The sequence below is a fragment of the Sphingobacterium sp. UBA5996 genome (assembly GCF_002429765.1).
Classification (GTDB): domain Bacteria; phylum Bacteroidota; class Bacteroidia; order Sphingobacteriales; family Sphingobacteriaceae; genus Sphingobacterium.
On the sequence record NZ_DJAS01000008.1, the window covers coordinates 1011 to 58681 of the forward strand.

A 57671-nucleotide genomic window follows, 5' to 3' on the forward strand; every position below is an offset into this window, starting at 1 on the left:
AAAATGGGTTACGTATACTTTTCTCCCGAGAAGTGTTATTATAGTGTTCCATACCGGTATATCGGAAAGGAAACAATGATCCATTACACCGGGAGCCGTATTGAGATCTTTTATAATCATGAAAGAATAGCGCTACACCAGCGCAATCTGACCAAAGGCAGCTACATCACCAACGCAGATCACCTGAGCAGCACACATAAGTTCTATTCGGAATGGAGCCCTGAATTCTTTAGAAAAAAAGCGCTGCCACATGGGGAATATGTTCTGGCATGCATCGAAAAGATACTTGCTTCCCATGATTATCCCGAAATAAACTACAAACGCTCCCTTGGAATTATCCATCTGCACCGAGCCTATGGATCCGGGCGTCTGAACAATGCGTGTAAAAGAGCATTGGATACAGATAGCTGCTCCTATCTACGGATAAAGAATATCCTGAAAAACAATATGGACAGGCTGCTTTTATCTGTGAATGAGCTTGAGCCCCAAAAACCACATATACCTTTTCACAGCAATATACGCGGTGCTTCCGCATATGAATAATAATAATCAAGAATCAAAAAAATGAACAATCAGACAGTTGAAAAACTACGCGACATGCGTCTGGGAGCTATGGCCCAGTTACACCAGCAGTACGTTAAGGAAAACAGGCTCGAAGGTATGACCTGCGACGAATACCTCGCGTTACTTACTGACCATCAGTGGGAAGACCGGGAAAATAAAAAGATAGAGCGTTTGCTCAAGCAGGCAAACTTTAGGCATAATGCCAGTCTAGGTGATATAAACTACGCCAGCGAAAGAAATCTGGACAAAAATATGTTTGCGCGTCTGGGTACACTGGACTTTGTGCTCCGAAAAGAAAACATTATTATCTGTGGTGCTTCCGGCACAGGAAAAAGCTACCTGTCACAGGCTCTCGGACATCAGGCATGTATTACAGGGGTAAAAACCCAATATACAGTAACTGCAAGACTGATCAAAAGGCTGAAATTGAGCAAAGTTGATGGAACATACCTTAAAGAACTGGAAAAACTAACGAAAACGGAACTGCTGATACTTGATGACTTTGGCTTACAGGCTTTTGATAGCCAAGATCGGGAAACACTGATGGATATTATCGATGACCGGCATGGTAAAAGATCAACCATAATATCATCCCAGATACCGGTATCGGCCTGGTACGAGGTCATCGGCGGAGAGGGCACTATTGCCGATGCGATCTTGGACCGGATTGTAAACTCCTCACATCGGATAGACCTAAAAGGTGAATCGCTAAGAAAAGGAATATTGAAAAAGGAATAATCACAGCTTTTTTATATAATTGTATGATCTTTTAAGTGGCACGGTTTGACCGAAATCACTGGCATCATTACTCCGAAATACCCACGAAAAGCCAAAGAAGAAAAGTTATCACCTGATCAGGTCAGGGAGCTGCGGCTAAAAGAGTCGCTGCCGGTCATCAACGAACTGGGGAAATGGATATTCCAGGAGATAAAAAACGTATTGCCCAAAAGCCAGATCGGAAAGGCTATGGCCTATGCATACGCGCGCTGGGACATGCTGTCGGAATATTTGCGTGATGGAAATCTGCAGATTGACAATAACCTTATCGAGAATGCCATTCGTCCGGTTGCCCTGGGACGCAAAAACTGGCTGTTCGCAGGAAGTCATGAGGCAGCACAGCGATCGGCAATGATCTACTCTTTCTTCGCTATATGCAAAAAGCATGAGGTAAACCCTTTTCAATGGTTAAAATACGTCTTACTGAATATAGCAACCATAAATCATAAAAATATAAAGGATCTGTATCCGCAGAACTATAAAAATATTATTCAGTAATCAAATACGTACTTCGTAGGGCGGATACCGCAGAACTATAAACAAATCATCGACAAATCAAACATGTAGTTCGTAGGACGGATACGATCAAACTAGTAAGGCGCATAAAGCTTACAAGCGGAGATTATTACGATACAGTTTACAAGAAAGTTATCCATTTAACCTTTGAAAGAGGGATTTTGGTAAAAGAAGAGATATTAAAAAATAAAAGTTTTTTTCTGCCAAAGTGGTTTCGCTTTTGGTAAGAGAAGATTTCGAGCATCCTACATCTACCTTTATAACTCGTCCTACATCTAACTAAAAATCCCACTCACTTGAAACTTGGAGGGTTTCGTGAGTGGGATTACAAATTCAAATAAGAAATATTATCTCGCTAATAATATAAAGCTGAGTACGTTTTTTTAAAATCGAAATAGAAAACCTGCCAACACTAAAGCCCTAACTTGTCAATGAAAATTCTATTTCTCATTTTCGCTCTACTTAAAAGTGCAGAGTATTTTAGCACTTCCGTATAAATTGATCCATTTTCATTTCCATCTATTCCTATTACTTTTTGTGAGGGACTATATAAATAATCAAAGTGATATGAATGTTCAAAAGAGCTTACGCTTCCGAGTACATCATTTACCTCTATACCTTCCCCTATTAAATAGCCGTAAAATGTTTTGATCTCAAATTCTTTATTCGTGTAATTTCTAATAAAAAAAGCATACTTATTTATCTGAGTTAAATGGTCCGAAACATTAACCTTAGGCGCTTTAAATTCAATTATTATACATTTTCCTTCTTCGGGAAATAATAGAACATCAGGTCTCTTTTCTAATCTATTTTGTCCTAAAGAAAGTAAATATTTATTCTCCTCCTCTTCAAACTTATCTCTGAAAACTTTTTTATCATCTAGTTTTAGATCTACTAACTTTGCTTCCGAACTTCCTTTAAAATAGATAAATTCCTCATTAATTACCCATAGATCACTTTCTAAAGTATTATTCTCCTTTTGCCGAAAAAGCAAATTATGAATTAAGGCCTCTTCCTTCTCTCTCCCTTTTGAATTTTGAACCTTCAACTTCTTATTTAGAATTTTATCAAAAAGTTCGAGTACCAACTTTCTACGAGCGACATAATGGCTAAGAGTTCTTCTATTTTGCTCTGGAATAATTTTCACAAGCTGTTGAATTTTCCTCTCAAATTCATCCTCATAAATATTAGATGTTGTGTCAAGTTCATCTAATTTGTCAATTGTTTCCTTTATAGCTGCATCAATTTTCGCTTCCTTTTTAGCCTGAGCCTCATAGAATTTCTCTAATATTTTCTTGTCATCATCGTTAATTGATATTTCTACGCTGGTATCATCATCAATTAAAAACATCTCTCTTAATTGTCTCAAATCATTATTATGCTGGTCATTAACTTCTTTAATCTCAGGATATAACAATGACAATTTACTATTTACCGACTGCTGAATATCATCTAAGAAAATTATCTCAGAATTGAAAGCACTAAAAGCCTTATTATTATTTGAAAGTGGAATATCCAATTGCCCTCTAATATTAGAATCTCTTGTATCTATGTAATTACCAGAAACTAAAACCAAATATCTTTTGCTTTTAATTGAATCATTTTTGGAGATGCCTGTTAATGCAATTTTAGTTCCCTCAACCACTTCTCCTTTTGAGATCAACTTTATGTCATTTTCACCTAGCAAATCTTTATTTAGTTTGAAAGTGGTCAACTCAAATTCTTCCGATTTTTTTAATTCGACAATTTTATCCCCCTTCTTATCGATTGCCTTATAAGGAATCCTAATACTCTCTTTCTTATCGTATGTTGGAATGTCTTTTTTTGTAATTTTGCTCTCGGAACTCTGGACTCCCATTATAAAATATCTTATATGTATCTCGGGAATATTATCAGCATTGAAACATAAATAATGAATATATCTTTTAAGAATTTCCTGCTTTAAAGTAACGTCAGTCATAGTATTATAAGAACTATTAGTCTCTAATAAGTCTTTAAATACTATTTTTGTATAGGGTTCTGAATCTTTTGATAATCTTAAATATTTCATTTTTACAAGAGCATTCTTCGATAGAAAGGCTTCATGTTTCGATAAAATAAATTCTCTTTCAAAATATTGATTATCATTTCTAAATACACTTTTAACTTCAGTTTTATCAAAATAATGAACATATTGAATTCGACCTGACCCTAAATTTTTAAATCCCTTCGAATTATCCTTGAAAATATTGAATCTTGAAAATTCTTGAATATTAAAACCTATTCCATTATCCTTAATTGAGAGAGATTTAAATTGATAATTTTCATCAGTCAATTGTTCTACATTAATATCTATTTCAATTTTACCTTTGACAAAACCGTTATCTTCCCTTTGTCGTATTTTAATAGCCTCAATAGCATTGGTAAAGGCTTCAAAAATAGGTTGAAAACTTACATTAGATTTTTTTATATCATGCAATATTCCCACGAAAGACAAATCTCTCGCAACGATAAGTTGGGGAGTTTCAGTTGTTTCGATCATAGTTATAAAAAGTTGAAATTTTTGTACGCTAGCCGTGCCAAGATAGAAAATAATCCTACTAAAATAAAGCTGATTTCTTTAATTACGGAAAATAGATTTTATTAGAAATCATCTGAATAATGCCAATATTGGTTCTAATAGCTCTATTAGTTTTCCTTTATAAGCAGTCCAATAATTAATCCCACTGCCCCCTCTTGACCAATCTGATTTCTTAATAGCTGAAGACTGGAAGATGTAATTCCTATTTTAGATGCAAGCCCAATACTTGTTCCTCCATTTAAAAACGTTTGAAGGGAACTAGTTGTTAAACCTAATTTAGTTGATATTCCCACTCTTACATTCCCATTTATTAAATCCTGTAATGAGCTACTTGTTACTCCACACTTGCTAGCTAAGCCGATTAAACTCATAATTATCTAGTTTGTATATTTTTAGAAATATGGCATTCCGTTTCGGAATTTGTGCCATTAAGATACGCCAAAATTCATAAATTTGAAACATTATTCCATGGAATTTAATCTGCTAAATTCTTCAATTAAAATAATCCAAATATCTGCTTAAATAATACTTTTAATATCTTTGGTTTTTACCTATTTTGGTATATATTTTAGAACTATGGATAGCACCCAATGGATTGATCTTGATAAAATAATGAGATTGTTATACAATAATCGAGAAGGTATGGCGTGGTATAATGTTTATTCCAAATTGGGAATGGATGAAAACTATGCTAAATCTTTGTTTGAAATAGCAAAAGCTGATGGCTATATCAAAGTTGCCAATATGGGTGCAAATTTTGATCTCCCTGCTCCCCAAATAGTAAGACTAACGGATTCAGGTTTATCTTTTTTTGCGAGGACTAATTATGAAAACACCCAAGGGGATAAATCCATACCAAACCATACTATTACTATTAATAATACTATAAATAATTCTCAAGGGATTAATATCGCAAGTGATAAAAACCTAACGAATATTTCAATTCCGAACCGGAAGAAAAAGAATAGAAGCAATCCGTGGATAGTCTCAATTGGTACTGCTATCATAATAGCCGTGCTATTTTTCCTTATTAAAAAATATTATGGTATAGATTTAAATTGATAAAGCAAGGTCTTGCTAAAATATTTAAGGATTCTGAATATTTCTTTCGGACTGAAGTTTCTCCACTTCAAGTTCTAATTTTTGACGTTCTAGATTTTGAATTTCATCATCACATTTCTTCGCTTCATGCCATTTGATAAATCCAAATACACATAATGCTACACCAATAGGTAAAAATATCCAGAAAAGAACATTATATATTGAAATGTATTTCTCTCTATTTACAACTTCTTCGTACTTTTTTTCTGTCTCAATCTGAATAAGCTTGTTTTCTTGATTAACCTTTTCTCTTTCTGTAAGCTCATTTTCAAAATTCAATTTATTTTTTTTAAGTTGCCCAATCTTCTTTTCGTTCTCCTCTATTTTTACTGCGAGGGATCGAACCTCATTATTTAAGGTAATATTTAGTAATTCTAAACTTTGTTTCTCTTTCAAAGGGTAATAAATAGTCCCAACTATAAGGAGAAGCCCTATAGTGACTAAATATTTATATAGATTCTCAGATCCACCTATGAAACCGCTTTCCATTACTTTTTACTAAAAGGTTTTGTCATTTCGTCTGTATTCGCACGCAAACTATCCAATACTTTTGTTGTATTTTCTATTTTATCTCCATTGTTTTCAATGAATTTTTTTATTTCGGGATCCTTTTGCTTGTGTAATTCTCCACAAGAAGAACAGAACAATAGAAATGCCAAAATTGCTAAACTTTTTCCGGATTTAATTAATTCTACAGCTCCCTTAGATTGAAGGTTAATCTTGATAAAAAACTCATCCATATCTTCATCAAGTTTAAACTCCTTGTTAATCTCTTTGGTCAAGCTTTTTATGTTTGACATTAGAGTATTTAGATCCTCGAAATTTATATCCTCATCTTTCTCAATCTTTAAAACGTAATGCGTAAAGTCATTTTTTTCGAATAAATTACCAACAACTCTATCTATATGTGGTGCAAATCTATTAATAGAACTTATTGTATGCTGATTAGACTTTACTTGATAGAAAATTGCATTCAAATCATCTATTTGTTTTACCTCATGCCAATTTACTGATCTTCTTTTCGTAAAGCTTTCCGCGTCAGCAGTGAAAGCATCATCATCTTCTATTGTTCCAAATGCTAAACGATCAGAATTTCTACTAGGCATAACAACGATATCACCTTTTTTCAAATTCTTAAAAGTCATTAATTTATTATAGACGGACGTTGAATTAGACTTTCCTGCGGTCGTTTCTAAATCAAATTCTTCTTTTTCTGCTATTCTTTTTTTAATAATATCTTCGTTTAAGGCATCCAATTCTTTCACTGTAACATAATCCCAGCCAATAGCAATATATCCTCCTTCTAGAAACTGTTCAAAGAGCTTTCCATAATCGGTTCTAACAAACCAATATTCTATTGAATTGTTAACGACTTCGACCTTCTTAAGTATATCTGCTATATTCATTATTTAAACAGGTTAATTCTTGATTTCATAATATGACGGAATGACAAATTTAAAATATTTATGAATATTTTAATCTTAAAAAAATAATTAATTTCAATTCGAAAATAACAAATGTGCGGAAATATGGCATTCCGTTTCGGAATCACTAGCATAAAGATATGCCAAACCGAGTTAAAAAAGAAATCGGATTGCATCCAATTCTTTTTTAATGCTCCGCAGTTTGTCATACTTGATGCCTTAGTAATCCCTCCACTTCATAAAAGCACCTAAATCTTTTTAATAAGTGCTGCGCACCCATTAAAAATCTTCAAGCTTTTGGAGTTTGGCTCGCCTGCTGTTCACTCAGGCTTCGCTCTTGTCACTATTTTTGATAAGCCCAGGTCACAAGCCCCTATTTCAAAAATACCGCCAAGAGGCTTCGTCTATTTCATAGATATCGTTGAATCGCGCTTCGCACTTTTCTTCAACGACCTTCGTTCAACTCGCAGGACGGCGAGCGAAAGAACTGGCTTAATATCTTAGAGGATATTTGGATAACGAAAAGCTTTCTAATAGAATAGGGGATATTACCCGATGGATTACACATCCATATTATTTTTGAGAACTCATTTCTATATTTTATACCCCTTAAAAATTTTGGGTTCTCACAACTTTCTTGTCTTATTCAATTAGAGAGCATTTGGTTCGCTACTCGTTAAAATTTAAAAAAAATAAAAAACCTCCTTAACTTTATAAAAAGGGGAAGGAGGTTTTATCATATAAATTAGCGAGAACAGTTGCGAGAACAGAAGCCCTGTTTAGGGCTCAAAAAACAAAGTATATTAACAATATTTTTAAATTACTGTTCTAACAATAGATTTGTCTATACATTTTAAAGATTTAAGTACCCCAAAAGGAGTTCAATATTGATTTTTCCCTATTTTGCGAGACAAAAGTGAGACACTTTGCGAGACAAAAAGGCCCTAAAATGACCATTTTTTAGTATCTTTGAACAAAGAAGTAATTAACAGATTTAATAACTTCTCGGTATGACAAAAATGAAAAAGCAGCTTTAAAGGCACTCTAAACACACAAAAAAAGCCATCCTACTTACGTAAAATGGCTTTTTTGAAAGTGACCCCGCTGAGGCTCGAACTCAGGACCCACAGATTAAAAGTTTGTATTCCTTCTTAGATCATTCCCCCTTCTTCTTAATCGGATACTTTAGAACATATTTTTCAATTAATTCACCCATCTTTCTTCCAGTTGCTTTTTCAATAAGGATGAATTCATAGGGCTCTGGCGTGCCTCCATTGTAATATATGTCAGTTAGTCTCTTCTTATCAATTCCTGTTTTGTTTAAAATATAATCAAACATGTTCTTTCCTTGGACTTCAACCTCATTTCTCATGAAAATACCAAAGTTGCTTCTTTCTTCAATTTCTTCTCCGTTTTTTAGCTCTAAATTTCTATGTGTATATACGGCTTTGATGGCATTTTCGATAATGTCACCCGAGAATACAGTAATTTTATGGAAGGAGTGCACAGAAACGCTTTTTCTCTGTTGATTTGTAATTTTACTAATTTCCCCCTTTGTCATATCAACCATCTTTGCAAAGTTTTTAATTGCCAATCCTGATTCAGCTTTTCTTGCTAAAACATACTCTGCGAAATTTGCTATTTCTATAGCTAGGAGTTCCTTTTCATCCATAATCTTAAAAATTACATAGGTTTCCTTTGTTTTTATTTTGTTTTAATGGAAACCAATTCTTATCTTTGTTTAGCGATTAGACAATAAGGCTATTAGCCATATTGAACGATGTTTTCTCGACCCACAAACGACTAAAATTCCATCGAGGGAACCGTTAAGATCGCCCCATGCTTAAAAAGTTTTACTACTTTTGTATATAAAGCATGTGGGTGGTCTTGCGATACTTTAGATGGCTGAGTCAAAATGTCTCTCGAGACATAGACGAATGGGCTAGTCACCCGTGGGTCTAAAGTGCAAGCCACCCCTTGTATTTTATAAGGTGGTTTATACTTTCGGAGAAAAGTTGTTCTTAAATAATCACCAAATTATGAGAACGACATTTTTTAAAACCTTAATTCACCAGTACCAGATCAAGGATCGACTTACTCGGTATTCCGCTAAGCAACATTTCAAAAATTTAATCCGCGCGCCGGATTAATCATTTAACTGTACACAGCACGTAAAAGGAGAGGAGAAATAAAATGACTGGGCATCTCTGTTCAACAGAATTGCCATACTTCCCTTATGCGTGTCTGCCACCGACCCATTACTTCAATATTTAAATAGAGAATAAAAGGCAAGAAGATGGCTAGTACTAGATAATTGTTTTGCAGCATAAATCTAGGCAAACTTTTCTTCGAAGACAAATTTCTATTCAAAATATTGTCGTAACACAACAAAGGGTCGGTTCTTCCTATCATTGTGGATGTCCGTGACGATCATATTATATAACCAGTAACGAAAAGAGTAAAACGGCATTCTGAGGTTTAGTTAATTAAAATTTTTTAACAGTGTAAGCTGTATTGAGACTTTGGGCTCGATAGGGGGATATTTTACCCTATTTTTTCCAAAAAATCTATGCAAAAACACGCCCTCAAAAGCCTAAAAAAATGAAAGAGCTTTTTAAAAAACTCGTCGCCTTTGACCTGGCGATGTACGAAATCCATCATCTGGAGTATGATCCAGTAGCATGTATCAAAGATTTTTGGACTAAGTATGATATGGACTCTTGTCGCAATCATCTAGTAGAACTGCTAACTGTTTATTTCGATCGAGAAAGGGGAGTTAATCCTACTATCAGTACAACTGATGTACAGAATTTCTCCGTCGCATTGTTTCGCATGGTAATGGCATATTTTCTAATTCATTACAAAAAGATCAATCTATCGGAGGTAGAAATTTCATTTCTCCGAAGCAACAGATTTATTGCTTGCGAACTCGAAAGTAGCAAGGAAATCTTTGATTTTTTTTATCAGCTTTCTCAAAACCACTAACAAAAAAATAATGAATATCCTGAAATTTTTAGCCTTTGTAATGGGCTGTATAATCTATATATTTAAAGTTCCTGTGAAGCACTGCTTAAGTGCAGCTATAGCGCGATTTACGCAACTGTTGCGTAAGAAAATTAGACTAAAAAAGCGCTGTAATAGTGAAATTCAAAATCAAATTAAAACAGCCGTTTCCTCGGGCAGCCTTCGGGTTTTGCTTGAGGATCGTTCGACACTGCTTCGTACCAACGTCGACTCTTCTTCGGGAACGCTTCGACTGTTGTTCGACAGCGCTTCGACTCCTACCCGAAGCGCAGTCGAAGCCCTGCCGAAGCCGAGTCGAAGAAATGCCAAGCCTGTCTCGAATATGTCCCGAATAAGTCTCGAAGCCGAGCCGAAGGCCAGCAGACTAGGGGGAGAGGTATCATTTTCTAGGGACTTTTGCCTGACCAACTTCGCCACAATTCCTGCCTTTCATGCGGTCGGCCTCGGGTTTTGCTTTACCGTTACTCGTATTTTATCCGAAGGAGACCCGAAGCCCACCCGAAGAGAATTCGAGCAATGCTGGGAGAAAGGGGGAAATTGGTTACCTATTGAGCAGGTATTGGTTGAAAAATTAGTAGTAGATCCTGTATCAACCGATAGAGTTGAACCTAACCGGTCTGTTTTAAGGTCTTTTAAGGCGATGTGTGCCTTCCTTATATTGCAACTTGATACTTTGCTTGGATTAATAGGTCCAGTTGTTCAGCGGGCTTTAAAATACTTTTTATCTGTTGCAGATTATAAGCGTGCCTATCGCAACATTTTGACATGCTTGTTTTTATGTTTAGTTTCTATGTTTAGTTTATCCGCTCAGACGCCCCGCAAGGACAGCGGGGCCGATGGGCTAACTGCTATTCGGGCGTTGAAAGTGGGTGATCCTGTCGGCGATGATTTTTACACTTACGTGCACAAATCCGTTGACTGGAGCTCCAAAGCCGTATCACAGACCAATCTTTCGTTGCATAAAAATAAGCTGATTATATTAGAATTCTGGGCTCCATGGTGTAGCCCTTGCTTAGGCTCCTTAAAAAAGCTTGATTCGCTTAAAAAAAACTGGGATCAAGATAAAGTTGTCATCATACCTGTCACTACCATTGGATTGAAAGATATATCGAAAACACTAAATTATTTTAAGTGGGATTATCAATCAATCTATGAAGATAGCTTCCTCACAACTCGATTTTCTCACCAAGCGTTACCGTTTATGGTATGGATCAAAGATGGCCGTGTCATAGCAACCCCAAAAGCGGGGTATGCCAATACAGCGAATATCAATGCAGTTTTAAACGATAGTAAGTTTGAAGTCTTCAATAAAACAGAGGTTAAGCTAATCGATACGAACACGACGCTTTTTACTAAGGATAATGGATTACCTGATCATGTTATTTACGATAGCCAAGACAGTAAATTGGTTGGATATATTGCAGGCTATACTGGAACAAATTTTAACGTGTTTAAGACCAGAGATTCGTTATCGCTGTATACCATTAATTCAACCATAGATCGTATTTATCGAGAAGCTTATAAAGACCAAATATATCCGTACCAAAGCAAAAAGAGCGCGATTAGATGGAATGTCGGAGCTGATTTTACTTCATATCTGGAAGAAAGTAAACCAAAGGAAACTTGGACGGGCGATCTATACAAAGATAAGCAGTTGGAAGATTGGAAGCGGCAGCATTATTTTAGCATTATGGTGCGCGTCCCGAGAGACAGCGGGATCAATGGGGCAAGAATAAAAATGCAAAAGTTACTGGCTGCTCAGATTGAAGGCAAATTTGGGCTCAAAGCAAACGTGCAATACGGTGAAATGAGACGCTACCCGATTCTAATCCCGCTGAATACCATCAAACAAGCGGAGATAAGATTATCCCGAACGCTACAGCGTCCGCCAAAGAAAGGTTACGAAAACTACGTTGTCCCTTTTGGTGACCAACCGCATTTTAAGTTATTCATTGAGAATGCGCTCAAAAATTTAAAGTCGTTGGAATTGACAGAATATAGGATCTGGGATCGGACAGGAATAGCATCTGATTTTCCGGCTAAATTTTCTTTTCCTATTGCGCTAGCACAAGAGCAAAAGTTTGGAAATATTCAAAATCTACTGAAGCAATATGGTTTACAGATCGTCATCGAGGAGAAACCAACCCCTTATTTGCACATAAGTCAGTCCGTTGATCATTCAAATTCCAAAGACCATGAAAATCTGTAGATGTTTGTTTGTGTTCATAGTTGGAATATGGACTTTAGGGCATGCTTATGGGCAGCAAATGGTGAGTGGCATCGTAAAAGATGAAGCGGGAAACGGACTCGGTCATGTAAGCTTGAGACTTGTTGGAACAGGGGGATTGATACGGGCTGATCAGCTCGGAAAATTCGAATTTGCTTTGGTTAGGCCTGATACTTTAATGGTGACCCGAACCGGAAAAATAACTCAGCGCATTTTTATCGACCCCGGTAAAAGTCGTTTTTTTGAAATAGTCTTAAAGGAAAGGGTTAACGTGCTTCAAGAAGTTGAAGTCTCTACAGGATATTATCGTATTCCAAAGGAGCGTGCAACGGGCTCTTTTGAGATGATCAACAGTGATTTGCTGAATCGCAATCCCGATCCGAATATTATTGAGCGGCTCGAAGGGATAAGTTCGGTATTACAGTTTGACCGGTCAATTAATTCAGGCGAATTCTCAACAGATCCTAAGCTGCGGCTGCGAGGGCTGAGCACGATCAATTCTCAGACTGAACCATTGATTATTTTGGATAACTTTCCGTATGAGGGTTCATTGAATTCGATTAATCCAAACGATGTCGAATCCATCACTTTACTGAAAGATGCCTCAGCGGCATCCATCTGGGGGGCGAGAGCAGGGAATGGCGTAATCGTCATTACCACCAAGAAGGGAAAGTTTGCGCAATCTAATAATCTTGTATTTGGCAGTACATGGCAGTTGTCGCAGCGTCCTGATCTTTTGTATTCCCTTGATTATCTTCCTTCGGCTTCCATGCTTGATGTAGAAGATAAGCTCTTTGAACTGGATAATTTTGATGCTTCGGATTATTCAGCGTTGCCAGAATATATCACTTTGTTAATGGATCGTAAAAACAGCGCCATTTCGGAAAAGGAGTTTGTTGAGAAAAGGAATTGGCTTGCACAGCACGATCTTAGAAAGGATGCGAGCAACTATCTCTATAGACCCGCGCTGTTGCAACAATATGATCTGGCGCTAAATGGCGGTGGATCTATCTATAGTTATTGGCTCTCTTCATCCTTTTCCAAGAATAATTCCAATGTAAAGGGCAACAACAATAAAAGAAATACCCTCAGCCTCCGCAACCAGATCAAACTGACAAAAGATTTAGATCTTTCCTTTGGACTTAATTATGCCTGGATGGAAACAAAGAATAACGGTTTGACATTGCAGGGACTAAAGGTCGGGAGCAGGGAGCTCCCGAATTATACTGCATTGGTCGATGAAAATGGGTTTCCTATTTCCGTTACAGGACGATATGCCAAAGATTACGTCGATCAGGCCGTAGTCAATGGTCTCCTGGACTGGAACTATGTGCCGCTAAACGAGGCCAAACTTAGAGACAGAAGATCGAATACAAAAGATCTTTTGATCAACTTGGGGGTGGGTTATACAATCTTGGATGGCTTGAAGCTTTCTATGAAATATCAAAATCAACGGCTCCGTACAGATCAAACCAATATGTATGATGCTGACTCGTATTATGTCCGGAATCTTGTCAATCAGTACACGCAACCCGATCTTAAACGTATTATTCCTGAGGGGGCCATCAAAGAAGGGTTTAATAACGAAATATCATCCCAGTCTGGAAGAATACAGGTGGATTTTAATCGGCAATATGGCGAGAAGAATGCGGTCAATGCCATTGCAGGTGCAGAGCTTCGCGAGACAAAAAGCTTCTCCAACCCCGGATATAGACTGTATGGCTACAACGATGCGGTATTGACAGCGCAATCAAATCTGGATTATGCCACATTTTATCCACTGAGGCCGCTGGGTTCAGCGACGGTACCATCTCCTCCAACAGGGATGGTGTCACTGACAGATCGATTTTTATCGTATTTTTTCAATGGTGCCTATACTTATGACGCCAAGCTGTCGCTCACCGCTAGCCTGCGTTGGGACGCCTCAAACCTTTTCGGTGTAAAGACGAATCAGAAAGGAGTACCGCTTTGGTCTGTAGGTAGTGCAATTAATCTGGATCGTTTCGACTGGATGAAATCAGACTGGATAAATAGCCTAAAGTTCAGAACAACGTATGGGGTAAGCGGCAATGTCAATAACACCGTTAGTGTTTATCCAATTACGTCGTTTTTCAGTGATGTCAATTTTGTTACCCAAAAAAGCTATGCACAACTAAAAAGTGTCGGAAATCCGGGATTGCGTTGGGAGAAAGTGCGGATGGTCAATATCGGACTAGATTTTGGATTGTTTAATAATTTGCTTTCCGGTTCTGTAGAGTACTATCAGAAAAATGCAAGTGATCTGATAGGGGTTAACTTTATGGATCCAACAACTGGTATTTTTGAAAAAACTGGTTTCTATCAGATTACTAACTTGATGAACTATGCGAAGCTTCGTACACAGGGTGTGGATCTGACGGTGAATGCCAACCTGGGTAAAAATCGTCTAAAATGGAATGGCTCGCTCTCATTCAGCTATACAGCAAACAAGGTACTTGATTATATGGCAAACTCCAATGTGACCATGTCCACAATGGTTTCGACGCCGATTCCTATTGTTGGTAAGAGTCTGGACCTGAATTATGCATGGCAATCGGGTGGGCTCGATCCTGCGACGGGCGAACTTTTAGCCCCGGATGGGACGAAAGACTATGTGGCATATATGAATAATGCAAAAATAGATGACCTCGCAGATATGGGCATGAAATTTCCGCCCTATGCAGGGGTGTTTAGGAATACGTTTTCTTATGGAAACTTTTCCTTGAGCGCGAGTGTGGATTATAAATTTGGTTTTTATTTTAGGCGTAGCACGATCAATTATAGTCAGTTGTTCACCAGTGGAGTAGGACATATGGATTATTTAAAAAGGTGGCAGGTGCCGGGTGATGAAAAGACCACGTCTGTACCGGTATTTCCTGGAGATAAAAATATCAGCCGCGATGAGCTCTATGTGAATTCAGCATTGATGTATGAAAAGGGGGATTTCTTGAGATTGGCCGATTTACAGTTTTCTTACCGCACATTTCCGGGCTTTTTAAAAAATAAAGAATGTCGGCTGTTTGCAACAGTCAGGAATGTCGCATGGATCTATCGGGCTAATACTCTGGGGCTAATTCCCGACATGCCAAATGTTACTTATCCTAATCCGAGGACATGGATTATGGGTTTTCAGATTAACCTTTAATACGATGAATATGAAAAGAAATATGATAATGGCTGTGCTGCTTTTTTTAACGGGCTGTAATCCTGATTTTCTGGAACTGAAGAGGGACAAGTCTCAAGTTATCCCACAATCTTTGGAAGATTTGGATGCATTATTGAATGATTATTCGACCATCAATGTCGGGGCAGGTAAGTCTTTGGGTACGATCGCGGCAGGTGAGTTTTATGTGGAGGATAACACCTGGAATTTGGCGAGCTCGCAGCTGCAAAAGTTTGCTTACAATTGGTCTGAAGAAATAGTGAATACGCAAGAGAATGTGCCCGATTGGAACAACCTTTATAAGCGTGTCCTCTACGCCAACGTGATACTTGAAAGATTAGATCAGATGCAATCTCCTGTTCAAAATGCAGACCACAACCGTATAAAGGGGAGTGCATTGTTCATTCGCTCGGATGCTTTTTTTAGTATTGCCCAACAGTTTGCTGCACCTGCAGGTATGCCAGAATGGGATAGATTTGGGATACCGCTCAAATTAGAGAGCGATATCAACTTAATGACAACACGTTCTACTGTAACACAGACCTATAATCAGATCATCAGCGATCTGCTGTTGACGATAGGGATGTTGCCTGACAGAAGTGTAGATATGTATTCGCCCAGCAAAGTGGCAGCATACCTGTTATTGATACGGTGCTATATGCAACTGGGTGACTATAAACAGGCATTCGATTGTGCCGCCAAGGCCAGAGCTATTGGTGGGGTTGTACTCGACTATAATACGATATCGGGTACAAAAGCATATCCCTTTCCTACCTATGGCAATGGAAATCAAGAATTAATCTATATTGACGGATCAAATAGCTCAAATTTTTCCAGTAAAACAAAACTGTTAATACCCATTGAGTTTTATAACAGTTATGATGATAATGACCTGCGAAAAAAACTGTTTTTTGAAAAGGATGCTAAAGGTAATATTCTTTACAAAGGTTCCTATCTAGGAAATGTAAACCATTTTGCCGGATATGCTTGGGATGAACTGTTGCTCAATGAAGCTGAATGTGCAATTCGATTGGGGCAATCTGATCAAGGAATTGATGTACTCAACCAGTTGCTATCTAAGCGGTTTGTTTCTGGAAAATTTCAGCCGATAGCAAGTACATCTCAAAAGCAGGCATTACAAGTGGTTTTATTGGAACGACAGAAAGAATTGTTGTTAAGAGGAATAAGATGGTCTGATTTAAGGCGCTTGAATAGAGAGGAAGATCATGCCATGCGACTAAAGCGGAGGGTAAACGATAAGGAATATGAATTACTGCCGAATAGTACCCGATATATTTTTCCCATCCCTAAAGATGTGATGCTAAAAAGCAATATTGAACAAAACCCTTAAGTTATCAGCCAGCCCTAGTTAGGGCTGGCTGATAGGTATAAATTATTAGTTTGGATTGTCTCTGTACGTGTAGTCATTGATGCTTACACCAGATAAAGCCAAGGCTTGAGCGACGGTTTTGTTTGAAAGATCGTGATTGTTCGGATTGTTGAATTGTACGTTACAGCGTGTATTTTTTTCTTCGGAATCACATTCACCGCCCGATGTGGGATCAGGTGTTGCACTTCCCAATTGGTCGTCGTTCGGATTAGATGCCATACTTGTAATTTGATACCAAGGCGTACTGAACATCGATTTTGCATAACTAAAACCTCCATAACCTAATAAAAGTGTCATGGCAAATACGGCCAAACCGTGTTTTTTAATAAAATTACCTGATTTTCTCATGTCTTTAATTTTTAAGTTTTTTTACTTTAATTTTTTAAATTTCTTTTTTATCCCTTCACTGCGTCGGTTTTCTGTACGTAGCCATCGACAGCAGCGCTGGAACACCACAAGTGTCTTTTGGCAGACGCGCCCTTCACCTGGATCAGCCTCGAATCCAAGTTCAGCTGTTAATCGGGTACACTATTCTTTTTTTAACCTAGGACTGGTTTTCAATTTCATGACATCTTGAGCTTCTGAATTTATCGCTATACGTAGGGGATGATGCCCCCCACTATGGCTATTATTGCTATTTTTTGAACCATAATTTCTAAACACGGATAACTCCAGGTACAAGCCGATTAGGCTGATCAGTAAAAATCCGATATTGAGCCACAGATGCGCCATCCAGCCCACGTGATGGAATACAAGGCCGCATCCGCAGGGGATTTTGCCCCATACGTTTAAGACCGCTAGGCTTACATAGCCCACAAAAACGACCATCAGCAATGCGGAGAGTCCAAATGCCCATACTCTCATCTTGGGTACGATAAACAGTAGGCCCACCGTAAGCTCCATCGTAGGTAAGGTATTGGCCAGTAAAATTCCCAGACGGTCGCTAAACGGCTGTTGTATCATCGCAGACTTGAACAGTTCATAGTCGATAAACTTGTCCAGACTGATCGGAATCCAAAGTGCCATCAGTGTAATGACGATGATCTGATAAGTAATCTTTTTCGCTTTCATGCTGCATACTGTGTAAGTCTGAAAGCAAAGAAAAGACAATAAGCGGCAATCTTATATAGAAGGATTTCGCCAAGCAAACCGCCTTTAAAGCAGCTGGGGCAATGGTGACTGATGTAATTGGGGATATGGTGGTGTTACTGCTAGTATAACCGAGAGCAGCGGGAGTAGCGCATGCAAAGGATGCAGCGTGCTGTTTTTGGGGACAATAGGCTATGCGGGATGTGCCGGCACGGGAGGGGGATAAAGTGGAATCCCCCAAGTTTTTTTGAAAAGGCCATTATTTTCTTCGCTCCACTTCTTCGATGTCTTTTTTTATGAAATGCAGCATTTCTTTCAGCTTGTCTTCGATGATATAGAGGCTGAGTATATGTTCGAATTTGTTGAATTTGGCCAGCTGATTGGCCGTGATACGGTTGCCGCGATCGGTAACGATATGCTGCGCTACGCCAATGGCTGCATCACTTTTATGCTTATTTTTAAACAGGCCCACTTTACTGCAATAGTGGAATAGGCAGGTAAGACCCTCGCCCGTCAGCGTCGTATGGATCCCTTTGGAAGATGCGGGAATCCCGGGGCGGTAATTATTTTCTACCGATTCCAGTTTCGACAGTTTCTCAAGATAATCCAGTTCGGCCCAAATGTATTCATTCATCGTTGTTTTGAGATGGGGTTGCTCAATGTCGTAATAAAGCATCGGCAGGGGATGATAATGGGTAATTTCTTTTTCCATAAGCAGCAGTATAGACAGCTTTTCCGAGCGGGAGAGCACATCGATCTGCGCTTCGAGCTGTTCATGCCAGCGGTTGCATAAGCCGAGATAGTTAAAGTTGTAGCGGATCAGTAACTCAATAAAACGTTTGGCGTAATGCTTGACACGTTTATCATGCGCAAGGCTTTCTAGTGCCGAAAGGAAAGTTTCCAGCCATTCGACATGGTAGTACAGGAGCTTGGGCGGCTTATGCTCGTCAAACAGGCTATTTAGACCATATTGGATTTCTAAAAGATATTTTTCGTCAAGCTGCTTGGCCTGTAAGTGCACCGATAATTGAGCAAGTTTTGTGAGGCTGTTCGATTTGAGCAGCTGTTGGTCGTATACGGGCAGCTCTTCCGACGGATTCATATGCTCTTTAAAGCGCTGAATGCTCTGGCTAATACTCTCGTGCAGTTTTTTAATGGTATCATCCGGCTGCTGGGCCTTGTACAGGTAAAGCTTGTCAAATAGCAGCCTGAATTTGGTGTAATAGCGGCGAAAAGATTCTTTGGCCATGCGCGATTTCGCGTGACTGATATAGAGCTGTTCCGAATCGCGTATCAGCGCATCGCAGGCGATGACGATCGCTTCGTCACTTGGTATATAATTCCCATTTGGGCTATCCTGCAGTATGCCATAAGCAAGAATGGCATCTTCCAGTTGGTTCAACGATCGGATCATAACTTATTTTTTTAAGGTACATCGTCATTCGGTCTGCACCAAATGGCATTGCTGTAATTGTTCATCCAATAATGAATTATGCTATTATAAAATTAACAAGGTCTTTCCTCGAAGGCAAGGTAAAATGTTGGCATCGGAATGAATGGTATAGCACAAATGTCTAAATCTTGCTTTAAAACTCTCTATAGAGAGTTTTCTAAGATGTTATAAAAATGAAATTATAGGATGAACGGTAGTCTGCACTGCGCGCTTACAGTGAAATAAGGCAGTATTTCTTCAGTTGTGACAAAATACTGTAAGGCTGTTTTGTTTTTTTATTTGATAAATTAGTTATTTTAGGTTGCCTTAATCAATTCTACAATTTTTATGCAGACTAAAAAGCTTATCGAAACCTTTCATTCCGAGATCCATGTCCACTACTTACCGATTAGGCTCCAGCTACTTTTGGCGATTCTATTGGGTAATTTTTTCTGTTCGCCCGGCGCGTTTCTTGTTTTCGATGCACGGTATTCGGCACCGAAATTTTATCTATACTGGCTTCTTTCAGCATCGATCGCGATGGCGGTGCTTAGCGGTATGCATATTTTTAACAGGTACATGGATAGGAAACGCTCTTGGCTGACGGATTTTAAACCTAGGCTAATCAGGCAGGTTCTATACGGATTAGTATTGCCTTCGTTGCTCACCGTAATTTTCGCCGTGCTGGTATTTTTACCATTTAACGAAGAAGGTTGGCGAGTCATTATGCGCTACCTGTCCAACGAATTTGGGTTCCTGTTTTTGTTTATTTTCATCTTGAATCTGCTCTTTATGGTGATGTATGTGATGCGGTTTGCCCGATTTGTGAAAGATCAATACTTAGAGGCCGAAATTGAGAAAACAGTCCTCCGGGAAATCATTGTCACCTACGAAGAGCTGCAGCTGAAAGCGGAGGCCGAACGGGTAGACGATATTTCGGATGCGGTTAGTCTCGATTCCTGTCTGAAAGTAAAGTATGGTTACGAAGATAATTACGTGCCGCTGCATGGGATTGCGCTTATCAAAAGTTCGGCAGATGACAAAAGGCTGCTTACCTTAACCGGAAGCCGCGAGTATACCCACAACTATAGTCTCGACAACCTGATGAAGGTACTTGATCACGATCAATACTATCTGATGTACAGGCGTTATATCGTCAATCGGAGTATTATAAAAGGATACAAGCCTTTAGCCAATGGGGTGCTGGCTATCGCGTTGAAAGATAGCTTCGGCAAGCATGAGGAGGTAATGGTTAGCCGGTATGATGCTGCTGATTTTAAGCGCTGGTTTGAGATGTCGGCTGAATGAAGAAGGTTTGTAATGGACGTATCTATTGTTGAAGAAATGTCTATTTAATCATCAGTTGGGCAAATACTGCCCAAAATTTAATATTTTAGCGTATGAAGTATTTAATAATTGTATTGTTATCCTGTTTCTGTGGCTATTCAGTGCACGCACAAATTCAAACGCAGGGGAGTAGCACCGGTCAAGATGCAAAGACCTATATATTGGTCGCCAATAAGCTCAATACCGATTTTAATTACAAATTACTGGACAATTTTGAGCGGTCTTTTTCGGATCTGGTTGCGGAAAATAATAGTCGGGAATTAATATTTAATCCGATCGGTGGCAAGTACCACTATTATAAATTTATCGCCACCTATAAAGCTCGGGGTATCTCACCGAATAGTGATCCTGCCAAACCGGAGCAAACTTTTCATAATATCTTAATTCTCAAAACTGACGATCAGCAGAAGATTGTAGATGGCTACCATTTTGTGTTGGAATGGGGTGAAAAACCACTATCCTATCCCTTATTTAAGATAAATTCTGCGGGTGTACCGCTGCAGGAAGGCTTGTCTTTAAAGCAACTAAATCTAAAAAGAGTGACGGACAATTCGGATTTTGATAGCGATGGTAAGATCAAACTGTCGAGCCGGTAACGTTTAAAAAAGAAGTTAAGAATATCTTAGAACAATCGTATGGAATTGGATAGCCTTTACATAAGTATTAAAATAGAAAAATCGAGATTGAACGAGTTTTTTTCTTTTAAACCGATTTCCCCGAACAAAGACGATAATTGGTCGCAGTGGTGGGAGAGCCGGCAGATGTACAGCAAAACAACGTTGGAAATTATTCCAAGTTATTCACAGGCGCGCATTCGTGAAGTCTTCGATAATCTGCTTAAGGATAGATTTTACGGTGCGAAGGAGTATTATGATGAGGAAAAGCAACACTGGACATTTGCCGTCTTGAACTTCAGTGAAAACTATCTTGAAATATTGCCGATGCTGGCTCTCTTAAAACAACTCGAGGGTTATGTTTTGGAGGGTTATGCCCTGATTTTTGACTGGATGTGGGGTAGTGATACGGTAATGGCCTATGTTGACTTTACTGCGGGAAGTGCCTTGCTCGAAACGGTTACTGAATCTTATGCGGTCGAACTCAAACGATTTGAAGAAGCTAATCAAGGCTTACAATTGCTGGCTGAAGAGTTGGGGGCCGGGTAGCAGATAGCAGTGGCTTCCTTAGTCAAGGTTTGTGAAACACCGAAAGTAGAAGCCACAATAAAGAGGATGGTAAATAGGAGTTTATTCATGATCACTAAATTCTTTTCTATAGTTCGATCTGTTTTAATTTAGTGTGGACAATTTGAACATATTTTTCTTTGAAATCATCTGTTAGAAAACTGTGATCAATTATTTCTTTAACTTTATCAACATTTCTCCTGAAGTCTTTATATATATTGTCTCTGACCAGTTCAGAAATTCCCAAACTTTGCGCAAGCTGGTTAAAATCTGACCGTTTTATTTTTCGTTTACGACCACCCAATGTGAGAGCCATATCCTCCTTATCCTTTGGATAGATTAAGTTGACATTAATGAGATCATATGCTGGTGATAATAAAACGCCATGATTGGTATGCATTAATGAAAAATTCTTGAGATGCATGTCGTTATTTCCTGTTAAAAAGCTAAATAGTACGAGTCTAAAATATTTGATTGCATCTAATCCTATGTTGGAAGCAAACTGCTTGATGATTTTTCCTACGCGTTCATAGGAGCTATTGTACTTTTGCTCGGTCAGTAACTGGGATAACTGACATAAATCTTCAACATGGATTTTTTTGTCCTTCTTACGGTCAAATCGTTTTGTAATGTATGCTAGTTCTCCAGTGGAAGTTCGTATTAATGCGTGTTTTGCTGTTTCTATCTTAAATAGCGCTGCGAGGTGCATGGTTAGATCTTCTACTTCCGGCATGAGTAGATATTCTTTCGATTGAGGTTTCAGGATATAATCACCCCAAAGGCCAACTAATGTAAGTCGCTTATTCCCTTTTTCTCCTTTTAGACTGATTGATATTTTTGGCTGTACGCCAGTTAATGCCAATCTCTCGGTTACAGTAACTTCAGCTAATTTTTTCAATTTTTCTTGGTCCAACTCCAAATAGGGAACTTGTGTCGTTCCAAAAAATGTTCGTGAACATGCCGTATGATAGTCTCCTGTTTCAACTGGTTTATAGCAAAACAAACAATTAGCCATCGTTTTCCGCCTCCATCGGATAAACAGAAACTGCTCCTATAGTGTCTCTACAGAGGTTGATTAATAGTGCAAAACGATCTCTAGGATTGAGCTTCCAATGTTTTTCGCCGATTTCCAATAACCATCCTTCGGGAATTAATCCATCAAAAAACGGAAATAGTATATTGCTATGATAAACGTTCTCGGAAATCGGTAAAGTTAGACTGATAGGTTGTGGATCCATTTTTTTTAGATAGTTCTCGTCATAACTAAATGAATAACCATGATCAGTCTCAATGAGATATCCAGCTAAATCATCGTGAAAATATATTTTTGCTTCGCGCGCCATCACTCTCTAATTTGATCAATTACACCAACCTCTTTACCGAATAACGCCAATATGTCGTTTACTTTGTCTAAACGTAACGTTTTTTTTCCTTGCTCAAGATCACGCACAAACCGTAAGCCAACTCCAGCATTATCAGCTAAGTCTTCCTGTGTTAGCTTCAATTCTTTCCGTTTCTTTTTTACAAATAGTCGTAGTGAATCCATAATTATACCCTTTCTGATATAAATATAGTAAATATTGTTAAATTATACTACATCGGGTATAAATTATTTGTTTTATATCTTTTTTATACCCGTTCGGGGTGAAAATTTTAAAATCTATAGTGCGATTTTGGTTTTATAAAACTCATACTAACGTAAAAAAGATGATAGCTGTTTGGATATAATTTATATATATGCAAATTGTAACCAATTATCACCGTATTTTAACATCTTTGGTTTGAGTATTGCAACACCAAATTGGCTTATGTATATTTAATGTCATATTGACAATTAACTAATCTAACTTGTTATGAAGCCAGTTCAATTTAAAGTTCCTGCCCCTCAGGACAAATCTATCTATATTCAAGAAGATGTGCTGGATAAGTTTTATCCATACATGCATCGTCATGAAGAATATCAATTAATCTGGATTAAAGAAGGTATCGGCCAGCTACTTGTGGACGACAACGTGCATGAATTTCAGCCGGGAGACATTTTTCTATTGGGAACAAACCAGGCCCATGTTTTTAAAAGTTTCTTTGCAGGCGACCATGTGCGCTCGATCTCTTTATTCTTTAGCACCAAAGGTGCACTGTCTACCATGGCGACGATGCCCGAACTCCGAAACCTGCTCGATTTTGTGCATAAATGCCAGCGCGGATTTAGGGTTCCACCCAAACTTCATGCAGAGGTATCTCATTACATCGAAATCCTGCAAAAGTCTGACTTTTTGGATCAGCTCGTAAATTTCTTCTATTTATTAAAAACGCTCAGCAAAGTATTCACCGAACTGGAACCGCTTTCGGGTGTACAATTGCCCAAAAAAGAGATCTCCAAACCGTTCCGGATAGAGAAATTATGTCAATTTTTGGAAGAACATTTTAAAGAGGATATCAGTCTGGATGAAATCGCCGAAAAAGCAAATCTGACGCCACACGCCTTTTGCCGCTATTTTAAAAATTGCACGGGAAAAACATTCATCGCCTACCTGAATGAACTGCGTATCCGCGAAGCCTGTAAATTGCTGGGGCTGGGTAGGCACGATTCGATCTCGCTGATTGCCTACGATTCGGGCTTTAATAGCATCACCAACTTTAACCGTGTTTTTCGCAGTATCTTGGGCATATCGCCCAAGATATACGTGCGCAACTACCGAAATTACCTCTACGATTAGCCGAATTTATAGCCACGGCCTTATTGACGTGCCGTTTTGCTAATCGCAACCCTATCCGTCTAACTAACGAAGGTATCTATCCATCGCTTAGCTAGACGGATTCGCTGTTTTTATCCTCTCATTGGCCCCACTGTACCGCACCGGAAACCCACCATTTCTTTTGTTAAAATGTTAGAATGAGTGGGTAAGATCTGACCGAAATCCGCTGCTTCGAAGTACTATTTTTGTTACAGAAAGAAGAACTAATCAATTTTTAACATGCTGCTCATATCCTTTTTGCGAAAAGGATCGCGTTTGTCCCAGGGATCTAATGTGTCATTGCCAGTATGCTAAACTGAACATCTGCTTAACGAAATTATGACTATGTATGAAAATCTTCCAAAAAAATGCCTGACGGGTATTTTTATGTTGCTGCTGTTGCTATGTCAACAGCTGTATGCGCAACAACAGAGAACGGTCACGGGGATCGTTAAAGACGAAAAAGGCACCCCTCTGCCTGATCTCAGTGTTTTAGAGAAAGGCGTCAGCAATGCGACCAAAACGAGTGCTGATGGAAAATTTACCTTAAAACTCAAATCGGCAAATCCAACCTTGATTTTTAGTTCCCTCGGCTATGTGCGGCAAGAAAAACAGCTGCGTGATGGCGACAACACCATCCAGATTACCATGAAAGAAGATGGGACGGGGCTCGATGAGGTAGTTGTAATGGGCTATCAGGATGTGCAGCGGCGCAAAACGACGGGTGCCATCACTACCGTGAAGGGTAAGGATTTTGAAAATACGCCTTACGCCACCTTCGACGCCATGTTGCAGGGACGTGTGGCGGGTCTGACAGTATTGAGTACATCGGGCGAACCGGGTACCAATAACATCGTCAATATCCGCGGAACGAGCAACCTCGGCTTGGCCGATAATCAGCTGCAGGCTCCCTTGTATGTCATCGACAATATTATTTACGATGTGAGCGATATACAGGCGGCTTACGGAAATGCAAGCCCGTTGCAGGCTATCAATCCCAACGATATCGAATCGGTCGATATCTTAAAAGATGCCTCGGCATCGGCCATTTATGGTGCCCGTGCCGCAAATGGGGTCATTATCATCAAAACCAAACGTCCGGCAGTGGGTAAACCCGAAATCAGGATCTCGGCATACAACGGGGTTTCGAGCCGTCCGGCCATGAAGCCCATCACCGTGGGCGCAGCCGAGCGTAGGCTGAAGATGAATCTGCTTTATCAGGGTGGATCGTACGACTGGTTCAACAATGGCTTGATCAGTCCGATGTTGACGGATAGTTTAAACCCTGCATTTAACAATAACACGGATTGGCAGGGGCTTTTTCTGCAGTCGGCCAACATCAACAATGTCAATATGAGTATCGGTGCCACCATGGAAAAGTTTTTATACCGTTTCTCGGCACAGCGCTACTATGAGCAGGGTGTAATGATGGGCTATGAAAATGAAAACCTGACGCCGCGCCTCATGTTGCAGGCCAATCCGACAGACAATTTTCAGTTTGAGACCAACTTGTTCGCCGGTTTTACAAAAGCAAAACATGGGTCGGGGGACGATTCGAAATATCCTTTTAGTACCTGGGGCTTTCCTTCGTCTTTCTATCAGATAACCGACGTGGACGAACAGATCTATACGGGACGCTACGATGGCATGATGGACCGCGATAACGCGATCAGCCTGAATGGTAACTTTGCCGGAACGCTTAAAAAGTTTCTGATCAATGGCCTGACCCTACGTTCGCAGTTTTCGTTCAATGTCAACAACAATACGCGCGACCTCTTTCGTCCCGTATTGCTTACAGGTTATCGAAACTTTGCTCAGAATTGGGTGAACCAAAATAAGCGTTGGGAATGGGAAACCTATTTTAACTACATCAAGAGCATTCGCGATACGCATAATTTTAGCGCCGTGTTGGGTACCGGTATTGAACGCAATACTTCCAACAACAATTATATGTACGGATATAACGACAATGGAAGTTATGTAAAAACGGTAACAGGTATTCCTTCCGGACCGGATCTTTATGCCACCACTACCATCAATGAGCGCTCGCGTGTATCGGTATTCGGTCGTTTTGGGTACGATTACAAAGACAAGTACCTGCTTTCTGCCAGTTACCGGATGGATGCTTCGTCGCGTTACAGCAAGGACAACCGCTGGGGTATTTTCCCGTCCATCTCCGCTGGCTGGGTGCTTTCGCAAGAGCCCTTTTTCCAGGGGGTAAAAAATGCAATATCCTTTTTCAAAATACGGGGTAGCTATGGTGTTACCGGACGTGATCCGGGCTCATATTACGCGCGTTATACCGGGCTGACTTTTGATGCCTCATACGCTGGCTCGGTATTGGAAAATGGTATTGGTGGTTCGGTACTTTCTTATAATGGCAAGCCTACTGTAGCGCCTAATTATGGCGCGGCAGCAACCTCGCCGACGATCCGATGGGAGCGCTCGCCGCAGTTTAATGCCGGTTTTGATATGAACCTCCTGCACGATCGCGTTACCGTGACTGCCGATTTTTATGTGCGCGACTCCAAACAGCTGGTTTACGATCTGAACATGCCATTGACCTCAGGATACAGCACGGTTTCCAACAATTTTATCAGTGTGAGAAACAGTGGGGTAGAAATGACGCTTATCTCACGCAATATGGCTCCGTCGTCGGAATTCCAGTGGACCACCAATTTCAATATTGCTTACAATAAAAACTATGTCACCAGCCTCCCTGGCGGTGGACAGGAAATACAGGTGGGACCGGTATGGATGCAACGTGCACTGAACGTGGGTCAGCCTATTTTCCCATTTAAAGTATGGGATGTGGATGGGGTATATGCGACCACTGCAGATGTACCTGTAGATCCTTTGACAGGAAAAAGACTCACGCATTTTAGGGGGAATTTATATCAGGCCGGCGATCCGCGCCGCCGGGATGTGAATGGCGATTACACCATCGATTACAACGACAAAATTGATATGGGAAATCCAAATCCTGACCTCGTGGGCGGATTTATCAACCAGTTTTCTTACAAGAATTTTAGCTTATCCACACTGGTGAGCTTTGTGTTTGGACGCTCATTATGGAACGGTTATATGTCGGACAAATTGCAAGATGCGGGTTCATCTAACCTGTATTCGACCTGGGGTACCAATTCGGCCATTGCTGGCGATTTTAACCCCAGCGACTTCTGGATGAAAGATGGGGATCAGACCAAATACCCATCGCTGTTTCACAATACGGTCGACAATTGGCACATCGCCAACAGCACATTTGTGGAAAATGCCAGTTTTGTACGCCTCAAAAATATTCAGCTGAGCTATATGTTCCCACAGGCCTTCATAAAGAAGCTTAAATTGAAAATGCTCCGCGTGTACGGGGTGGTGGATAATGTGGCTGTTAAGTCTTGGTCGACGGTGCCAGACCCTGAAGCGGTGGAAGCCAACGGTTATTCAACGGGTAACGGATATCCGATCCCTAAGAAATGGACTATAGGCCTGGATGTTACCTTTTAATCGTGTCAGTTCCATCGCATAGCGGTGGCTTAAAATTAATTAGAGATGAAAAGAAAAATATTGTTTTTAGTGCTGAGTGCTTTCATGTATCTCGCTTCGGGCTGCTCCAAGTTTCTGGACATTGAGCCTGTGAGTTCGGCAACAGATGAGAACTTCTGGAAAACGCAGGAAGATGCCAATAGTGCAACCAATGCCATGTATGCGCTGCTGCGGAAGGCCCTAAACCAGGGCAATGGTATGGCCTATTATGTATATGGCGATCTGCTGTCGGACGAAATATCTTCTTCGACCGATGTCGATATTAATCCGCTTGTAAACATGCAGCTCAATATATCCGTACCGGCGTTGGAAACTTGGCGGCCCGTGTATCAGCTGCGGCGCTATGATATCTTTTATCAGGTCATAGACCAGGCCAACCGCGTGATCCAAAGGCTGCCCAAGATGGACGAAAATGTTTTTAACGACGTGTCGGTACGCGATTATTACATCGGCGAAGCTTATTTTGTGCGCGCATTTGCTTATTTCTATATGGCGCGGGTATGGGGTACGGTGCCCATCATAACCGAATCTGTAGCGCCGATCGATGCGGTCAATCTGCCTGCCCGAAAAGAGAGCGATGTGCTGGATCAGAGTCAGGCAGATTTAACCAAGGCACTAACGTTATTGAAATGGAGCAATATCGACCAAAATGATTTTGCAACGCGTGCAAATACGGGTGCAGCACTTGCCCTACAGGCGCACCTGAGTGCCTGGAGAGGCGAATATGCCGACTGTATCACGGCGGCTAAATCGGTACTGGAAAGCGGCGAATATTCGTTTGTGGGACGGGACAGCCTCAACTACCGCGGTATCTATCAGGGAAAATCCAATGAAGGTATCTTCGAGATCGCCCAGAATGGTGAAAACGAAGGGACCAACAGGGGGATAGGGTACTATTCGCTGGCGGGACCTTATTTTCGGAATTTTACGGATCCGATATTAAGAATCAGTCAGGATTACCTTAAAACGCTCTTCAAAGACAGTAACGACAAGCGCTTTAAAAGTGTATTCGATGTGGCTTACAGCGGTAACTATGCATTGTGTACAAAATATGCAAATGTAAAGTACTCGGGTAATACCTCAAATTACAATGCCATATTTAAAAATAACATCATCATCTTTCGGTATTCAGACATCAAGCTGCTGATGGCAGAGGGACTGGCTGCAACAGGCAAAAACAGTGCTGCCGAAAGTATCTTGAATGAGATCCGGACGCAAGCAGGACTGCAGGTCTATAAAAACGAAGAACCGCTTAAAGAGGCCATCTTTAGTGAACGAGCGCGCGAACTGTTTTTGGAAGGCCATCGCTATTACGATCTGGTGCGGTTGTACAAGAATTTTAACATCTATAAATTTCCGGAGAGTAAAATGAACCAGGCGCAGTTTAATGCGAAGAAATACTTTTGGCCTTTTGACCCTTCGTTATTGTCGGCCAATCCTGCACTCATTCAGACACCATACTGGAGCACTGTCAATATGTAAACCACTAAACTTGAAAAAAATGAAAACCTTATATCGATTAGCGTTGCTGCTGGCTTTTGGACTGACAGTGATCGGTTGCAAGAAAGCGGCTTATCTGACAGACGACGGTCTCCATAAAGCCGAAGTCAATCTGTCTACTTACGACTACCTGGCCGCTCATCCCGCTGGGATGTTCGATACCTTGTTGCTGGTGATCGACCATTTTAAACTGAAGGATGAAATTAACAAGGCCAAAACGTTTTGGGCGCCCTCGGATTATTCGGTCAATCGCTATTTTAAGCAAAAGGCAGACTCGGTAAAGTTTGTGGATGAAAATGCGCAGTATTCTTTTGACCAGTTTCTAAGCGAGATTCCAATAGATTCCGTCAGGGCATACATCTACAACGAGGCGCCTTACGATCTGGCAACGGCCAGCACCGCGTATACGGCAATCAAGAATGCATCCAATATAAGTGGATTTGTCTACCATAGGCAGAAGCAACCCAAACCCCTTTGGTCTTCGGGGCCCGTCTATAATTTATACTACGTCAAAATACGGGGTGAAGCGGATCAGATCAGTCCCGACGGTATCGTTACCGTAAAAGAAGATGACATGGCCGATATGCGGGTATACTGTCAGACAACAGGCATAAAAACAGCCTCGGGCACCACGCTGAATATATTGGCCAACACCCATACGTTTGTCGGTGATTTTACGCCACGTATCCTTACAGGACCTAAAATTGTGGAAGCGGGTTCTACGCTCACCTTTAATTACGACTTGAGCATCAAATATGATGCAGCGGGCTACACAGGTACCACAGTGAATGTGCTGCTTCCGCGCTTAGCGCGCTTTTATGGCGTGGAAAGCGGAGCAATACCTGCACTGGTAGGTAAAGATATCACCTACTACGCCGTGCAGCCCGATGGTACGCTAAATGCAAACAGTACGGCCAACGCACCGGGGCACTGGTTTGACGCCAGTGGCAAAACCTGCTCGTGGGGTACAGATGCGCGCATTGTATCGGAACTGGCAACCGCAACAATGACCTTTAATATTTTGCAGTATCCGGGACAAACAACAGTGGGAAGCACCTATACGGTCCGCCAATCGCTGGTGTACAAGTCCAAAACTAAAGGCGATTTGAATGCTGTTTTTGTATTCAACATTAAGATCAAATAAATTATGAACCCAGCTAGGTTGATTCCGCATTGCTTCGGAATCAACCGGGTGGTTCTGTCACAAATGAAAAAATAAAACAGATGAAAAAACGAAGTTTTATCATAGGCATAGCGGGATTATCGGTGTTGGTATTGAATTCCTGCAAGAGTGACCAAGTCGGTTATTTAAATGAAAATTTGCGTTATAATGTGGAAAACCTGCAGGTCAACCAGGGGGCTGTGGTATACACGGATGCCATTGTGGCCAATGGAAGCACCACGCCGCTGACCGTGAATCTGCTGGCGGTACGAAACAAGGAGACGGGTGAGGTGACCACAGAGTTTACTAAAGAGCATGAGATATCCACCTACCTTGCCGAGGTTACCTGGCGGGATACCACCCTCGATCAATTAAATGCGAAAATTGGGAAGGCTAAATATCCACCGATGATGCTCAACGCGACGGGAGGCCGGGTAGGATTTACACAGGCAACCCAATTTGTGACCCCGGGGCAGTACACCATCGATGTGGAGGTGAGCAATGTTGCCGGACAGAAAAAATTTAAGAGTATCCTCGATTTTAATATCATCGGTGCTAAAAAGGAGGATATTTTATTTAAGTCGTGCACAAGTTCGGACTACGGTGCCGAGGCCAATTTTTTACCCTATACAGACTATGAGATCAGCGTAGAGCACCAGCCAGAAGGAGAAAACAAAATCATCTACGTATGGGAAGATAAAAACGGCAAGCCATTCAACCCCAAAAAAGGGGAGGTCATCAAGCGTGGCGACCGGCCTACATTTAAAAATTGGTCGCCTTACTATCCGGAGGAAGTTACTGAGACGGGCCTGGTGTATCGCTACCCGAATGTTTCGGGCTTGGTATACCCCATCATGAATGGTACCTATGTGGGCACGCAATTTTGGTCGGGCGATCCCATTTCTTATTACCGTATTGTGGGTACGGCGAACAGCTTGGGGCGTAACCTCAATCCCGTATCGACCATCAAATACTACAGAAGCGGTACCTATACCGTGCGCTTCCGTTTTTTGACCATCACACACAGTTGATCTCTACCTATAAATAGTTCAAATGATGAAAAGTATAAAATTGAATAGACTGCTGCTGACACTGGTATCAGCATTGGTGTTAGTGTCGCTGGGATGCAGCAAAAAAGAGGTAGAACCTCCTGTCGAAGAGGAGACGACCACCCCGCCCACGCCCGTAGGGACAGATTCGTTGCTGATCTATAAGCCCAAAGAATTTGCGGGGATGGACTATAACGATAAGGGCAGTAAATGGTCCTACTCGCGCAGCCGCCAGTCGGAGCATTTTATCGTCTTTTGGGAACCGAGTTATGGAAAGAATGATCCCAATGCCAGCGCTGTACCGGAAGAATATCGGGTGGATATTGATGATCTTTTGGCCAAAGCTGAGCAATTCTACGCATTAAATGTCAATACCCTGAAGTTTGCAGAACGCAAGGTCAACCGATCCAATCTGGATAAGTACAAGATGATGATTTTTGTACATTACACGACCGAATGGATGGCCTATGGTGGCGGTTACGACGATCTGATCGGGGCCTTGTGGATCAATCCGGCCACCTGTAAGCCGGTGGGTTCCGTCATTGCGCACGAGATCGGGCACAGTTTTCAGTACCAGGTATTTGCTGATCTGAAAGGCGGCCATGGCTTTCGTTACGGCTATGGCGGAACGAGCGGGAATGGGTTTTGGGAGCAGACCGCGCAATGGCAGGCCTATCAGACCTATCCGGATCAAGCGTTCTCAGGCCACGATTTTACCGTCTATACAGAAAATTACTTTCGCCATATTCACCACGAGAAATATCGCTATGCCAGCTATTTTATTCATTGGTATTGGACCAGCAAACATGGCATCGATATGATCGGCCGTATCTGGCGCGAGGCGTTAAAACCCGAAGATCCCGTGCAGGCTTACATGCGTATCACGGGTATCGATGTGAAGCAGTTCAACAATGAGATCTACGATGCGGCCACCCGCTTTGTGACCTGGGATCTGAACAGCATCCGGGATTATGGAAAAAATTATATCGGTAAGCTGACAACCAAATTTACGCGGCAGTCCAATGGAAGTCTTCGTGTCACTTACGATCGCTGTCCGGGTACGACGGGGTATAATGTGATTCCGCTGGACGTACCTGCCGTGGGAACAAAGGTTTCGGTAGCTTTTAAAGGCCTGCCAAACGCTGCTGGGTTCAACGCGGTGGATGCCAGCCGTGCAGGGTGGCGCTACGGCTATGTGGCCTTGCTGAAAGATGGTACGCGGGTATACGGTGATCGGATGGAGGGTACAGAGAATACAGCAACCTTTACTGTTCCGGCCAATTGCAGCAACCTCTGGTTTGTGGTCACGGGCGCTCCATCGGTTTACCAGCCGCATGCCTGGGATGATAACGACAGCAACGATGAGCAATGGCCTTACGAAATCAACATTCAGGGTACAAACGCTACCGGATACAATGCGGTGAGCAGTCAGCCCAAAGATATCGCACTCAGTTATGATGTCAGCTTTGCTGCCGATGCGAAGAACTATTCGGGTACACAAGTAAGTGTCAATGCCGCCCAGCTAGGGGAGGCCTTTGGCATAGCTTCGGCAGACCTGGCGGGTTTGATGAGCAGCGGCAAAATTAAATTCTATGCGGTAGAGCCAAATGGAAGCTTAAATCCCAACATGACGGCTACGGGCTACGGACATTGGTTTACGCCTGCTGGCGCTGTCACCACATGGGGGGCCACGGCGGGTTTGTTTTCGGAATTTAATGCCAGTACACTAACGTTCTCGATCGGACAATATCCGGCGGTGCTGGCGGCAGGAAAGAAATATACCGTTAAGCAGGCCATGGTATATACCTACGAGGGTACGAAAACCGTGCAGGCCACCTTCACATTTAATGTGAATATCAATTAAGAGTATGTTAAAACCACGAGATCAGGTGGTGGTTCATATGTTTATGTTTAGTTTAAGCCACGTCGGGAGATGTGGCTTTTTTCACAGCCCATCAATTCATAATGGGAGAATTTGTAATTTGTCAATTTTAATGTAAGTTTGATTTCAGGTTCTGAATAACAGATGTATTGCTACGCAGATTTATCGGATAAAGAGTTGATTGCGCTTGTTTTAAAAAAAGATGAACAAGCGTTTGGCGTCCTATATGAGCGATATTTTCCGCTGTTATTTATTTATGCCCGCAAAATCATAGCCGATGAAGAGGTGGTAAAGGATCTTCTTCAGGACGTATTTGTGTCCCTCTGGTCAAAGACTCCGTTAGCAATCAATAGGAGTTTTTCTTCTTACATCTATGCGGCTGTGCGGTTCCAGCTATTTGACTACATGGACAAGCAGAAAGTGAGAAAGGGCTATGCCGATTCACTACAATATTTTTTGGATCAGGGCGAATACTCGACCGACAACTACCTCCTCGAAAAAGAATTGCAACAGCAGATCGAAAAAGAAATCATGAATCTTCCACCAAAGATGCGGGAGATATTTATCCTGAGCCGTCAGGAAGAAAAAAGCTATGAAGAAATTGCAAAACAACGCAATGTTTCACTAAACACGGTTCGCAAGCAGGTGAGTAATGCCTTGAAAATCATGCGTTCAAAATTAACCTTACTGTTTTTTACTTTTTTTTAAATTTCATCTACTACTTTTCTCCGCGTTAACCTACCTATAACAAAACAACGTATTAACCTTTGTTATCATGGAGCGTAAAAACGCAAAAGAAATTCTTGAACGTTACCGTTTAGGCACCTGTTCTGAAGAAGAGAAATCTTGGGTTGAAACCTGGCATCTTCAACAGCTTAAGGAAAGCCAATATACGGCCAATGTAGCGGATATAAAGCGTATACAAGACGAGGTGAAGAGCAGAATTGAGGTCAATATCTACGATAATGTCAAACGGATAAGAAGGAAGAATCAGCTGTTTAAAATAAGTGCAGTTGCAGCGTCTTTAATCTTCGTATTGGGCGTCAGCTACTTCGCCATTAGACAGTCCACTCAGGAACCTATAGCGCACCCTGTTTGGCAGCAGGCTGATATTCAGCCGGGAGGTCATAAAGCTGTTTTGTTGAGCGGTGATGGGAGCGCTATCCAGTTAAGTGAGCGCCGGAATACCATCATCGTGGGGGCACAGATCAGGTATGCTGACGGTGCAGAATTGCTTCAAGGTGACCCTACTTCTTCCTTATCTGAAGCGCCCACAGTTCGTACCCTACAAACCCCCAAGACGGGAACATACAATATCGTACTGGCAGACGGTACCAAGGTATGGCTTAATGCCTATTCCTCCTTAAAATTTCCGTCCAGATTTGAGGGCAAGGAGCGCGTGGTGGAATTGACTGGTGAAGCCTATTTTGAAGTCGCCCACAATAAAAAACAACCCTTTAAAGTACGCAGTCAACAGCAGACGATAGAGGTGCTGGGTACACATTTCAATCTATCTGCTTACACATCCGAAGCAACCGTAACCACACTTTTAGAAGGTGCTGTTAAAGTAAATAATGTTGATGACAGCAAGTCGGTTTTGCTAAAGCCTGGTCAACAAAGTACCGTTAAGGAAGATACGAAACAGATCCAGCTCGCCCAGAGCAATACCGAGCATGCGGTAGCCTGGAAGAATGGCTACTTTAATTTCGATAACGAAACCTTAGGCAGCATCCTCAATAAGATAGCGCGCTGGTACGATGTGGAATTTACCTATGAAAAGACGCCGTCCAATAAGACCTATATTGGTGCCGTATCCCGATCGCGCAACCTTTCCGCCGTACTGCGCGCATTGGAGGCCGTCGCTGATGTTAAATTTAAACGAACGGGAAGAAAAATCACCGTCACCCCCTAGATCAACAGAATAATAACTAAACCTATCGAAAAACCAACATCATGAAACACCCGCCCTAGTGAAAAACTAAAAATTGGGTCACAAAAAAAACCGAATGTGCTGCGAACACATCCGGTCGATTTTTGGGTCCCAATCATTAATTCCAACAACTAACAATAGCATCTAACCCAAATTACTCAAATGTATGAATTTTTACCTTGAAAAATGGAGGGGGACTCCTGTCTATATCCTCTATAAAACGCTCGTCGTGATGAAACTTATTCTTGTGCTGCTGACATTTGGCCTGTGTCAGGTATATGCAAGTGGCTTTGCTCAAAAAATAACGCTAAAGGAAAAAAATGCTTCTTTAGAACTTATTATCAATAAAATCCGTCAACAAAGTGGTTACGATTTTATTGGCGATGCTGCACTAATCAAAAAAGTCAATGGTCTCAGCCTCACCGTAAAAGACGCGCCGCTGGTTGACGTACTAAATCAGCTCTTCAAAAATACCAACATTACGTATCGAATTGATACCGATATTATCGCATTAAAGCCAAAGACTGAGGTGATGACCGCTAATCAGCAAATCGTCATCAGCGGCAGAGTGGTCAATGAGCGGGGTGAAAGTCTATCGGATGCCTCTGTGCGCGTAATCCACAGCGAGGTGATGACAAAAACGGATAAAGACGGCTCATTCAGCCTACGGGTATCCGATAAAGAGGCAATGATTTTGGTTTCTTACGTGGGTTATGAACCCCTCACGCTCAAAGCCAAAGAATCCATGGGGCTAATCCAGCTTACGGCAAGTTTGTCAACACTGGAAGGTGTCGATATCACGGTGAGTACAGGTTATCAGACGATTTCGAAAGAGCGTGCTACAGGGGCCTTCAGCCAGGTCGGGCAATCGGTATTGGCCAGGCGTCCTACATCCAACCTTTCCAGTGCACTGCAAGGTACGGTAGCGGGTATGCAGGCCAAGGAAAATGAAGACGGTAGTGTAGACTTTCTGATCCGGGGCAATAGCACCCTATACGCCGATAGTAAACCACTGGTCGTGGTGGATGGTTTCCCCATATCGAGTAGCAACTTCTCGGATATCAATCCCAATGACGTCGAATCTGTCACTGTACTGAAAGACGCCGCTGCGGCATCCATCTGGGGAGCACGTGCCGCCAATGGCGTTATTGTTATTGTCACCAAAAAAGCTAAAACCGACAATAAACTTATGATCCAGGGGAGTGCATTTTCCAGGATAGCGCGAAGACCAGACCTAAATTACATCCTTACACAAGCCAATTCGGCCGATCATGTTGCCTACGAACGTAAGGCGTATGAAAACAACTGGGCCTTTTATCCCTATGCGGGCTCGTTTGGTGACATAGCGAACTCATTGACATTAGCGCAGGAAGCATTATATGCCAATCAATACGGTAAAATGTCTACAGCCGACATGAACGCCGAACTAGACCGATTGAGCAAGATTGATAATCGCGGGCAGCTTCGGGATTTGCTCACGCAAAATGCCCTACTGAATCAATACAATATCAATCTGCAGGCCGGCAATCAGCGTGTACGGAACTACACCTCTGTTCTCTATGAAAAAAACAAAGGTGCCTTTCAGAAAAACGGTTATGACCGTTTTAATTTAAATTTCAACAATGATTTTAAGATAACCTCGTTTTTGCAGTTTAACTTAGGCGCCAACCTACAATATAAAAAACAGCAATACGGAGGGGCTACCCTTGAGGAGATCGCGCAATTATCGCCTTATGAACTGCTCTTGAACGAAGATGGTAGTTATGGGGTCAATCTAAAAACCTACAACCGTGAACAGCTTAGTCTGATTCCGACGGAAAAATTCACTTATGCCGACTGGTCGTACAACTTATTGCGGGAAGTGCGTGGCCGAGAGTTTACTGACGAGCGCATCAATGCCCGTATACAGACGGGCCTTACCCTCAAGATCATTCCAGGGCTTACCTTCGATACCAAATTCCAATACGAGCGCAATAAGATTGACCGGCAGCGTATGTATGATGAAAGTACCTTCTATGTACGCAGTCTGGTGAATAGAAAAACGCAGTATGACGATGATACAAAGACCGTAGGTAAAGCTTATATCCCCAAAGGCGGGATTTTGAGACGTGGCATTAGACAATATGACGATGGCTCCAATGACGAGGAATTGGGGGCGGAGGATATACAAAGTTTTGTCTTTAGGAACCAATTGAACTTCGACCGGACGTTCGGTGCCGATCATCAGATCTCGGCCATTGCCGGTATTGAAGTGTCGCAATACTTGACTAACGGAACCATCAATCCGACCGTGTACGGCTATTACAAAGACAAGCTTCAGGCGACTACACCACCTTATGGTTATGGGAGTTCGGTAGACCAATTTACCGATTTTGAAGGTTACCCGACTACGATTCCAGGCGGTAATACAACGTTTAAGTGGCAAAAAAACAAATTTGTGTCACTCTACGGAAATGCGGCTTACACCTACCTGAGCCGCTATACGCTATCTGGAAGTATACGAAGTGATGCCTCGAATTTCATCACAGACGATCCCAAACTACGGTGGTCACCATTATGGTCAATAGGAGCTAAATGGAATGTCGCGAAAGAAAAATTTATGACTTCGCAAGAAGGTATAGACCGACTTGAAATGCGCCTGACCTATGGTAAAAATGGGAATATGGAAAATTCGACCTCTACGGCGACGTTACTCAATGTAGGCGGCAGTCTAAATACATCAACAGGCACCATTACCGCAACCATTGCTGATAATGGTAATCCTAGCCTACGTTGGGAAAAGACAGCGTCAACCAACCTTGGAGTCGACTTCTCCCTCTATAAGGGCCTGCTATTTGGTTCGTTGGATCTATACCGCAAAAAGGGCTCTGGTATCATTGGGCAGATCGCACTGCCTACAGCAACTGGAACGCAAATCCAAAAATTCAATAATGCCGAAATCACCAATAAAGGGTTCGAAATTGCACTGGGTACCCGTGTCGAAATAAGCAAAAACATACTTTATCAGACGAATATCAATTATGCTTTTAACGCAAATAATATAGACCAGCTCTATAACCCCTCATTGTATACTTACCAAATGATCAATGGGGCTTTTGTTGAAGGCCGCCCCGTAGGTTCTATTTATGCTTTTGACTACGTCGGTATGATCAATGGAGTACCGCATGTCGCCGGACCGAACAATAGTCAGCAGAGTTTCAATGATGTGTCGCTGTACAATCGAGGTTTGGGACTTCCATTCCTACATTACATGGGTACTAGCGTACCACCACATACACTCGGCTGGACCAATACGTTACAACTCGGTAATTTTAACATCATGTGTATCCTATTGGGCAAGATGGGTGGTGTATACCGTAATCCTGTATTTAACTATGCAGCACTCGTAGGGTCTGATAAGACTTTTGTCAACAAATATGTGAATGATGTGCTTGCGGGAAACCCTAATATTCCAGGATTTGCACTTCCAGACGAGCCTAACCTCTACCTCTGGGATCGGTACAGTGAGGCGCTAAGCAGCCAGGTGGAGAAGTCGTCCTATATCGAGTTAAAAGAGCTTAGTTTGGGATACAGGTTGTCTAACCGGTGGACGGAAGCCATCCGATTAAACCATGTCAATCTATTTGTACAGGCGCGTGACCTTGGCTTGATCTGGCATGCCAATGCGAAAGGGTACAATCCCGATTGGCTACCAGGTACGATACGACCTGCACAGAGCTATACATTCGGTATTAATTTTCAATTTTAATAACAGAAAAACATGAGAGTGTTCCTATATATCGGGTTTGCCGCTGCCATACTGACGACCGCAAGCTGCAAAAAATACCTATCCGAAGAGCCCAAGAAACAGGCTAGTATCAAAACCGTGGAGCAGTTAGAAGCTTTGGTCAATAATGCTACCGAATTTTCGAAAGAAACTAACTTTACGGCTACCTATTCGACCGACGATACGGAGATCAGCAAGGAGCTGTATAAAAATAACGTCACGGCTTTTACAGTCAATAGTCTTCAGCGTTATGTCTCATCTACAGCGGGTATTGAAAACCTCGCTACTGACGAGCTGTGGACTGGAGAATTCAAAAAGATTTTCACCGCAAATGTCATTTTAAAAAACATCGACCTGGTTAGCGGTGATGAAGCCAGTCGCCGAAGGGTTAAAGCGGATGCCCATTTTATCCGGGCGATGTCTTATTGGATCTTAGTCAATAACTATTGTGCGCCTTATGCTGCGGCGAATATGAATAGTTTAGGACTGCCGTTAAAGCGTACCGTAGATTACGAAGAATCGCTAAAACGGGCCACACTTCAGGAAACTTACGATTTCATTCTGGCAGATATTGAAGCAGCAAAGAAAGTGGCTGAAGCCGATGTCGATCCTAGAAAGACCTGGCGGGTAAGCCAGAAAGCTATTTCAGCTTTCATGAGCCGGTACTATTTATTTACGGGTGACTACGATAAGAGCTTAGCCGAATCAAACAAGGCACTGGAGTCGGCTACCGTAAGTTTAGTGGACTATAATACCATACTTCCGGGCAGAAGCGTCTCTTACAGCAATCCAGCGGCAACGCTCCGGTACAGCCAATTAAACGACTGGAATGCCGCGAAATATCTCTATTGGAGCGAGCTCTACTACAGCCGTTATCAATATACCGGTGAACAATGGTATTTGCCCAGTAGCGCACTGGTAGCGCTGTACGATCAGACCAACGATCTCCGTTACAAGCATCTGATGATTCCGAATGGCGGCCGGCGTTTCAATGTCGTGACACCAGCTGCGTATCGGTACACCATGTTTACCGACGGGAGCATCTTAGTTTCAGGTCCGACGAGAGCCGAGATGCTTCTTAATAAAGCCGAGGTGCTGGCCCGTCAGGGAGATGTTCAGAATGCCTTATTGGCGGTCAATACCCTACGTCAAAAACGGATGTCCACCTATAGTGCACTTACGGCAGCTAACAAGGATGAAGCGATTAAACAGGTGCTGGCTGAAAGACGCCGTGAACTTCCTTTTGTGATGCGATGGTACGATATACGCCGATTTAGTGTCAACGACTACGCTGCGGATAATATTACCGTAAAGAGAGACTTTTACCAAGTCAATAGAACAGGAGTCGACCTCTCTACACCCCAAATTTATACCCTCGAAAGTAAGCATTTGGTCGTACCGATCAACGGTGTGGAGATCGATGCCAGCAAGGGACAGATCCAGCAGAATCCTTATTAAAACATGAAATACGATTATACATTACGTCATGAAATTCAAAAATATAGTAATCACAATAAGCCTGTTGATAGCGAGCTGCCTATATAGCTTCGGACAGGTCAAAACCTTTACAGTCGCTTCCAAGATTACCGACTTGAAAGACAGTACCTACAACATGACCATCTGGAATGGGATATCAGATGTGGCTTTTAAAAAAGGCAGCACTAAAAATGGACAGATATACTATCAGGATACCACTTCCGTACCGCTGATCATACGCCTAACGCTTCCGACCGAATCGCTTTATAAGCGTGTCGACCGAGGGTACATTCCTGTCAAAAGCCAATCCATCTGGTTTGTCGCCATGCCGGGTGGTAAAATATTACTGAAAGGAAAGCTGTCCGATTTTGCTGAAGTATATCCGAGTGGGGATAAAGAAAATGATGTCATCAGTAAACTCAATAAGGGCTATCACCCCTTGTTGAATAAATCGGCAAACATTGAACTGAAACTGGCAAAAGATACGGTAGAAGAAGCGCTCAAAAAGCGTCTTGAAGCCGAACAAGAACGGATCGATTCCGAAGCCGAAAAATACTTGAAGGACTTTTTAAAGAAGAATATTTCGTCAATAGCCGGACTCTATTACCTGGAAGATATGCTGATCAGGGAGATTGTGACGATCGAGACAGTGGAGGCTTTATTACCTACTGTAGCTAAGGCGTACCAAAGCTCTCCGTTCTATACGATTTTAAAGAACCGTGTAGCGGGAAGTAAATATGATGTAGGCAAGTCCATATTCCAGATAAACACCAGGAATACATATGACGGACAGGTGTTTGACTCCAACAGCTGGAAGGGCAAATTTTACCTCATCGATTTTTGGGGCTCATGGTGTGGCCCATGTATGGCCGATGTCCCTGATCTGAAAAAATTGAGAGACAGCTACCCCGATCAACTGCGTGTGCTGGGCATTGCGTCCGATAAAAATGACAGCTGGCGAAAAGCCATCGAACAGCACAACCTCAACTGGGCGCATATATTGAACGACAAAGGAAGCAACAATTATGTACTGCGTCTGAATGTCACTGGATTTCCAACAAAGATCCTCGTGGATCCTAACGGAACCATCGTATACCGAAGTACCGGCGGCGGAGAAACCTCCTTTGAAAAGATAAGCGAAATTATCAAAAACTGGAAATAAAAGCCAATAACGAAAACGCCTGAACCTAGCAATTCAGGCGTTTATTTGTTACATTCGCATAGCTAAAAGGAACTCATGCAAATCGTTCAATATACACCGGACTTCAGAGAAGATTGTCTTGCAATCTTCAACAGTAACCTGCCTAAATTTTTTGCTGCGGACGAACTGGAACTTTTTGAATAGCTCTCCTCGTAACTTTTGCCGTTCGTCACGTCGATCGTACCGTTCGAATAAATTATTTAGGTAACCGCAATTTGGGCAATACATTCGTATCAAATTAAGAAATACGAATAATGACCACAAAATTTATTTATATACAGTTTGCCGCGATGCTATTTGCCTGCAGTTCGGCGTATGGAGAGACCAATTTGTTTTTACAGGATACCACTACCCTTAAGTCAATACGGTTGAGCGAGGTTGAAGTGTCGGGGCGGGTAAATCCCCTTAAAATTGCTCCTGGTAAGCTGACTTATCAGGTGACCAAAGGGAGTGCCGGTTCTTCGGGGAGCGCGCTGGAGCTGCTGCGCAGAATGCCCGGCGTGAGTATATTAGCCAATGGTACGATCAGTTTAAACGGGCAAGCCGGCATTCAGCTGCTGGTGGATGGAAAGACAAGTTTTATGAATGGCGAAAATCTAATCAATTTTCTAGCCTCCATGCCCGCTTCATCGCTTGATGTGGTCGAACTTATTACACAGCCAGATGCTACCCTGGATGCCAACGGTGAAGCCCGGTTTATCAATCTCAAACAAGCCATTCGTAAGGCCAGTGGCCTGACCGTGTCGGTAGCAACCAATGCCGAACAAGGGAAGTATAGCCGGACTTATCAAAATATCGCCGTGACCGCCAATGCGTCCAAGTGGACAACGTCACATACGTATTCGTATGGGGAAGGTACCGAATTGATTGCTGTCAATTCGACCCGGTATATCAGCCCTGGGACGGATATGGGCAGCAATGCCTTACGATTGGATATGGATGCCGTAAGAAAAAGAAAGTACCACAATCATTATTACAACGGCACGCTCGACTATACGCCCAATGACAACGTGAAAATAGGGGGCTATGTGCTGATCAACAATCATGAGCGGACCAAACAGGAAGCTGTCCGTTCTCATTTTTTTTACAGCTCTTCACAACCAGATTCCAGCATAGCAACCGCGAATATCTTAAAGCATACTTTTAAGAATTTTAGCACAGGAGCACATGTAACGCTACAGCTCGGTACAGGTTCCAAATGGGAGAATTATGTTGACCGGCAACAGTTTAGGCAAGCGGAAACTCAAGATCAACTGTTGGATAAATTTGGTGCTGACGGATCAGCGATGGCCTCCCAGCAGGAGCTGCGCGGTGAGACGGGGGGAAAGGTTACGATTACAACCATACAATCGAAATACCTGCTTGACATCCGGCCAGATGTGGCGGCTTCCTTTGGAGGAAAATTGACGCAGGTTGACATGCATACCCGTTCATTGTTTCAGCAGGCAGCTGATAAGCATTGGCAAGTGCGTCCCGAGCTAAGCAATACGTTCGGCCATGAGGAGCAGCTGAAAGCGCTTTTTATGCAAATGCGGTACAACCCATCGGACGCTTTTCAGATCGATCTGGGACTACGTTTTGAGGATGCCGCCTTTAAGAGCACTACAGCACATAAGCCAGGTACAGCTTTTACCGCGCAAAGGTCCTATAGCAACTTCTTTCCCAATCTCACACTCACCTATGCACTGGATGTAGCGCAAAAGCTTTCGGTCAATTACCATAGGCGGGTCAATCGTCCAAATTTCAAAGACCTGAGTCCTTTTGTGGAGGTCAACGACCCCTATTTGTACGAGCGGGGAAATCCAGCGTTGAAACCCGAATTTGCCAACAACATGGAGCTTACCTGGTTGTTTAAAAATTCGTATTCACTGCAGCTCCGCTATAGCCAGCGGCAAGATGCGATCAGCAAGAGCTACAACCTGGACGAACAAAGGCGGACTATTGTGATGCCGATGAACCTGGAACATGCATCTACGGTGGGGCTGCGGTTTAATGCCGCCAATATTTCTCCCGTCAAAAAGTGGAACATCCAGCTGAATGGAAACCTGATGTACAGTAGTTTTGAATGGCTTGCAGGAAACGACGTGCAGCAAAATAGGCGGCTTGTCCCTTCTTTGCAAGTCCAGAATACTATCAGTCTGCCTTTTAAACTCAGTGTAGACCTCAACGGGTTCTGGAATGGCACTACTGCCGAAGGGCAGGCTACTATTGCTTCCCTGTGGTCGATGAATACCGGAGTACGCAAAACCTTCTTGCAAGATAAATTAACTTTGTATATTTATGGCAATGACCTTTTCCGGACAAACAGGCCTCAAATAACCTTTAGCAGTGATGCTATGGAAGGCAGATACCGGGAGTTGTACGACAGCAGATCCGTGGGGATCAATCTTTCCTATCGATTACACCGCGGAAAGAAAGATAATCTAAAGAGCGTGCCTGGCAACGACCGTTTAGAAGAAGGTAACCGGATTAATTATTGATATCATGAGAGCGAGCATTGCAAAACTAAGTGTAAACCCCATACCTTATCTAGGCCCGGCGCTTTGGGGAATCGCTTCTTTCAATATTCTTCGTGTGGTGACGGATTTAACGAAGAAAAATGAGTTTTGGTCTGGCGGTGTTAAGATCCATTCGGTCGGGCTGCTCATCTCGGTGATTTTTTGCTATGTGATCACCTTCCTGTGGCGGCGGCGGCTGGACAGAATATTTGCTGCAAAGCCTACTGTTACAACCAATGTAACGGTAGAGTATATGGTTGCTGTGGTGCAGATAATGGGCCTGTTGAATCCAACCGTGTATGTGTCGGAGCGCCTCGGCTGGGTATATATGGGTGACGGTTATATTGATTATATCTTGGTCAACGCGATTTATGTACCGCTCTTTCTGCTGTACTATATGTTTTTGCGGAACGAGCGCAGCGACAGGAATATGGCCGAAAATCGCATCTACGTTGAACAGATTAAAGCGGACAAGCTAGATACCGAATTGCAGTTGCTGAAAAGTCAATATCATCCACATTTCCTATTCAATGCACTCAATACCGTTTATTTTCAGATTGACGAATCCAATACAACAGCAAAAAAAAGTGTTGAGCAGCTTTCGGAACTGTTGCGCTACCAGATTTACACGATGGATGAGGAGGTCTCCATGGAGCAGGAACTTGCATTTCTGACATCGTATATAGCGTTTCAGCAGCAGCGGCTGACGGCAAGATTGCATGTGCATACCGACATTGAAAAGGATTGGACAGGTGTCCGTATCTATCCTCTACTGTTTCAGCCTTTAATAGAGAATGCCTTTAAATATGTGCGAGGAGCATACGAGATCGCGATTTGCCTCAAGCGTGAAGGAACTAAAATTTATTTTAGTATTTCAAACAGTTTGTCTGGGGCAGCTGCCGATGCGTCAGCAATTCCGCGGACTGAGCGAACGGAGTCGGGGGCTGGACTTTCCAATCTGAAAAAGAGGTTGGCATTGCGCTATCCGCAGCGGCATACCTTACAAACGCGTGCCGATGGAACGTGTTTTTTGGCAGAATTAATAATAGATTTATAAGTGATGATGATGGAGATCAAATGTGCTATCGTAGACGACGAGCCTTTTGCGCGTAAGGGAATTGCATCTTATATAGCAAAAATAGATTTTTTGAAGCTTGTTGTGGAATGCGAAGATGCGATTGAATTGAGCCAATATCTGCGTTTGCATCCCCTTGATCTGATCTTTCTCGATATCGAGATGCCCGAGATATCGGGTTTGGATTATATAGCGAGCTTAAGCAATCCGCCGAAGATTATCGTGGTGTCGGCCTACGAAAAGTATGCTTTGCGTGGGTACGAATTGGAAGTAGTCGATTATCTGTTAAAGCCTGTGCCTTTTGAACGCTTCTTTAAGGCGGCCAATCGGGCATTCGATGTACTCTGCAATGCTGCTCCTTCGGCAGGGGTGTTGGCAAATCCACAGGAGGCGCATATCTTTCTGAAGGTGGACAAACAGTTAAAAAAGATCTTTATTCAGGATATCTTGTTCGTACAGAGTATGGGTAACTATGTGGTTGTGCATACTTCAGATACGCGTGAAGTGACCTATTGCAGTCTACAGCAGATGATAAGTATGCTGCCAGCTCAGCACTTTATTGCCTGCCATCGATCCTATCTGGTCAATAGGAATAGGATAGCAATCATAGCAGGGAATCAGTTACATGTTGGGGAATATAAAATTCCGATCGCCAGAAATCTAAGGGATGACGTGATGGCAGCGATCTTGAATCGGAGTTGAGTAGCTACTGCAGTTTGCAGTTTGGTAATTATACCAAATGAACTATTTTAGAAATAAAAGTTGATGATATCGAGGTGTTCTACGGCTTTGAACAATAAGGTGCTGGAGCATTTAATCAGAAACTCCGGTTGTAAGGATCTAGTGTTTGTAGAGAAGAGCTATCATCCTTGTTTCCAAATTGCAGTCATATTGCAGTTCTTTTCTTAATGTATCAGAAAGAACGTTGTTATGGAGCAGAACTTCTATGATATCTTTTCTGTGAAGCGCACAATTCGTTTTGCTATACAGAATTTCAAGCGGTTTTTTACAGGATTTGGTTTTATTTTTATTGAAAATATCGGTGTATATCCCTGCCAATCGCTCAACTTTGTGTTCATTTTTTGCCTTTTCGGCGATTTCGGTCAATAGCTTCGAGTCGCTGCTTTTGTAATTAGCAATCAGCAATTCCAAATAATCAATCGGATTTTTGGCAGTTTGTATTTTGTTCAAAGCAAAATCTCTGATGGCTTTGCTTTTTAGATATTTTAGTGCGTTAATGGCATTTTTAGCTATTCTGTTTTTGCCTGTCCACTTTTGTTTAGCAAAGTCTAAAATGAGTTGGCTACCGTAAGGAAATTTGTGAAAGCCAAAAATATCCAGAAGGCATTCAATATTTGCCGGTTTTTTTTCTTTCAAAAGATGCTTTGCAATAGTTTTTATTTCTTCTTCTGTTAAGTTTTTCATTCTAGCAAAAGAAATACGCGCTTTACTATTTAAAACTTCATCAATGATGTCTTTATATTTTTGGGGTTTTGTTCGCTGGGCTTTTAGGTCGGTTTCTGTTCGCTGTATGCTATCAAGGTAAAGACCTATGAACTTATTGGTCTGGGCTTTCATTTTAAGTTCTTCATAAACCTGTATATTTTGGTGTTCTGTTTGAAAATGTCGAATTATATTGTCGTCTTGCCAATCGTCAGGATGTTTTTCAATGTATTTTCCAAATTTTTCAGCAACGTAAAATAAGCCGTTAAGTCCGTCAAGTTCTATTATTTCATAAGCTCCGACCCAATCAGAACCTTCAATTGGATTATTTAAAAACCGGTTGTATACAGCCTCTTTTGCTTCAGCATCATTTTGCTGCGCATAAAGTTTTGCTAGGGCAAACAAATGTGTCAGGTTCCAGCTGTTGTTTTGCTCGTTGGCCAAGCCTTGCAAAACGGCTTTACGGATTTTGTCTTTCTGTTTTGAAATAGAAATAATCTCAAAAATATAAGTTGCCCGGTCGCTCTCGCATTGTCCGTCATAGGCGAAAATGTTTAATACACCTTGTATAATTTGATTTGAAAAGTCGACTTTCGGATGCTCTTTTACGATCAGATACGCTTCACCTGTCCCGCGTTTCAGTGCGTGAAGAAATTGTCGCTTTAGGATATCTATGTTGGTCATATTCCAAAGAATGGGGTTTACACAGACTTATGGATGAGCGAATCACAAATTATTCTCTTTAGCGATAATTTCGTCGATCTCATTACAGATCCGCTGAATGGGCTTTGTAAAGTAACTCTGTGCAAGCTGTACCCTTTTTTCTTTACCATTCTCGTGGCGATAACGTGCTATGAGAGACACATTGATAGTAATGAGACCGTATTGTTTGAGTTTGTGGATGGTAAACCCTTCTAGGCGATCGAGCGGCACAGTTACTTCCTTTCCTACAAGACCTTTACGTACACGCATTTCCCTTTTGTCCATATCGATGATAAAGTATGATCGCAGCAGGGAAATTATTAGGATGACCAAAATACCGAGCATCCACCATTTAAAAGAGGATTCGGGAAGTTTTACGAATCCCACTATCATTATAATGGAAAAAATGCCGATCAACGGCACATAGGTTCCTAGCTGGGGTTTCATTTTGTATTCGTTTCCGATTCTTTCGAAGTTTTTCATGTGCTTATCTCCTAATTTAGCTATATCGATATTCCAATCTGCTGACGCGGTTTAAGGGTCGCTAACTGGTATGTTAATAATCAACTATTAAGCATATCATTATTTGTTGTTGAATTAAGCTAGATCTTCAATAAATGATTACATTTTTCAAATATTCAAGTAAATAAAGTTATAAATTTACTTCATTAAAAAAAGCCAAAAAAAACCAGTATATTTTTTAATCAGGGATCATTTGATACGAGCATGATTTCGGACAAAAAAATAACTGTAAAGCATTTTATAGTATATCATGTATTTGCTTAGCATGATTGATTTATACTTGAAAGGTATTGAAAAGTAAGGAAAGGAGAGGATAAATTAGAGATAATCAATGGGCTCGACATCGCAGATCTGGAAGATAAGTCGGCTGGATGGAGCTTGACGCAATAAGCATCGTAAGAAATAAACTTCCGTAACATAGTATCATGAAAATATGTTTAAAAATGAGAAGTCAGTAATGAGAAAAATGAAACAGATTCTACATTGTTTACTAACCAGCATGATAAGTTGCCTGCTACTTATATCGAGCTGTAATGGACCTGTTGTTGAAAATAAAAAGATAAACTGCGCATTTAGGACAAACAGTGCTTATATTAAAGTTATCTTTGAAGATGGACTTATCCAAGATGACAAGTTTAGCTTTTCAACATTTCAACGAAATATCTTCGATTATGATGTTGTTACAAAGGCTCCTGATAAACTTTTAGATAGTGCCGAATGGAACAAGTTGTATAAAACGATATTAAATAAATATCGAACCCAGGGAGATACCGTTAATCGCGATGACAATAAAATGTATCCCTATGGCGACTATAAAATTTACCTGATTACTTCTGAAAACGATATTTTATTGATTAATAATGATAACGATATTTTTTATAAAAGCAAAAACGGCATCGTTACGTTTCGGGATAAGGACTTTGGGGATCAAATCAGATTGCTGATTGACTATTACAATTATTTTGAGAAGGTCGACTTGGGCTATTTATCCGGAAATTCAGCTTTTTTGGATAAACATAGATTCAAGGAAAGAAAAAGTCGACGACGTCCTTCCATTTATAATCAAATTGATGTAAAATATGAGTAAGTGCTCATAAATATTAACTTCTTGTAATACTTCACGTCAACTTGTGATCATATATTTAATGATTTTTTACCAATTATCTATAGATAGCGGGAATTGTTCAATTCGGATTAATTTACTACGGCAAAATAAAGAGATAAAAAATATGTATAATTATTGATAATTATATTTAAAGATTTCTCCGAGTAAATTGCCATCCGTTATAAAAGTATTGGATCATTCATACCTATTACCATGGGAAAAAACTCCTGTAGCAATATAGAGACACTAGATACCTCTGGAAATTAGTAAAGGAGATGTAGAAAGGTAGTTGGGATGATAGTTATAAAAAATTTAATAAAGTTATGAAGTTTAAAGTTCGATTTCCTGCTCCTTATCAAGTAGTCAATATATATGATGATAACATTGATGTCAATATTATTTTGGAGAATGATGAGGTTTATTTTGGAACATTGTTTACGCTGACTAATATTGATAAACTGATGGAGAAAAATCGTGAAATCTATTTTTGGTCTACAGATATGCTTATTGTAAAAGAGCTCTCTCGTCGGGAAATTTATGCAGCTCTCCAAGCGGTATTAAATGAAGGATGTTTTAACTCTGTTTTCAGTAAAATAGGTGTGGTCAAGGATTTTTATTCGTATTTGGAGTGGAAAGATTTTTCGGATGTAGTATCAGAGATAAAGTAGTGATACATGGATTGAAATTAATGATGCAACGCCCAACGCTGTTAGAGAGGCTTTCGTATTTACTTCGGGTGGTTTTGTAATATGAGTATATAAAAAAAATTTCATCTGATTCAATAATGTTAGATGTTTGGAATGATAAAAAATTATACGTTTTTGAATTTGAACTTCATCGAATAGGTTTTTCAGAAGTTGATGAGAATGTAGACTTTGATACTATACCTGATAAAATACTTTTGAATTTAGATATGCTGAGGCTTGTATTGATAAGTATTTTTCAAATCATTACACTTAGAACTCGAAATTTATCAATAAATTAACTGAAACGCGCACTCAATCCTTTTACGGTATGGTAAGAACAATTTATTTTTATATATTTTTCTTTTTAATAGTTTCCTGTTCTGTTCGTCGGCAACTGCCGACATTGCAGCTGAAAGAAAATGTTAGTGAAAGACTTTTGTTGAATGGGTATTATTATACTAAATTAGATAGCGTTTTTTTTGATGTTATCTTTCTGTATAAAAATGGAATAGTCTATCAAGGTGGGAACCCGAGAATTAAACATGGTTTTAAGAATATTGATGAAACTTTTTCGAAAAGTAATGTTAATGACAAAAAGACGGGATATATCTGGGGATTATATATTGTTGACGGAAGTCATATCACAATTGAACGATACTTAACCCCAATCTATGCTGAAAAATATCAAACTTATGTTGATAGTGGGCATATTGTAAACGAAAGGCAGTTTATCATAACTTCACGAAAATACATCAAAACGGGGAAGCTTATAGCGAGACGAGATACATTCAATTTTAGGCCATTGTCTACGAAGCGCGATAGTACGAATAATTTTATTAAATAATTTGATAACTGAAGCCATTTTTATATATGGATAAAAAACAAATTGAAAACTATGATTCATTGCATTATGCTAGATCTTACGATTCTCTGATTCGCTTGAGAGACTATAACTATAAAGTAGCTATACCCTTTGGTGGAATTGGGGAGCATAATCCAGAGATGAATACCGTGGTGAGGTATGAATCTGGATATGCATTTGAATTGTTGCCTGCGAGCCTGTTGCTTCATATAATTTTGATTATTTATTTTTCCGTTAAGATGATCAAAAATTTATTTGAACTTAAAAATAGACCTAAATATGATGTGTAAATTGGCTTTTCTGAATGATTGTGCTCAAATCATACTGATATTTGTATTTATTATATATGTATGCTCAGGATTATTGATTTATAGGAGGAATAATTTGAAAGAGCGGAAATAGTGACGTTTCGCTGAGAATGTGCTAAAACTTAAAATCATGGATATAGGATTCGAAATTATCATTTCAAAAAAAGAAAGTGATGTTCAAAATTTAAGCTTTCAACAACCTTTTTTTAAATGGGGAGGGGTTGCATACCCTCAAGGTCCTGAGGAGGCGTTGTATAAATCATTTAAAATTATGAAATCAGATGTGCCAACTTTTGTATTAAACTATTTGCCAAATGAATTTAATGCAGAAATTTGGGAATGCTTTACTATTAAAGAAGGTTTAAAACAAGAAATTAATGATATACAAGATGCTGGTTATAGAGATGAGTTGAATGAATTCAAAAAAAATCAGAATATTCTTAATAGGTGCAGTTGCTATTGGTGTAGTGTATAATATTTATTTTTATAGGGAAGATGTTAAAATGGAGAGTAGCGTGGCCCGTAGTTTTTTGGTTGAAGGGCAATATTGTCGAAGTTCAAAAGGAAGCTCATCAATCAATGTCAAATATAAAGGGAAGTTATATGCTGTTAGAATGGCAAATGAAGAATGCTTAAAATATCCTGTTGGTTCTCATATTGAATTAGTCTATAATGAAAAGCATAATTTTTTTTATAAAAAGGATGGTCTAGCGAAGGCAAAACTTAGGATGTTTTTTTTCCTATTTCTTTTATTTGTTTTGGTTATACCATGGGAGAGATTTTTCAAAAAAACACACAATTTGGGGATTAATAAATAATGCGGGTTTTGGAGCAGTAAAGTTAAAGAAGCAAGGCTTTTGGGAAGAATTAGTGCTTTACTTTCAATTAGTGATGCGAGCGTGGGTAATGATGCTGATTTTCCATTAGTGTTAAAAGATAATCCCCAATTTGCTCTAAAATCCAAGGCGGGGGAAAGAGCTGGAAGGGGATTTATGGAAGTTAAAGGTTTACCATTCAGAATAAATGGATCAAAAATACTTTACAATCCTTCTGATGCGGGACAGTATATATGGGGGGCATGGATGAGAGCTAATGGATATACTTATATGCAAGTATGGTTAGGATCAAATCTTAATGAATGGAAAAATTTAGGTGATTCAAAAGGAGATCAAAATGCGATTAAAGCCGGATACAATGCTATGGATAAATGGATGAACTTAAAATAGAAATATGCAACAGATAAAGTTTCCAACTATTGGAAGTATAATGATTCCAATTTTATATATTATCATTATTAGTTTTAAAATTAATGCTAAGAATTTAGATGAAAGATGTTTAAGGATTGTTGAACACCAGTTTAATAATAAGGTGGCTTTCCCAGTTTTTGTTATGCTAATTCTTTTGTCAATTTTTACTATTATTAAGTACAAAAAGGAGCTGAGAAATAGGATATTTGATATAATTTTAATTTGTCCTATTTTATTTCATGTATTACTTTTTACTATCAAAATGATATTTAATTTATTTTGATAATGCTGCAACGCCGTTTCTTCTTCTTAAATTTTCTACCATACCAGATATAAAAGCCTGTTACCGGCAAAGAGGCGCAGATTAAACTGGTCACAAATGCGATCCACATGCCTGTACGCCCGGCTATTTTTCCGACATGGATATCATAGTTGGAATCGCGCCACTTCATGCCCAATGTTTTATCATTTTGGAGCCGCTTGAAAGAGCACTTTTCACTACGAAGATCATAGGTATAGGTATCGGAAGCCGACCACCAGGTATTTCCTTTCTTATAGACAGTAATATTGGCTAGTGAAGCATTTTGTGGGATGTTGACCAAAGCACCTTCATGCGCGCCATACTTTTTCACAACATCAGACCATATCAGATCTAGAGAGGCCTCACTGGCGGCATCTATTGTATTTTCTGGAGCTTTTGGCTCTTCGTGTTTCTTATTGGGCCGCTTACCATCCAGCAACCAGTAAATACTGGTTTCCCACCATTTGAAGGACCAAACTAAACCCGTTGCCGCAATGACGATAGCAACGAAGAAAGCGTAAAAGCCAAGTACTTGGTGAAGATCGTAGTTTAGGCGTTTCCATTTAGCACTAAAATTAATCTTGAGGCGTTTAACAGCGACTTTACGGTTTTTGGGCCACCAAAGGAAAATACCCGAAAGTAACGTAATGATAAACAGCAAGACGCTGGTACCTACGATGGTGCTGCCCACATCGCGCCTCAGATATAAGAATTGATGGATCTGCCTGACAATCCAAAAGAAATTAGTTTCGACATCTATTTTCCCTAAAACCTTTCCGCTGTAGGGGTCTACAAAAATACGGTCCCAATAGCGGATTTCTTTGTTGATGAATACGCCGACGATATCATTCTTTGGACGGCGCTTAAGGGCTTCAAATAGATAAACTTGTCGCTGATCATCTCTAGCAGGCACACGGATAAGGGTAATGGGATGATCGGTGACACGCTGTGCATTTGCCTTTAAGATGGAGAGGGGAAGTGTTTTCTCGCCTTTGTGTGCCGTTACCGTCACATAACTTGGATGAAAAAGGGCAAATAGTTCCTTCTCAAACACATAGATAGCGCCTGTAATGCTCACAATAAAAACCACCAGACCGGACAATAGTCCGATCCAGCGGTGTAAAAACAAGATCGTCTTTTTTAAAGTCATCCTTAAAAGGTATAGCCGAGTGTCAATAGGAAATTACGTGGTGCACCTGGAAATAGACGGATGTAATCGTAACCACCTACCCAATGGGTTTTATTGGTGATATTATTGAAGTTGGCCTGCAGCTGCACTTTACCAATGGAATAGTACAAGGCAGCATTCAATAAACTGTATGAGGGTATTGTTTGGTTCAGGTTAAGCGACAGGTTTCGTTTGTCTACGTAGTTGGCACCGACACCGATACCCAAGCCTTTGGCTTTTCCGGAGGGAATAGAAAATCTGGTCCAGATATTCGCCGTATTCTGAGGCGCATTGGGCTTTTGTTTGTTCAGTTCTTCGTTATTCCCGCCTTTGGTAATTCTGGCGTCGTTGTAAGCATAAGAAGCGATAACACTCCAATACGGAAGGATCTGACCCTGAATGTCAAACTCGATCCCTTTGGATCTTTCCTTACCGATCTGTTCCATCAAATCCGCATTTTCGGCAGTAGGTGCAGGATAAAGGGTGTTCTTCTGATTGATCTGATAGATGGCTGTACTCGCCTGCAATTTTCCATCCAACCAGGCAGTTTTTAATCCAAACTCGGTCATATCATTTTCGAGCGGATCGAATGGCCCGCCTGCATTTGGATTTGCCAGCGCCGAAGCCGTTTGTGGGTTATAGCCTTTGACGTAGGTTCCGTATAGATTAATCTGCGGATTGATGGTATATACTGCGCCAAAGCGTGGTAGAAGGACATCTTGGTGTACATTCTCGGCCTGATCTGTTTTATAATTGGCAATATCCTTGTAATTCTCATACCGTAACCCAAGCAATAATTGAAGCCGCCCCAGAGTGAGCTGATCCTGTAGATATAGTGCATTCAGATGATAATAGGTTGGAGCAACTGATGTAGTGGATGCCGGTGCAAAAAAATACTTGCTTTCGTCCTGCAACTGTTGACTTTTCAGGGGGTTGCTAAGGTCAAAACTAGATACATTGGGCACTGGATTGCCATTTTTGTCAAGTAAATAATTATTGATCATTTTAGGATCAAATTTAGCAATGCTGCCTGTGTTATCTTTATTTCTGTAACCGCTTGCTGTCAGCTGCGAACCACCCACAGGTAATACCTCCTGGGCGTAGTCATAGCCGGCAATGAGTTTGTGGGCTAGCACGCCCGTGTTAACGTTATAATTAAAGAAAGCGGTGATGTTATCGACAAATCGTTTTCTGTTTCGGATGAAAACCTGTCTTGCCACCATGTTCTCAATATTGGCTCCTTTGCCATCTACAGCATATGTATTGGCCGAGCGGTGTTCTGACAGATCCTCGGCGTAGCCTGTTTTCATGTAAGATGCATTGAAACTCAATTTATCAGTGAAACGGTGATTCAATGAGGCAGTGACCATATACGTTTGTTCGTTCAGAAAATCATTGGCCGTACTCATGGATTGGCTAATAGGGGTCGAATACAGATCACCGTTGGCAAAGACAGATTGTCCCCGGTCGAGTCTCGACTTGGAATCGTTATAGACCATATCAAAATTGATGCGGGTGTTTTCTGATGGAATAAAGGAAAACGATGGTGCCAGCACCAAGTTTTTGTCAAACTGGAGATCCCGAAAACTTTGTGCGTTTTCATAACCGATGTTGAGGCGGTAAAGCAACGTTTTATCGGATGTCATAGGTCCTGTGAAGTCCGCCAGGGCCCGGAGGTTGTTGAAGCTTCCCACCGAGAATTGCAACGATTTGCGTGCCTCGTCTAACGGCTTTTTTGTGACACGATTAACGACACCGCCGGGGCTCGCATTCCCAAATAGAGCTGACGATGGGCCTTTCAATACTTCCACCCGTTCCAGGTAATTGGCCAGCGGCTGTTTCCAGAACCCTGTTGTGGTACGCATCCCGTTGACAAGCTGGGTGTTGGATCCACCATTGATCCGAAAGCCCCGGATCGTAATATCGTCGTAAAAGGTAAACTGATTGACACCACTGAAATTTTTTACAATTTCGCCTACACGCATCAATCCTTGGTCGGCAATAAGCTCTTTGGTCGCATAAGAAACCGATTGCGGTAAATCACGCAATTTGGTTTCGGTCTTACTGCCGATAAACGACTGCGTGTTTCGATAGGACTTTTCTTTGCGCCCGTAGATTTCTACCGTTTGCAGCGCTTCCTCTGCACGAAACATGGGAAATGTCATGGTAAAGGGATGTGCCGGATCAATCGATATTTTCTGTTTGATGGTTTTGTAACCGATTGCATTAATGCGGATATCATAGGTTCCTTTGCTTAAGGTAGGCAATATAAATTGTCCATGATGGTCCGTTGCGGTATGCTGGTTGGTTTTAAGTACCGTAATTGTAGCTCCGGCAAGGGGAGCATTGTATTCATCCAAAACTGTTCCGTTGAATAACTGTTTTTCTTGCGCATGAGTGAAGGTGAGTTGTAAACTCCATATGGCTGCGACAAGCATAGGTATTTTTCGCATCTTATTTAAATTTAATCTTAATAAGCAGACAAAATTCGATGATTAAACTTATATTTGGCGGAGAAAAAATATGCAATTCGGGAATTTTAAAGGTTACCCTAACTATGGATGGTTTAGAAAAAGTACTTCTCAATAATGCACATCTGCAGGAATCATGGTCTTTGGGTGAGCAAGTTGCGCGCGAAATTGCCGACACGCCGCCACATTACGTGTTTGATATCCGCACATTTAGAAATCGGTCTTTCCAATTTCGCCAAAAAACGATGAAACAGTATTCTTCACGAATGAATGTCTCCGAGATTGTCCTGCCGCAGGGTATGCATATGATGCATTCGGAACTGACATCTACAAGTGATGGCTATCTCTGTATTGACAATGCTGTACCGTATGTTCATGTTTTTTTCGCGTTAAATAGTGACCGGCAGTACTACGTAGATGGTGAACTATTAGGCAGCTGTTCACCGGGGCATGTCCAAAGTTACCTGTTTGCAGCACCTCAGATTATTGGCTTATGGCATCGCCGCCCGGCAGAAAGCTTTTTTGAAATCAATATACCGATTTCTTTATTCGAATCCCATTTGCCCGTAGATAGCTCTTTTGGGCTTAAGTTGCGTAGCCTTGCGGAAAAGTCACAGACGGGCATTCTGTTTGACGAGTCTAGATTGATCAGTGCGCAACAGAAGGAAATTATTGCTGAACTACTGGATACGGAGATGGACAAAGAATGGAAATCATTGTATTGTTTTGGTAAGGTTCTGGAGCTATTGGCGCGTACATTTGATGAGCAGAAGGTTAAAGGAATAGCGCTTCCAATTGATAATAACCTCAGCCCCGAAATGAAAAAGCTGATGACCAAAGCGAAAGAAATAGTAGAGAGCAGGTTAACAGATCCACCATCATTGACACAGTTGTCTGCCGAATTGGGAACGAATGAAAACTATTTAAAAAAATATTTCAAGCTATGCTACGGTACAACCATTTATGGCTATGTCACAGCGAGTAGAATGCAAAAGGCGAAGCGCTTGCTTGCAAAGGGCGATCGGCCAATAAATGAAATTTCACGCTTTTTAGGCTATAGCAATCCTGCCCATTTCTCAGCAAGCTTCAAAAAGCATTTTGGGGTGAAACCCAAATTTGTACAGCAAGCTTCTATGAATCCCTCGTAAATATCAACGTTCTTTGCTTTTGTTATTGAAGTGGTTGATAGTGAGGTTGTCTAACTATCTGTATAGAGTTTGCTTCCT

47 protein-coding genes and 1 pseudogene are annotated in these 57671 nt (G+C 41.1%); 33 read left to right on the forward strand and 15 right to left on the reverse strand.

The genetic code is table 11. The annotated features are described in order from the left end of the window. The 3 genes and pseudogenes from B3E00_RS05305 to B3E00_RS05315 all read left to right on the forward strand — a co-directional run. Nucleotides 1-543, forward strand: a 543-nt coding sequence (locus tag B3E00_RS05305; RefSeq protein ID WP_414712417.1) for a Mu transposase domain-containing protein, incomplete at its 5' end; no start/stop codon positions are given. Nucleotides 544-564: 21 nt separating this feature from the next. Next, the gene (gene istB / locus B3E00_RS05310; RefSeq protein WP_209578900.1) at nt 565-1302 is read left to right on the forward strand and encodes an IS21-like element helper ATPase IstB; all 738 of its coding nucleotides are present in this window, start codon (nt 565-567) and stop codon (nt 1300-1302) included. 75 nt (nt 1303-1377) lie between these two features. Continuing rightward, nucleotides 1378-1839 (forward strand): annotated as a pseudogene (locus B3E00_RS05315) (IS66 family transposase); the annotation flags it as partial. Nucleotides 1840-2269: 430 nt separating this feature from the next. Here the strand turns inward: B3E00_RS05315 and B3E00_RS05320 are convergent. Continuing rightward, complete coding sequence (locus tag B3E00_RS05320; protein WP_293937446.1) at nt 2270-4378, reverse strand: ATP-binding protein; 2109 nt, start codon at nt 4376-4378, stop codon at nt 2270-2272. Nucleotides 4379-4524: 146 nt separating this feature from the next. Further along, the gene (locus B3E00_RS05325) at nt 4525-4788 is read right to left on the reverse strand and encodes a hypothetical protein (RefSeq protein ID WP_293937449.1); all 264 of its coding nucleotides are present in this window, start codon (nt 4786-4788) and stop codon (nt 4525-4527) included. 205 nt (nt 4789-4993) lie between these two features. Here B3E00_RS05325 and B3E00_RS05330 point away from each other — a divergent pair, with 205 nt between their 5' ends. Further along, nucleotides 4994-5479, forward strand: coding sequence for a hypothetical protein (locus B3E00_RS05330; RefSeq protein WP_293937452.1), 486 nt, complete (start codon nt 4994-4996; stop codon nt 5477-5479). 24 nt (nt 5480-5503) lie between these two features. On the opposite strand, the gene B3E00_RS05335 is transcribed toward B3E00_RS05330, so the two are convergent. The 3 genes from B3E00_RS05335 to B3E00_RS05345 all read right to left on the reverse strand — a co-directional run bounded on the left by B3E00_RS05335 (nt 5504) and on the right by B3E00_RS05345 (nt 8614). Further along, complete coding sequence (locus tag B3E00_RS05335; RefSeq protein ID WP_293937455.1) at nt 5504-6007, reverse strand: hypothetical protein; 504 nt, start codon at nt 6005-6007, stop codon at nt 5504-5506. Beyond that, nucleotides 6007-6924 carry a hypothetical protein gene (locus tag B3E00_RS05340; protein WP_293937458.1) on the reverse strand — a complete coding sequence of 306 codons (918 nt, stop codon included), beginning with the start codon at nt 6922-6924 and terminating at the stop codon, nt 6007-6009. Before B3E00_RS05340 ends, B3E00_RS05335 begins: the two co-directional genes overlap by 1 nt. Before the next feature lie 1174 nt (nt 6925-8098). Then, a complete protein-coding gene (locus B3E00_RS05345) occupies nt 8099-8614 on the reverse strand; it encodes a hypothetical protein (protein WP_293937461.1) in 516 nt (171 codons plus the stop codon). A 929-nt stretch (nt 8615-9543) separates the two neighbouring features. Here B3E00_RS05345 and B3E00_RS05350 point away from each other — a divergent pair. Genes B3E00_RS05350 through B3E00_RS05365 form a run of 4 tightly spaced genes read left to right on the forward strand, consistent with a single transcriptional unit; the run spans nt 9544 to nt 16725 of the window. After that, nucleotides 9544-9927, forward strand: coding sequence for a hypothetical protein (locus B3E00_RS05350; protein WP_293937464.1), 384 nt, complete (start codon nt 9544-9546; stop codon nt 9925-9927). Between the two features lie 10 nt (nt 9928-9937). Then, entirely contained in the window at nt 9938-12175 is a 2238-nt protein-coding gene (locus tag B3E00_RS05355) for a TlpA family protein disulfide reductase (RefSeq protein ID WP_293937467.1), read from the forward strand. Next, entirely contained in the window at nt 12162-15356 is a 3195-nt protein-coding gene (locus B3E00_RS05360) for a SusC/RagA family TonB-linked outer membrane protein (protein ID WP_293937470.1), read from the forward strand. The genes B3E00_RS05355 and B3E00_RS05360 overlap by 14 nt, the downstream gene beginning before the upstream one ends. 10 nt (nt 15357-15366) lie before the next feature. Beyond that, nucleotides 15367-16725: a RagB/SusD family nutrient uptake outer membrane protein gene (locus B3E00_RS05365; protein ID WP_293937473.1), complete on the forward strand. Its 1359-nt coding sequence runs from the start codon at nt 15367-15369 to the stop codon at nt 16723-16725. 45 nt (nt 16726-16770) lie between these two features. On the opposite strand, the gene B3E00_RS05370 is transcribed toward B3E00_RS05365, so the two are convergent. From B3E00_RS05370 to B3E00_RS05380, 3 genes are all read right to left on the reverse strand, one after another. Then, entirely contained in the window at nt 16771-17112 is a 342-nt protein-coding gene (locus B3E00_RS05370; RefSeq protein WP_293937476.1) for a hypothetical protein, read from the reverse strand. Between the two features lie 180 nt (nt 17113-17292). Then, nucleotides 17293-17835 carry a MauE/DoxX family redox-associated membrane protein gene (locus tag B3E00_RS05375; RefSeq protein WP_293937479.1) on the reverse strand — a complete coding sequence of 181 codons (543 nt, stop codon included), beginning with the start codon at nt 17833-17835 and terminating at the stop codon, nt 17293-17295. Between the two features lie 277 nt (nt 17836-18112). Then, nucleotides 18113-19267 carry a hypothetical protein gene (locus B3E00_RS05380; protein ID WP_293937482.1) on the reverse strand — a complete coding sequence of 385 codons (1155 nt, stop codon included), beginning with the start codon at nt 19265-19267 and terminating at the stop codon, nt 18113-18115. 366 nt (nt 19268-19633) lie between these two features. Between B3E00_RS05380 and B3E00_RS05385 the strand changes: the two genes are divergently transcribed. The 3 genes from B3E00_RS05385 (at nt 19634) to B3E00_RS05395 (ending at nt 21795) form a co-directional block, all read left to right on the forward strand. Next, a complete protein-coding gene (locus B3E00_RS05385) occupies nt 19634-20593 on the forward strand; it encodes a LytTR family DNA-binding domain-containing protein (protein WP_293937484.1) in 960 nt (319 codons plus the stop codon). A gap of 92 nt (nt 20594-20685) precedes the next feature. Then, entirely contained in the window at nt 20686-21228 is a 543-nt protein-coding gene (locus B3E00_RS05390) for a hypothetical protein (protein WP_293937487.1), read from the forward strand. 39 nt (nt 21229-21267) lie between these two features. Further along, nucleotides 21268-21795: a hypothetical protein gene (locus B3E00_RS05395; protein ID WP_293937490.1), complete on the forward strand. Its 528-nt coding sequence runs from the start codon at nt 21268-21270 to the stop codon at nt 21793-21795. A gap of 106 nt (nt 21796-21901) precedes the next feature. On the opposite strand, the gene B3E00_RS05400 is transcribed toward B3E00_RS05395, so the two are convergent. From B3E00_RS05400 to B3E00_RS05410, 3 genes are read right to left on the reverse strand one after another with little or no spacing between them, the layout of a single operon-like run. Further along, nucleotides 21902-22828 (reverse strand): HipA domain-containing protein, encoded by a 927-nt coding sequence (locus B3E00_RS05400; RefSeq protein ID WP_293886796.1) that lies wholly within the window; start codon nt 22826-22828, stop codon nt 21902-21904. Next, nucleotides 22821-23156: a HipA N-terminal domain-containing protein gene (locus B3E00_RS05405; protein WP_293886794.1), complete on the reverse strand. Its 336-nt coding sequence runs from the start codon at nt 23154-23156 to the stop codon at nt 22821-22823. The genes B3E00_RS05400 and B3E00_RS05405 overlap by 8 nt, the downstream gene beginning before the upstream one ends. Continuing rightward, nucleotides 23156-23359: a type II toxin-antitoxin system Y4mF family antitoxin gene (locus B3E00_RS05410; RefSeq protein WP_293886792.1), complete on the reverse strand. Its 204-nt coding sequence runs from the start codon at nt 23357-23359 to the stop codon at nt 23156-23158. The genes B3E00_RS05405 and B3E00_RS05410 overlap by 1 nt, the downstream gene beginning before the upstream one ends. 307 nt (nt 23360-23666) lie before the next feature. On the opposite strand from B3E00_RS05410, the gene B3E00_RS05415 reads away from it, so the two are divergent. The 14 genes from B3E00_RS05415 to B3E00_RS05480 all read left to right on the forward strand — a co-directional run bounded on the left by B3E00_RS05415 (nt 23667) and on the right by B3E00_RS05480 (nt 46332). Next, on the forward strand, nt 23667-24530 hold the full coding sequence (locus B3E00_RS05415; RefSeq protein ID WP_293937493.1) for an AraC family transcriptional regulator: 864 nt from the start codon (nt 23667-23669) through the stop codon (nt 24528-24530). Between the two features lie 363 nt (nt 24531-24893). Further along, nucleotides 24894-28052, forward strand: coding sequence for a SusC/RagA family TonB-linked outer membrane protein (locus B3E00_RS05420; protein WP_293937496.1), 3159 nt, complete (start codon nt 24894-24896; stop codon nt 28050-28052). Nucleotides 28053-28097: 45 nt separating this feature from the next. Beyond that, the gene (locus B3E00_RS05425) at nt 28098-29573 is read left to right on the forward strand and encodes a RagB/SusD family nutrient uptake outer membrane protein (RefSeq protein WP_293937499.1); all 1476 of its coding nucleotides are present in this window, start codon (nt 28098-28100) and stop codon (nt 29571-29573) included. A 19-nt stretch (nt 29574-29592) separates the two neighbouring features. Next, nucleotides 29593-30735: a DUF4859 domain-containing protein gene (locus B3E00_RS05430; RefSeq protein WP_293937501.1), complete on the forward strand. Its 1143-nt coding sequence runs from the start codon at nt 29593-29595 to the stop codon at nt 30733-30735. Between the two features lie 80 nt (nt 30736-30815). Further along, complete coding sequence (locus tag B3E00_RS05435) at nt 30816-31784, forward strand: hypothetical protein (RefSeq protein ID WP_209576230.1); 969 nt, start codon at nt 30816-30818, stop codon at nt 31782-31784. 22 nt (nt 31785-31806) lie between these two features. Further along, nucleotides 31807-33666, forward strand: a complete 1860-nt coding sequence (locus tag B3E00_RS05440; protein ID WP_293937503.1) for a DUF4859 domain-containing protein — start codon at nt 31807-31809, stop codon at nt 33664-33666. Nucleotides 33667-33828: 162 nt separating this feature from the next. Next, nucleotides 33829-34392, forward strand: a complete 564-nt coding sequence (locus B3E00_RS05445) for an RNA polymerase sigma factor (protein ID WP_293937506.1) — start codon at nt 33829-33831, stop codon at nt 34390-34392. 67 nt (nt 34393-34459) lie between these two features. After that, complete coding sequence (locus tag B3E00_RS05450; RefSeq protein WP_293937509.1) at nt 34460-35596, forward strand: FecR family protein; 1137 nt, start codon at nt 34460-34462, stop codon at nt 35594-35596. A 184-nt stretch (nt 35597-35780) separates the two neighbouring features. Continuing rightward, complete coding sequence (locus B3E00_RS05455; protein WP_293937512.1) at nt 35781-39362, forward strand: SusC/RagA family TonB-linked outer membrane protein; 3582 nt, start codon at nt 35781-35783, stop codon at nt 39360-39362. 12 nt (nt 39363-39374) lie between these two features. Beyond that, nucleotides 39375-40838, forward strand: a complete 1464-nt coding sequence (locus B3E00_RS05460; protein ID WP_293937515.1) for a RagB/SusD family nutrient uptake outer membrane protein — start codon at nt 39375-39377, stop codon at nt 40836-40838. 28 nt (nt 40839-40866) lie between these two features. After that, nucleotides 40867-42018 carry a thioredoxin-like domain-containing protein gene (locus B3E00_RS05465; RefSeq protein ID WP_293937518.1) on the forward strand — a complete coding sequence of 384 codons (1152 nt, stop codon included), beginning with the start codon at nt 40867-40869 and terminating at the stop codon, nt 42016-42018. Nucleotides 42019-42311: 293 nt separating this feature from the next. Then, nucleotides 42312-44537 carry a TonB-dependent receptor domain-containing protein gene (locus B3E00_RS05470; protein ID WP_293937521.1) on the forward strand — a complete coding sequence of 742 codons (2226 nt, stop codon included), beginning with the start codon at nt 42312-42314 and terminating at the stop codon, nt 44535-44537. Between the two features lie 4 nt (nt 44538-44541). Next, nucleotides 44542-45612, forward strand: coding sequence for a sensor histidine kinase (locus B3E00_RS05475; RefSeq protein ID WP_293937523.1), 1071 nt, complete (start codon nt 44542-44544; stop codon nt 45610-45612). Nucleotides 45613-45615: 3 nt separating this feature from the next. Next, a complete protein-coding gene (locus tag B3E00_RS05480; protein ID WP_293937526.1) occupies nt 45616-46332 on the forward strand; it encodes a LytR/AlgR family response regulator transcription factor in 717 nt (238 codons plus the stop codon). A gap of 138 nt (nt 46333-46470) precedes the next feature. Here B3E00_RS05480 and B3E00_RS05485 read toward each other — a convergent pair whose 3' ends face one another. Next, nucleotides 46471-47517 (reverse strand): hypothetical protein, encoded by a 1047-nt coding sequence (locus B3E00_RS05485; RefSeq protein ID WP_293886762.1) that lies wholly within the window; start codon nt 47515-47517, stop codon nt 46471-46473. Nucleotides 47518-47799: 282 nt separating this feature from the next. After that, on the reverse strand, nt 47800-48258 hold the full coding sequence (locus B3E00_RS05490) for a hypothetical protein (protein ID WP_293937528.1): 459 nt from the start codon (nt 48256-48258) through the stop codon (nt 47800-47802). A 538-nt stretch (nt 48259-48796) separates the two neighbouring features. Between B3E00_RS05490 and B3E00_RS05495 the strand changes: the two genes are divergently transcribed. The 7 genes from B3E00_RS05495 (at nt 48797) to B3E00_RS05525 (ending at nt 52484) form a co-directional block, all read left to right on the forward strand. Further along, nucleotides 48797-49384 carry a hypothetical protein gene (locus B3E00_RS05495; protein ID WP_293886758.1) on the forward strand — a complete coding sequence of 196 codons (588 nt, stop codon included), beginning with the start codon at nt 48797-48799 and terminating at the stop codon, nt 49382-49384. Between the two features lie 341 nt (nt 49385-49725). Further along, entirely contained in the window at nt 49726-50070 is a 345-nt protein-coding gene (locus B3E00_RS05500; protein ID WP_293937530.1) for a hypothetical protein, read from the forward strand. Between the two features lie 346 nt (nt 50071-50416). After that, a complete protein-coding gene (locus B3E00_RS05505; protein WP_293937532.1) occupies nt 50417-50932 on the forward strand; it encodes a hypothetical protein in 516 nt (171 codons plus the stop codon). Between the two features lie 26 nt (nt 50933-50958). Then, nucleotides 50959-51240 carry a hypothetical protein gene (locus tag B3E00_RS05510; protein ID WP_293937534.1) on the forward strand — a complete coding sequence of 94 codons (282 nt, stop codon included), beginning with the start codon at nt 50959-50961 and terminating at the stop codon, nt 51238-51240. Between the two features lie 148 nt (nt 51241-51388). Further along, nucleotides 51389-51733, forward strand: a complete 345-nt coding sequence (locus B3E00_RS05515) for a hypothetical protein (RefSeq protein WP_293937536.1) — start codon at nt 51389-51391, stop codon at nt 51731-51733. After that, nucleotides 51672-52076, forward strand: coding sequence for a hypothetical protein (locus B3E00_RS05520; RefSeq protein WP_293937537.1), 405 nt, complete (start codon nt 51672-51674; stop codon nt 52074-52076). Before B3E00_RS05515 ends, B3E00_RS05520 begins: the two co-directional genes overlap by 62 nt. A gap of 39 nt (nt 52077-52115) precedes the next feature. Beyond that, entirely contained in the window at nt 52116-52484 is a 369-nt protein-coding gene (locus B3E00_RS05525) for a polymorphic toxin type 44 domain-containing protein (protein WP_293886744.1), read from the forward strand. Between the two features lie 290 nt (nt 52485-52774). On the opposite strand, the gene B3E00_RS05530 is transcribed toward B3E00_RS05525, so the two are convergent. Both B3E00_RS05530 and B3E00_RS05535 read right to left on the reverse strand, forming a co-directional pair. Next, a complete protein-coding gene (locus B3E00_RS05530; protein WP_293937539.1) occupies nt 52775-53956 on the reverse strand; it encodes a PepSY-associated TM helix domain-containing protein in 1182 nt (393 codons plus the stop codon). Between the two features lie 2 nt (nt 53957-53958). Then, entirely contained in the window at nt 53959-56427 is a 2469-nt protein-coding gene (locus B3E00_RS05535; RefSeq protein ID WP_293937542.1) for a TonB-dependent receptor, read from the reverse strand. Between the two features lie 38 nt (nt 56428-56465). On the opposite strand from B3E00_RS05535, the gene B3E00_RS05540 reads away from it, so the two are divergent. Then, nucleotides 56466-57593 (forward strand): helix-turn-helix transcriptional regulator, encoded by a 1128-nt coding sequence (locus B3E00_RS05540; protein WP_293937544.1) that lies wholly within the window; start codon nt 56466-56468, stop codon nt 57591-57593. Nucleotides 57594-57671: the final 78 nt, after the last annotated feature.

Excerpts from the sequence above, each read along its gene's own strand:
- istB (WP_209578900.1), top strand. The coding sequence starts at position 565 with ATGAACAATCAGACAGTTGAAAAACTACGCGACATGCGTCTGGGAGCT.
- B3E00_RS05320 (WP_293937446.1), bottom strand. The coding sequence starts at position 4,378 with ATGATCGAAACAACTGAAACTCCCCAACTTATCGTTGCGAGAGATTTG.
- B3E00_RS05325 (WP_293937449.1), bottom strand. The coding sequence starts at position 4,788 with ATGAGTTTAATCGGCTTAGCTAGCAAGTGTGGAGTAACAAGTAGCTCA.
- B3E00_RS05330 (WP_293937452.1), top strand. The coding sequence starts at position 4,994 with ATGGATAGCACCCAATGGATTGATCTTGATAAAATAATGAGATTGTTA.
- B3E00_RS05335 (WP_293937455.1), bottom strand. The coding sequence starts at position 6,007 with ATGGAAAGCGGTTTCATAGGTGGATCTGAGAATCTATATAAATATTTA.
- B3E00_RS05340 (WP_293937458.1), bottom strand. The coding sequence starts at position 6,924 with ATGAATATAGCAGATATACTTAAGAAGGTCGAAGTCGTTAACAATTCA.
- B3E00_RS05345 (WP_293937461.1), bottom strand. The coding sequence starts at position 8,614 with ATGGATGAAAAGGAACTCCTAGCTATAGAAATAGCAAATTTCGCAGAG.
- B3E00_RS05350 (WP_293937464.1), top strand. The coding sequence starts at position 9,544 with ATGAAAGAGCTTTTTAAAAAACTCGTCGCCTTTGACCTGGCGATGTAC.
- B3E00_RS05355 (WP_293937467.1), top strand. The coding sequence starts at position 9,938 with ATGAATATCCTGAAATTTTTAGCCTTTGTAATGGGCTGTATAATCTAT.
- B3E00_RS05360 (WP_293937470.1), top strand. The coding sequence starts at position 12,162 with ATGAAAATCTGTAGATGTTTGTTTGTGTTCATAGTTGGAATATGGACT.
- B3E00_RS05365 (WP_293937473.1), top strand. The coding sequence starts at position 15,367 with ATGAAAAGAAATATGATAATGGCTGTGCTGCTTTTTTTAACGGGCTGT.
- B3E00_RS05370 (WP_293937476.1), bottom strand. The coding sequence starts at position 17,112 with ATGAGAAAATCAGGTAATTTTATTAAAAAACACGGTTTGGCCGTATTT.
- B3E00_RS05375 (WP_293937479.1), bottom strand. The coding sequence starts at position 17,835 with ATGAAAGCGAAAAAGATTACTTATCAGATCATCGTCATTACACTGATG.
- B3E00_RS05380 (WP_293937482.1), bottom strand. The coding sequence starts at position 19,267 with ATGATCCGATCGTTGAACCAACTGGAAGATGCCATTCTTGCTTATGGC.
- B3E00_RS05385 (WP_293937484.1), top strand. The coding sequence starts at position 19,634 with ATGCAGACTAAAAAGCTTATCGAAACCTTTCATTCCGAGATCCATGTC.
- B3E00_RS05390 (WP_293937487.1), top strand. The coding sequence starts at position 20,686 with ATGAAGTATTTAATAATTGTATTGTTATCCTGTTTCTGTGGCTATTCA.
- B3E00_RS05395 (WP_293937490.1), top strand. The coding sequence starts at position 21,268 with ATGGAATTGGATAGCCTTTACATAAGTATTAAAATAGAAAAATCGAGA.
- B3E00_RS05400 (WP_293886796.1), bottom strand. The coding sequence starts at position 22,828 with ATGGCTAATTGTTTGTTTTGCTATAAACCAGTTGAAACAGGAGACTAT.
- B3E00_RS05405 (WP_293886794.1), bottom strand. The coding sequence starts at position 23,156 with ATGGCGCGCGAAGCAAAAATATATTTTCACGATGATTTAGCTGGATAT.
- B3E00_RS05410 (WP_293886792.1), bottom strand. The coding sequence starts at position 23,359 with ATGGATTCACTACGACTATTTGTAAAAAAGAAACGGAAAGAATTGAAG.
- B3E00_RS05415 (WP_293937493.1), top strand. The coding sequence starts at position 23,667 with ATGAAGCCAGTTCAATTTAAAGTTCCTGCCCCTCAGGACAAATCTATC.
- B3E00_RS05420 (WP_293937496.1), top strand. The coding sequence starts at position 24,894 with ATGTATGAAAATCTTCCAAAAAAATGCCTGACGGGTATTTTTATGTTG.
- B3E00_RS05425 (WP_293937499.1), top strand. The coding sequence starts at position 28,098 with ATGAAAAGAAAAATATTGTTTTTAGTGCTGAGTGCTTTCATGTATCTC.
- B3E00_RS05430 (WP_293937501.1), top strand. The coding sequence starts at position 29,593 with ATGAAAACCTTATATCGATTAGCGTTGCTGCTGGCTTTTGGACTGACA.
- B3E00_RS05435 (WP_209576230.1), top strand. The coding sequence starts at position 30,816 with ATGAAAAAACGAAGTTTTATCATAGGCATAGCGGGATTATCGGTGTTG.
- B3E00_RS05440 (WP_293937503.1), top strand. The coding sequence starts at position 31,807 with ATGATGAAAAGTATAAAATTGAATAGACTGCTGCTGACACTGGTATCA.
- B3E00_RS05445 (WP_293937506.1), top strand. The coding sequence starts at position 33,829 with ATGTATTGCTACGCAGATTTATCGGATAAAGAGTTGATTGCGCTTGTT.
- B3E00_RS05450 (WP_293937509.1), top strand. The coding sequence starts at position 34,460 with ATGGAGCGTAAAAACGCAAAAGAAATTCTTGAACGTTACCGTTTAGGC.
- B3E00_RS05455 (WP_293937512.1), top strand. The coding sequence starts at position 35,781 with ATGAATTTTTACCTTGAAAAATGGAGGGGGACTCCTGTCTATATCCTC.
- B3E00_RS05460 (WP_293937515.1), top strand. The coding sequence starts at position 39,375 with ATGAGAGTGTTCCTATATATCGGGTTTGCCGCTGCCATACTGACGACC.
- B3E00_RS05465 (WP_293937518.1), top strand. The coding sequence starts at position 40,867 with ATGAAATTCAAAAATATAGTAATCACAATAAGCCTGTTGATAGCGAGC.
- B3E00_RS05470 (WP_293937521.1), top strand. The coding sequence starts at position 42,312 with ATGACCACAAAATTTATTTATATACAGTTTGCCGCGATGCTATTTGCC.
- B3E00_RS05475 (WP_293937523.1), top strand. The coding sequence starts at position 44,542 with ATGAGAGCGAGCATTGCAAAACTAAGTGTAAACCCCATACCTTATCTA.
- B3E00_RS05480 (WP_293937526.1), top strand. The coding sequence starts at position 45,616 with ATGATGATGGAGATCAAATGTGCTATCGTAGACGACGAGCCTTTTGCG.
- B3E00_RS05490 (WP_293937528.1), bottom strand. The coding sequence starts at position 48,258 with ATGAAAAACTTCGAAAGAATCGGAAACGAATACAAAATGAAACCCCAG.
- B3E00_RS05495 (WP_293886758.1), top strand. The coding sequence starts at position 48,797 with ATGATAAGTTGCCTGCTACTTATATCGAGCTGTAATGGACCTGTTGTT.
- B3E00_RS05500 (WP_293937530.1), top strand. The coding sequence starts at position 49,726 with ATGAAGTTTAAAGTTCGATTTCCTGCTCCTTATCAAGTAGTCAATATA.
- B3E00_RS05505 (WP_293937532.1), top strand. The coding sequence starts at position 50,417 with ATGGTAAGAACAATTTATTTTTATATATTTTTCTTTTTAATAGTTTCC.
- B3E00_RS05510 (WP_293937534.1), top strand. The coding sequence starts at position 50,959 with ATGGATAAAAAACAAATTGAAAACTATGATTCATTGCATTATGCTAGA.
- B3E00_RS05515 (WP_293937536.1), top strand. The coding sequence starts at position 51,389 with ATGGATATAGGATTCGAAATTATCATTTCAAAAAAAGAAAGTGATGTT.
- B3E00_RS05520 (WP_293937537.1), top strand. The coding sequence starts at position 51,672 with ATGAATTCAAAAAAAATCAGAATATTCTTAATAGGTGCAGTTGCTATT.
- B3E00_RS05530 (WP_293937539.1), bottom strand. The coding sequence starts at position 53,956 with ATGACTTTAAAAAAGACGATCTTGTTTTTACACCGCTGGATCGGACTA.
- B3E00_RS05535 (WP_293937542.1), bottom strand. The coding sequence starts at position 56,427 with ATGCGAAAAATACCTATGCTTGTCGCAGCCATATGGAGTTTACAACTC.
- B3E00_RS05540 (WP_293937544.1), top strand. The coding sequence starts at position 56,466 with ATGATTAAACTTATATTTGGCGGAGAAAAAATATGCAATTCGGGAATT.